Source organism: Alistipes sp. An31A (genome assembly GCF_002159425.1).
In the GTDB taxonomy this organism is placed as follows: domain Bacteria; phylum Bacteroidota; class Bacteroidia; order Bacteroidales; family Rikenellaceae; genus Alistipes; species Alistipes excrementigallinarum.
Map to the genome: position 1 here is coordinate 233,187 of NZ_NFIO01000002.1, position 57,549 is coordinate 290,735.

Annotated in this window: 49 protein-coding genes and 1 riboswitch (2 of these 50 running past the window's edge); of the genes, 19 read left to right on the forward strand and 30 right to left on the reverse strand. The window is 62.0% G+C overall.

Annotated elements, in window-relative coordinates; translation table 11 throughout:
* Positions 1-1,114, forward strand: the 3' portion of a protein-coding gene (locus B5F90_RS02930; protein ID WP_087361006.1) for a GNAT family N-acetyltransferase. Its footprint begins 275 nt before the window's first position; the window shows 1,114 of its 1,389 coding nt (coding positions 276-1,389); its start codon lies beyond the left edge, outside the window; the stop codon is at positions 1,112-1,114.
* 194 nt (positions 1,115-1,308) lie between these two features.
* On the opposite strand, the gene terL is transcribed toward B5F90_RS02930, so the two are convergent.
* Positions 1,309-2,736 carry a phage terminase large subunit gene (terL, locus tag B5F90_RS02935; RefSeq protein ID WP_087361008.1) on the reverse strand — a complete coding sequence of 476 codons (1,428 nt, stop codon included), beginning with the start codon at positions 2,734-2,736 and terminating at the stop codon, positions 1,309-1,311.
* A 293-nt stretch (positions 2,737-3,029) separates the two neighbouring features.
* On the reverse strand, positions 3,030-3,317 hold the full coding sequence (locus B5F90_RS02940; protein WP_087361010.1) for a hypothetical protein: 288 nt from the start codon (positions 3,315-3,317) through the stop codon (positions 3,030-3,032).
* Between the two features lie 151 nt (positions 3,318-3,468).
* On the opposite strand from B5F90_RS02940, the gene B5F90_RS02945 reads away from it, so the two are divergent.
* The 5 genes from B5F90_RS02945 (at position 3,469) to B5F90_RS02975 (ending at position 11,044) form a co-directional block, all read left to right on the forward strand.
* Positions 3,469-4,140 (forward strand): S24 family peptidase, encoded by a 672-nt coding sequence (locus B5F90_RS02945; protein WP_087361012.1) that lies wholly within the window; start codon positions 3,469-3,471, stop codon positions 4,138-4,140.
* Between the two features lie 338 nt (positions 4,141-4,478).
* The gene (locus B5F90_RS02955; RefSeq protein WP_143256086.1) at positions 4,479-6,242 is read left to right on the forward strand and encodes a phosphodiester glycosidase family protein; all 1,764 of its coding nucleotides are present in this window, start codon (positions 4,479-4,481) and stop codon (positions 6,240-6,242) included.
* 226 nt (positions 6,243-6,468) lie between these two features.
* Positions 6,469-8,316 (forward strand): 2-oxoacid:acceptor oxidoreductase subunit alpha, encoded by a 1,848-nt coding sequence (locus tag B5F90_RS02960; RefSeq protein WP_087361018.1) that lies wholly within the window; start codon positions 6,469-6,471, stop codon positions 8,314-8,316.
* A gap of 4 nt (positions 8,317-8,320) precedes the next feature.
* A complete protein-coding gene (locus B5F90_RS02965) occupies positions 8,321-9,352 on the forward strand; it encodes a 2-oxoacid:ferredoxin oxidoreductase subunit beta (protein ID WP_087361020.1) in 1,032 nt (343 codons plus the stop codon).
* Positions 9,353-9,808: 456 nt separating this feature from the next.
* Positions 9,809-11,044: an MFS transporter gene (locus B5F90_RS02975; RefSeq protein WP_087361023.1), complete on the forward strand. Its 1,236-nt coding sequence runs from the start codon at positions 9,809-9,811 to the stop codon at positions 11,042-11,044.
* 273 nt (positions 11,045-11,317) lie between these two features.
* On the opposite strand, the gene B5F90_RS02980 is transcribed toward B5F90_RS02975, so the two are convergent.
* On the reverse strand, positions 11,318-12,295 hold the full coding sequence (locus tag B5F90_RS02980) for a hypothetical protein (protein ID WP_087361025.1): 978 nt from the start codon (positions 12,293-12,295) through the stop codon (positions 11,318-11,320).
* 188 nt (positions 12,296-12,483) lie between these two features.
* Here B5F90_RS02980 and B5F90_RS02985 point away from each other — a divergent pair, with 188 nt between their 5' ends.
* The 3 genes from B5F90_RS02985 to B5F90_RS10780 all read left to right on the forward strand — a co-directional run bounded on the left by B5F90_RS02985 (position 12,484) and on the right by B5F90_RS10780 (position 15,306).
* Entirely contained in the window at positions 12,484-13,206 is a 723-nt protein-coding gene (locus B5F90_RS02985) for an MBL fold metallo-hydrolase (protein ID WP_087361027.1), read from the forward strand.
* 28 nt (positions 13,207-13,234) lie between these two features.
* Entirely contained in the window at positions 13,235-14,362 is a 1,128-nt protein-coding gene (locus tag B5F90_RS10775) for a hypothetical protein (RefSeq protein WP_143256087.1), read from the forward strand.
* Between the two features lie 107 nt (positions 14,363-14,469).
* The gene (locus B5F90_RS10780; RefSeq protein ID WP_143256088.1) at positions 14,470-15,306 is read left to right on the forward strand and encodes a hypothetical protein; all 837 of its coding nucleotides are present in this window, start codon (positions 14,470-14,472) and stop codon (positions 15,304-15,306) included.
* A 506-nt stretch (positions 15,307-15,812) separates the two neighbouring features.
* On the opposite strand, the gene B5F90_RS02990 is transcribed toward B5F90_RS10780, so the two are convergent.
* The 5 genes from B5F90_RS02990 to B5F90_RS03010 all read right to left on the reverse strand — a co-directional run bounded on the left by B5F90_RS02990 (position 15,813) and on the right by B5F90_RS03010 (position 21,975).
* Positions 15,813-17,564 carry a hypothetical protein gene (locus B5F90_RS02990; protein WP_143256089.1) on the reverse strand — a complete coding sequence of 584 codons (1,752 nt, stop codon included), beginning with the start codon at positions 17,562-17,564 and terminating at the stop codon, positions 15,813-15,815.
* A gap of 138 nt (positions 17,565-17,702) precedes the next feature.
* Positions 17,703-17,916, reverse strand: a riboswitch (cobalamin riboswitch).
* Positions 17,917-18,074: 158 nt separating this feature from the next.
* On the reverse strand, positions 18,075-18,392 hold the full coding sequence (locus B5F90_RS02995) for a heavy-metal-associated domain-containing protein (RefSeq protein ID WP_087361030.1): 318 nt from the start codon (positions 18,390-18,392) through the stop codon (positions 18,075-18,077).
* 98 nt (positions 18,393-18,490) lie between these two features.
* Positions 18,491-20,869, reverse strand: a complete 2,379-nt coding sequence (locus B5F90_RS03000; RefSeq protein ID WP_087361031.1) for a TonB-dependent receptor — start codon at positions 20,867-20,869, stop codon at positions 18,491-18,493.
* A gap of 87 nt (positions 20,870-20,956) precedes the next feature.
* Positions 20,957-21,385 (reverse strand): transcriptional repressor, encoded by a 429-nt coding sequence (locus tag B5F90_RS03005; protein WP_087361033.1) that lies wholly within the window; start codon positions 21,383-21,385, stop codon positions 20,957-20,959.
* A gap of 161 nt (positions 21,386-21,546) precedes the next feature.
* Complete coding sequence (locus B5F90_RS03010; protein ID WP_087361035.1) at positions 21,547-21,975, reverse strand: hypothetical protein; 429 nt, start codon at positions 21,973-21,975, stop codon at positions 21,547-21,549.
* A 165-nt stretch (positions 21,976-22,140) separates the two neighbouring features.
* On the opposite strand from B5F90_RS03010, the gene B5F90_RS03015 reads away from it, so the two are divergent.
* Positions 22,141-24,366 carry an ATP-dependent DNA helicase RecQ gene (locus B5F90_RS03015; protein WP_234025665.1) on the forward strand — a complete coding sequence of 742 codons (2,226 nt, stop codon included), beginning with the start codon at positions 22,141-22,143 and terminating at the stop codon, positions 24,364-24,366.
* Positions 24,367-24,450: 84 nt separating this feature from the next.
* On the opposite strand, the gene B5F90_RS03020 is transcribed toward B5F90_RS03015, so the two are convergent.
* From B5F90_RS03020 to B5F90_RS03035, 4 genes are all read right to left on the reverse strand, one after another.
* Positions 24,451-24,981: a hypothetical protein gene (locus B5F90_RS03020; protein ID WP_143256090.1), complete on the reverse strand. Its 531-nt coding sequence runs from the start codon at positions 24,979-24,981 to the stop codon at positions 24,451-24,453.
* A 111-nt stretch (positions 24,982-25,092) separates the two neighbouring features.
* Positions 25,093-25,623: a hypothetical protein gene (locus tag B5F90_RS03025; RefSeq protein ID WP_087361038.1), complete on the reverse strand. Its 531-nt coding sequence runs from the start codon at positions 25,621-25,623 to the stop codon at positions 25,093-25,095.
* A gap of 4 nt (positions 25,624-25,627) precedes the next feature.
* Positions 25,628-26,839: a hypothetical protein gene (locus B5F90_RS10785; RefSeq protein WP_143256091.1), complete on the reverse strand. Its 1,212-nt coding sequence runs from the start codon at positions 26,837-26,839 to the stop codon at positions 25,628-25,630.
* 18 nt (positions 26,840-26,857) lie between these two features.
* A complete protein-coding gene (locus B5F90_RS03035; protein WP_087361042.1) occupies positions 26,858-27,475 on the reverse strand; it encodes a hypothetical protein in 618 nt (205 codons plus the stop codon).
* 241 nt (positions 27,476-27,716) lie between these two features.
* On the opposite strand from B5F90_RS03035, the gene B5F90_RS03040 reads away from it, so the two are divergent.
* The 4 genes from B5F90_RS03040 to B5F90_RS03055 are packed head-to-tail and all read left to right on the forward strand — an operon-like array spanning position 27,717 to position 31,522.
* Positions 27,717-28,322 (forward strand): 3'-5' exonuclease, encoded by a 606-nt coding sequence (locus tag B5F90_RS03040; protein WP_087361044.1) that lies wholly within the window; start codon positions 27,717-27,719, stop codon positions 28,320-28,322.
* A 7-nt stretch (positions 28,323-28,329) separates the two neighbouring features.
* On the forward strand, positions 28,330-29,529 hold the full coding sequence (locus B5F90_RS03045; protein ID WP_087361046.1) for a class I SAM-dependent rRNA methyltransferase: 1,200 nt from the start codon (positions 28,330-28,332) through the stop codon (positions 29,527-29,529).
* Between the two features lie 38 nt (positions 29,530-29,567).
* Positions 29,568-30,674, forward strand: a complete 1,107-nt coding sequence (locus tag B5F90_RS03050; protein WP_162607741.1) for a S8 family serine peptidase — start codon at positions 29,568-29,570, stop codon at positions 30,672-30,674.
* Positions 30,671-31,522: an alpha/beta hydrolase family protein gene (locus tag B5F90_RS03055; protein WP_087361050.1), complete on the forward strand. Its 852-nt coding sequence runs from the start codon at positions 30,671-30,673 to the stop codon at positions 31,520-31,522. Before B5F90_RS03050 ends, B5F90_RS03055 begins: the two co-directional genes overlap by 4 nt.
* 175 nt (positions 31,523-31,697) lie before the next feature.
* Here B5F90_RS03055 and B5F90_RS03060 read toward each other — a convergent pair whose 3' ends face one another.
* From B5F90_RS03060 to B5F90_RS03075, 4 genes are all read right to left on the reverse strand, one after another.
* On the reverse strand, positions 31,698-32,462 hold the full coding sequence (locus B5F90_RS03060; RefSeq protein WP_239307730.1) for a hypothetical protein: 765 nt from the start codon (positions 32,460-32,462) through the stop codon (positions 31,698-31,700).
* A gap of 730 nt (positions 32,463-33,192) precedes the next feature.
* Positions 33,193-35,124, reverse strand: a complete 1,932-nt coding sequence (gene yidC / locus B5F90_RS03065; protein ID WP_087361052.1) for a membrane protein insertase YidC — start codon at positions 35,122-35,124, stop codon at positions 33,193-33,195.
* A gap of 35 nt (positions 35,125-35,159) precedes the next feature.
* Positions 35,160-36,782 carry a CTP synthase gene (locus B5F90_RS03070; protein ID WP_087361054.1) on the reverse strand — a complete coding sequence of 541 codons (1,623 nt, stop codon included), beginning with the start codon at positions 36,780-36,782 and terminating at the stop codon, positions 35,160-35,162.
* A gap of 318 nt (positions 36,783-37,100) precedes the next feature.
* The gene (locus tag B5F90_RS03075) at positions 37,101-39,128 is read right to left on the reverse strand and encodes a DUF349 domain-containing protein (RefSeq protein WP_087361056.1); all 2,028 of its coding nucleotides are present in this window, start codon (positions 39,126-39,128) and stop codon (positions 37,101-37,103) included.
* 214 nt (positions 39,129-39,342) lie between these two features.
* On the opposite strand from B5F90_RS03075, the gene B5F90_RS03080 reads away from it, so the two are divergent.
* The 4 genes from B5F90_RS03080 (at position 39,343) to buk (ending at position 44,030) form a co-directional block, all read left to right on the forward strand.
* Positions 39,343-40,014 (forward strand): response regulator transcription factor, encoded by a 672-nt coding sequence (locus B5F90_RS03080; protein WP_087361058.1) that lies wholly within the window; start codon positions 39,343-39,345, stop codon positions 40,012-40,014.
* Between the two features lie 616 nt (positions 40,015-40,630).
* The gene (locus tag B5F90_RS03085; protein WP_087361060.1) at positions 40,631-41,833 is read left to right on the forward strand and encodes an acetate kinase; all 1,203 of its coding nucleotides are present in this window, start codon (positions 40,631-40,633) and stop codon (positions 41,831-41,833) included.
* A gap of 175 nt (positions 41,834-42,008) precedes the next feature.
* Positions 42,009-42,914: a phosphate acyltransferase gene (locus tag B5F90_RS03090; RefSeq protein ID WP_087361062.1), complete on the forward strand. Its 906-nt coding sequence runs from the start codon at positions 42,009-42,011 to the stop codon at positions 42,912-42,914.
* 48 nt (positions 42,915-42,962) lie between these two features.
* Entirely contained in the window at positions 42,963-44,030 is a 1,068-nt protein-coding gene (buk, locus tag B5F90_RS03095) for a butyrate kinase (RefSeq protein WP_087361064.1), read from the forward strand.
* A 92-nt stretch (positions 44,031-44,122) separates the two neighbouring features.
* Here buk and B5F90_RS03100 read toward each other — a convergent pair whose 3' ends face one another.
* The 3 genes from B5F90_RS03100 to aroQ form a co-directional block, all read right to left on the reverse strand.
* Positions 44,123-45,577, reverse strand: a complete 1,455-nt coding sequence (locus B5F90_RS03100) for a lipopolysaccharide biosynthesis protein (RefSeq protein WP_087361066.1) — start codon at positions 45,575-45,577, stop codon at positions 44,123-44,125.
* Between the two features lie 74 nt (positions 45,578-45,651).
* Entirely contained in the window at positions 45,652-47,127 is a 1,476-nt protein-coding gene (gene pyk / locus B5F90_RS03105; protein WP_087361068.1) for a pyruvate kinase, read from the reverse strand.
* Positions 47,128-47,138: 11 nt separating this feature from the next.
* On the reverse strand, positions 47,139-47,576 hold the full coding sequence (gene aroQ / locus B5F90_RS03110) for a type II 3-dehydroquinate dehydratase (protein WP_087361070.1): 438 nt from the start codon (positions 47,574-47,576) through the stop codon (positions 47,139-47,141).
* A gap of 185 nt (positions 47,577-47,761) precedes the next feature.
* Here aroQ and thiL point away from each other — a divergent pair, with 185 nt between their 5' ends.
* A complete protein-coding gene (gene thiL / locus B5F90_RS03115; RefSeq protein WP_087361073.1) occupies positions 47,762-48,700 on the forward strand; it encodes a thiamine-phosphate kinase in 939 nt (312 codons plus the stop codon).
* Between the two features lie 347 nt (positions 48,701-49,047).
* On the opposite strand, the gene B5F90_RS03120 is transcribed toward thiL, so the two are convergent.
* From B5F90_RS03120 to B5F90_RS03170, 11 genes are all read right to left on the reverse strand, one after another.
* Positions 49,048-49,323: a septum formation initiator family protein gene (locus B5F90_RS03120; protein WP_087361075.1), complete on the reverse strand. Its 276-nt coding sequence runs from the start codon at positions 49,321-49,323 to the stop codon at positions 49,048-49,050.
* 20 nt (positions 49,324-49,343) lie between these two features.
* Entirely contained in the window at positions 49,344-49,985 is a 642-nt protein-coding gene (locus B5F90_RS03125; RefSeq protein WP_087361287.1) for a 7-carboxy-7-deazaguanine synthase QueE, read from the reverse strand.
* Entirely contained in the window at positions 49,985-50,527 is a 543-nt protein-coding gene (hpt, locus tag B5F90_RS03130) for a hypoxanthine phosphoribosyltransferase (RefSeq protein WP_087361077.1), read from the reverse strand. Before hpt ends, B5F90_RS03125 begins: the two co-directional genes overlap by 1 nt.
* A 167-nt stretch (positions 50,528-50,694) precedes the next feature.
* Positions 50,695-51,273, reverse strand: coding sequence for an electron transport complex subunit RsxA (gene rsxA, locus B5F90_RS03135; RefSeq protein WP_087361079.1), 579 nt, complete (start codon positions 51,271-51,273; stop codon positions 50,695-50,697).
* A 2-nt stretch (positions 51,274-51,275) separates the two neighbouring features.
* Entirely contained in the window at positions 51,276-51,860 is a 585-nt protein-coding gene (locus tag B5F90_RS03140) for an electron transport complex subunit E (protein ID WP_087361081.1), read from the reverse strand.
* On the reverse strand, positions 51,853-52,509 hold the full coding sequence (locus B5F90_RS03145) for an RnfABCDGE type electron transport complex subunit G (protein ID WP_239307731.1): 657 nt from the start codon (positions 52,507-52,509) through the stop codon (positions 51,853-51,855). The genes B5F90_RS03140 and B5F90_RS03145 overlap by 8 nt, the downstream gene beginning before the upstream one ends.
* Before the next feature lie 17 nt (positions 52,510-52,526).
* Entirely contained in the window at positions 52,527-53,495 is a 969-nt protein-coding gene (locus tag B5F90_RS03150) for an RnfABCDGE type electron transport complex subunit D (RefSeq protein WP_087361085.1), read from the reverse strand.
* A gap of 21 nt (positions 53,496-53,516) precedes the next feature.
* The gene (gene rsxC, locus B5F90_RS03155) at positions 53,517-54,866 is read right to left on the reverse strand and encodes an electron transport complex subunit RsxC (RefSeq protein ID WP_087361087.1); all 1,350 of its coding nucleotides are present in this window, start codon (positions 54,864-54,866) and stop codon (positions 53,517-53,519) included.
* A gap of 28 nt (positions 54,867-54,894) precedes the next feature.
* Complete coding sequence (locus B5F90_RS03160; protein ID WP_087361089.1) at positions 54,895-55,875, reverse strand: Fe-S cluster domain-containing protein; 981 nt, start codon at positions 55,873-55,875, stop codon at positions 54,895-54,897.
* Positions 55,875-56,294: a SoxR reducing system RseC family protein gene (locus tag B5F90_RS03165; protein WP_087361091.1), complete on the reverse strand. Its 420-nt coding sequence runs from the start codon at positions 56,292-56,294 to the stop codon at positions 55,875-55,877. Before B5F90_RS03165 ends, B5F90_RS03160 begins: the two co-directional genes overlap by 1 nt.
* Before the next feature lie 4 nt (positions 56,295-56,298).
* Positions 56,299-57,549, reverse strand: the 3' portion of a protein-coding gene (locus tag B5F90_RS03170; RefSeq protein WP_087361093.1) for an NAD+ synthase. Its footprint extends 327 nt past the window's final position; 1,251 of the gene's 1,578 nt are visible here — the last part of the coding sequence; its start codon lies beyond the right edge, outside the window; its stop codon occupies positions 56,299-56,301.

A 57,549-nucleotide genomic window follows, 5' to 3' on the forward strand; every position in this document is an offset into this window, starting at 1 on the left:
GCTGCGCATCGTCGGGCTCACGGACCAGGGGCGCGACATGATTCGCAACATGCACATCGGGCAGTTCGCCTTCGAGTCGGACCGTGCACTGGAGGACTACGTCTATGCGGCCGACGACCTGCGCAACCTGCCGGGGCGCCGCTACCAGCCCAAACGCAACCACATCAACCGTTTCACGGCCGAATACCCCGACTACCGCTACGAGGAGCTCACGCCCGACCGGTTCCAGGCCTGCATGGAGCTCGAACGCGAGTGGCGGCAGGTGCACGAGGGACACACCTCGGAGCTCTGCGCCGAGCAGCGGGCCATGCAGCGGGGATTCGCCCACTTCGCCGAGCTGGGCATGACGGGCGGCTGCATCTATGTGGGCGACCGCATGGTGGCCTTCACCTACGGCTCGGCCGTGAACGACCACACGTTCGACACCCATGTCGAGAAGGCCGACACGGAGTACGACGGCGCCTTCACCATCATCAACTGCCTCTTCGCCCGCCACCTGCCCGAGCGCTTCACGCTCATCAACCGCGAGGAGGACCTCGGCATCGAGGGGCTGCGCCGCGCCAAGCTCTCGTACCACCCCGTCGTCATCCAGCACAAGTATCTGGCCATCCACCTCCACCCCGACGAACTGGAGTGCAAGCGTCTCTGGACAACCTGCTTCGGCGACGAGGAGCAGTTCGTGGACTCGTTCCTCATCCGCTACTACAGCCGCCGGCGCATGCTCTGCATCGAGCGCGACGGAGGCATGGCGGCGATGCTCCACCTGCTCCCCTTTGAGAGCGAGCTGGGGCGCACGACCTACATCTACGGCGTGGCCACCGCCCCCGAACACCGGGGCGAGGGGCTTGCGACGGAGCTCATGCGCGAAGCGATGCGGCTCATCGAGGAGCGCGGCGACGATGCCGCCCTGCTCATCCCCTCGCCGGGCGAGGAGTGGCTCCGCGACTTCTACGGCCGCTTCGGCTTCGAGGGGCGCACCCCGGTGGAGTTCGTCACGAAGGACGGCTTCGACTTCGGCACGGGCAATGCGGCCGACGACCTGGCGATGTTCTGGCAGCGCCGCCCGGAGCAGCAGCGCCCCGAACGGCTCCGCTGCCTCTGGAACGGGAAGTGACGCATCCGCATGCAAAAAGCGAGGGGGTCCGGCCATAGAGGTCGGGCCTCCTCGCTTCTGTGGGGCGGCAAGCGGAACGGGACGGAACGGCTGCAGCCTGCCGGTGCCTGTGCACGGGGTGCGACAGAAGACGGCCGCCGGGATGACGAACAGCCCCCGCGGAGCGGAGGACCGGAACGCCGGGGAACGCAGCGCTACACGATTTTCACATAGCGCAGCCGCCCGCTGCGACCGGTTGCCTCGCGCTCGACGAGTCCCGTCACCACGTCGGCGGCATCGTGCCAGCGGTTGGCGCGGAACTTCCGCCGGTAGGTCGTCAGGTGGGCGTAGAGCTCGGGCCAGCGCAGCGACCAGCCCCGCGGGAAGCGCACCAGATGGAGCACCGTGGCCGAATTGGAGAGGATGCGCGCCTCCTTGTTGGCGCTCTGGTGGAACCACTCGACGCGCACGCCCGGCACCCGCGCCTGCACGGCCCGGGCAAAGCCCCGGCCGCCGTTGTTGCTCTCGACGGCCGCCTCGCGCGTGTCGGAGCGGAGCAGCATCTCGGCCACAAGCTGCTCGGTCACCTCCATCGGCTCGCGTGTATAGACCGCATCGGTGACGTAAATCAGCCCGTCGACATCGACCACATAGGAGAGCGAGCAGAGGTAGTCGTCGCCCGTGTCGGCCGTGTCGGTGTAGTTGCCCCGGCGGACCACATCGCGCGGCAGCACGTCGTATTCGGCGAAGTTTCCGCCGTAGAGCAGCCCCTCGCGCGCCGAGGGGTGGCCCTGGTACATGCACTCGAACTGCACGGGGTCGAGCCGCCGCTTGGCCTCGAGCAGCGCAACGTCGTGCTGTCCGGGCCAGAGCGCCTCGCCCGGACGCCGCGGGTCGAGTTCGGTGGGCGGCGACGACTTGAGCGCCTCGAAATTGAGGTGGAGCCACCCCTCCGGGGCCGTTCCGAAGGCCGGCGCCCCCTCCGAGCCGAGCTGCTCCCAACGCTCGAGCGGCACGACCGGCTCACGGCGCATGAGCGAGCCGATGAGGTCCTCCTCGTGCCAGCGGGTGAAGACAACCAGCTCGCGCGAGGCGTTGTGCATGCGGGTGCGGACCACCGAGGTGTACCACTCCCAGCAGTTGGCGCGGATGAGGGGCGAGTTGGCCTCGATGGCATCCTTGTAGAGGTCGTCGAGGATGAAGCAGTCGACGCGGTTGCCCGTGAGCGAACCCTCGCGCCCGACCGAGAGCAGGCCGCCGCGGCGGCCGATGATTTCCACCTCGTCGGCCGTGCGGATGTAGCTCGGAGGGCGCGTGCCGCGCTTGATAGTCGTCTCGGGGAAGAGGGCGGCATACTCCGACGATTCGAGGATGCGCTGCACGCGGCGGTTGAACTTCGAGGCCAGCGAGCCGGAATAGGAGGCGATGGCCACCCGCAGGTCGGGGTCGAGCCCCAGCAGGTAGGCCGGCAGGAGCGTCGTGGCGCCGACGCTCTTGCCGTGCTGCGGAGGCATGGTGACAATCAGTCGCGGGATGCGCCCGCGGGCAAAGGCCTCGAGCACGCGGTAGTAGACCCGGTGGAAGGGCTGCAGCTCGAGAAAGGGGTAGACCTCGAGCGCAAAGTCGGTAAAGGACAAGGACATGATGTGTAGGGATTTGTGAGAAAGAGAACCGCCCGTTCGGGGCACTCCCTCCGGAGGCATCTGCGACGGACGGGGTGTCCGGACACAGACGCCGCTACGGGGAGGGGCCCCGCGGTCGGGGTTGGTACAAAAACACCGCTGCACAAGCAACGGTGTCGGGCGGGAATCCGGGTGTGCGGCGCCACGGCGGGAGATTCCCTGAGCTGAAACGTTCCGGAGGGCGGCGCCGCGCCGCAGGTGGGATGGATTCCGGAACGTGGGAGAGGCCAGCGCCTCAGAGGCGCCGCCGTGCATCAGAGCAGGTAGCGCGTCATCTCGGCAAAGGAGAAGTCGTTCAGACACTCCCCCTCGTCGCCGACGGTGTGGAACTCCCACCAGACGGGTACCAGGTCGGAAATCGGCTCGGTACGCCCCTCGGGGGCTACCTCCCGGCGGCGGTAGACAATCACCGACGCCACCAGACGGCACTCCATTCCGTCGAAAGGAAATTCGAGCGAACCCGAGTAGTAGGCTTCCCCGTCGAGCGCGTCGCAGAGGCGCGCAGCCGTCTCCCGGTAAAGTTCAGGCGATACGGTATACATTTTTTATAAATGGATAATGTGGTTTTTCGGTGCGGAGTTTGCATCACCGAAATAAATTGTTTAACTTTGCAGAGGCAAAGATAGTTCAATAATTGAATATTGATACTCAAAAATACAATTTTTTATTATAATTTTTTCCAATCGCAGAGCCATGAACGAGCGCATAAAAATGATACGAAAGGCGTTGAACATGACACAAGAACAACTGGCACAACGACTTGGCATCGGAAAGGCAGCCCTCTCGATGATTGAAACCGGAAAGACGCGTCTTTCGTCGCGAAACCGGAACATCCTGGTTCAGGAGCTGAACGTCAACCCCGAATGGCTCGAGACGGGCAAAGGCGAGATGTTCAACGCCGAGCCCGACCTGACGGCCTACATGCGCCGCACCGACTCGTCGCTGCCGCTGCAGAGCGTGCCGCTCTACTCGATTGAGGGGACGGCCGGGCTGGTGCCGCTCTTTACCGAGCACGTGCAGGCCAAGCCCGTGAACTACATCCACATCCCCAACCTGCCGAAGTGCGACGGCGCCATCTACGTGGTGGGCGACTCGATGTATCCGCTGCTCAAGAGCGGCGACATCGTGCTCTACAAGCAGCTGCACGACATCAACGATATCTTCTGGGGCGACATGTACCTGCTCTCGATTGACATCGACGGCGAGGAGTACATCACCGTCAAGTACATCCAGAAGTCGGAGCGCGAGGGATATGTCAAGCTGGTGAGCCAGAACCCCCACCACGCCGACAAGGAGGTGCGCATCGACCGCATCCGCGCCATTGCGCTGGTCAAGGCGAGCATCCGCATGAACTCCATCCGCTGACGGCAGGAGCCGTTCAGCAATCGGAGCTCCAAGGCAGTGCCCCACCCATACCGACAAAACAGAAGGCCCCCGGCCGTCGGCATTGTCCGACAGCCGGGGGCATGCCGTTCGACGGGCAACAGGCTCATGATGAGAGGAGCTGAACATCGAAAAGACGGGAAAGACGAAAAATATCCAAAACCACTTATTTTTCATCCTCCTTTGCAGTAATTATAGACCCTAATAATAATCTTTGCACCGATGTTCCGGACTGAGGGCCGACACCATGCTGCCCCGCGGAGTAGCATCAACCCCAAACATAATACATACCAGAAATTTTACACAAAAAAGGATTCGTCATGAAACACCGACTCCACTTGACCCTTGTGCTCCTGCTGTTCGTGCAAGGCCTTGCCCTTCTGCACGGCTGCAGCAACTCCGAGAGCGAAGTCCCTGGTCCTGGCGCCACCGGAAGCACCGCCGCGCAGGTGCTCAACCTTACACCCGACTTCATCACCCTTGAGGGTGTTGACAAAGATACCCACTATAAGGCAGGCTCCACCCTGACGCTGACGCTCACCCCCGGCGAAACGCTCGCCTCCGGCTTCAGCGCCACCCACATGGAGCATATCCACATCCACGTGAACGATGCCGTCTACATCCCGACATTCCCCGCAACGGGCGATGAGAACGTACAGTCGCTTACGGTCGACATCACGGTGCCCGATTCTGACTTCGAAGTAGTGGCATGCTACAGCGTCCAGCAGCAGATGGTCGACGGCGGCCACACGATGTTCCTCGAGGAGAATCCGAGCGTGAAGCTCTACGGTGTAAGCCCAGACCGCTCGTACCGCTACTTCGACTGCTACCTGCTGACGACAGACGCCTACACCATCACCGGCATCGAATTCCGCATCGGCAACGGCGAGTGGCAGCCGCTCGCCGAAACGACCGGCTGTTCGTTCACCCGCTCGGCCCTTGTCGCAAATGTCTACCAGGTGACCGTACGTCCCGACTACGCCGACGTGACGGGCGATGTCACGCTTCGCGTCAGCGGCGAGCAGCATGCCCGCCACACCATCACCTGGCAACATGCCGAGGAGAGCTACCTCGACCTCGAAAAGTCGACCCTCCCCGCGGAGTCGATTGACGGCGAGCAGGTGACCGCCGAACTGTGGGTCAAGCCGGACTACTACCTCGCATCGGCCGCCATCTCGGCCCAGGGCGTCGAACCGGAGCTCATCGAGCGGGTCTACGTCCGTTTCAAGATGCCGGCCGAGGATGTGACCGTAACGCTGAACTTCGAGGAGAAGATTCCGGTCGCCTACACTCCCAGCGACCACATTACGGAGGCAACCTTCTACGATGCCGACGACATCTACTACGGCGTGCCGACCGACAAGGGCATTCCGGGCGAGAAGGTCTACCTCTTCGCCTCGGCCGAGGAGGGCTACAAGCCGATGCGGGCCCGCATCGCTTCGGGCGAGACCTTCACCTTCAAACACTACGCCTATGAGATGTACCGCGCCGCGATTCTGATTTCTGAAAGCGCCGCCGAACTCGCCGCATCGGTCGAGGTGGCCCAAGCGTACACCGTATCGACCAAGAACGACATCTCGTTCGACGATGGCACGCTCTACGCCGAGGGTGAGACGGTCTCGATGGCCATCTACGTTCCCGACGGAGAGCGCATCACCTCGGTCAAGGCGACCGACGCCGAGGGGCACGACCTGCCCGTGACGCTCAATCTGCCGTATGCAAGTTTCGTCATGCCGGCTTCGGACGTAAGCGTGGAGGTCACCTACGAGCAGATAGGCACCGGTTCGACCGTCTCGGTGATTGCCTACTACGATGCAGACACCTACGACGTATACAGTTCGACCAACTACGACTGGGACTTTGCCGAGGGCTTCACGATGGAGCGCGGCGCAACCTTCTACCTCTCGGTCTCCGACTACGAGGGTTCGAACTTCTACGTAGGGGTTAAAATCGGTGATACGGTGACCGTCTATCCGGCCGACTTCGACGACATGATGGGCGGATATTCGTTCGGCAAGGCGCTGGTGGCTGACGGCGATGTGGTCATCAAGGTTGGCGCCACGGAGGACCAGGTCGCCTTCTAAGGCACGAACGTCCCCGATGAGAAGGTCCCGCGAAAGGGGCCGCTCAGGACCTTTCTTCGTCAAAATACGGCTCCGGCCGGGTTTTCAGACCCGGCCGGAGCTCTTTTTTAGGGGTCGGAGTTACGGGTTGTCAATTTTTTTCATGGTTTGTGAATAATCTAACAATAAATTTATATATTTGTATTACAGTTTACAAAACCAAACCTAAAACCAACACCACTCAAACATGGACAGAACCAATGTGCGCGAGTTGCAGGATGTCGTCATTCGCTTTTCGGGCGATTCGGGCGACGGCATGCAGCTCACAGGCACGCTTTTCTCCGACACATCGGCGCTGTTGGGCAACGGCATCTCGACGTTCCCGGACTATCCCGCCGAAATCCGCGCCCCGCAGGGAACCGTGGCAGGCGTATCGGGTTTCCAGGTGCACTTCGCCAACCGCCCCGGACTCAACCCCGGCGACTACTGCGACGTCCTGGTCGCCATGAACCCCGCGGCGCTCAAGGCCAACCGCAAATGGCTCAAGAGAGGGGCTACGGTCATCATCGACGGAGACTCCATCACCGAGGAACATCTCAAGAAGGCCGGCTTCGCAACGCTCGACCCGCTGGCCGAACTCAAGCTCGACGAATACAACGTCGTGATTCCCGACATCACCACCATGACGCGTGAGGCGCTCAAGGATTCGGGACTCGACAACAAGGCCATCGTCAAGTGCAAGAACATGTTTGCACTGGGCATCTGCTTCTATCTGTTCAACCGCCCCGAGGACTACGCCAAGCGTTACCTCGACACGAAGTTCGCCAAGAAGAACCCCGCCATAGCCGAGGCCAACAAGCGGGCCATGGATGCCGGGTACAACTTCGCCGCCAACACCCATCAGTTCGCCAATACCTACAACGTGCCCCCCGCCCATCTGGAGAAGGGCACCTACCGCACCATCTCAGGCAACGTCGCCACGGCATGGGGCCTCTGCGCCGCCGCCGAGAAGGCAGGGCTGCCGCTCTTCTGCGGCTCCTACCCCATCACCCCCGCAACGGTGATTCTCGAGGAGCTGGCCAAGCGCAAGGACCTCGGCGTGAAGACCGTGCAGGCCGAGGATGAAATCGCCGGCATCTGCACCGCCATCGGCGCCGCCTTCGCCGGCAACTTCGCCGTCACGACCACGTCGGGTCCGGGCCTTTCGCTCAAGAGCGAGGCGCTGGGTCTGGCCGTGATGACCGAGCTCCCGCTGGTGGTTGTCGACGTACAGCGCGGCGGCCCCTCGACGGGTCTGCCGACCAAGACCGAGCAGAGCGACCTGGTGCAGGCACTCTACGGCCGCAACGGCGAGTGCCCCGTAGTGGTCATGGCCGCATCGACGCCGAGCGACTGCTTCCACTTCGCCTTCGAGGCCGGCCGCATCGCCATGGAGCACATGACGCCCGTCATCCTGCTCACCGACGGCTTCATCGCCAACGGTTCGGAGCCGTGGCGCATCCCCTCGATGAAGGACTACCCGACCATCGTTCCGCCCATCGTCGACAAGGCGCCCGAGGGTGGCTTCATGCCCTACGTGCGCAACGAGAAGCTGGCTCGCGGCTGGGCATTCCCCGGCAAGGTGGGTCTGGAGCACCGTGTCGGCGGTCTGGAGAAGGACAGTGTGAAGGGCTCCATCTCGCATGACCCGGCCAACCACCAGAAGATGGTCAACACGCGCGCCGCGAAGGTGGCCAAGGTGGTCGAGGATATTCCCGACCAGACGGTGCTCGGTCCCCAGGAGGGCGAGCTGCTCGTCGTAGGCTGGGGCGGTACGCGCGGCAACCTGCAGAGCGCCGTCATGCAGCTCCAGGAGGAGGGCAAGAGTGTCTCGCTCTGCCACTTCAACTACATCAACCCGCTGCCGCGGAACGTTCGCGAAATCTTCGCCCGTTTCAAGCGCATCGTCGTCTGCGAGCTCAACGAAGGTCAGTTCGCCGGCTACCTGCGCCAGCATTTCCAGGAGTTCCACTACGACCAGTACAACAAGTGCGAGGGTCTTCCCTTCACGGTCGTCGAGCTCAAAGAGAAGTTCTACACCTTATTAGCAGAGTAAAGCCATGGCAGACTACAAATACACTCCCGCCGACTTCAAGAGCGACCAGGAGGTACGCTGGTGCCCGGGTTGCGGCGACCACGCCATCCTGAACGCCGTGCAGCGCGCACTGCCCGAGATTGCAGATGCGACCGACACGCCCCACAACCTCTTCACCTTCGTCTCGGGCATCGGCTGCTCGTCGCGCTTCATCTACTACATGAAGACCTTCGGGTTCCACTCGATTCACGGACGCGCCAACGCCGTGGCTACGGGCGTCAAGGTGGCCAATCCGCGGCTGAACGTCTGGGTGACCACCGGTGACGGCGACTCGCTGGCCATCGGCGGCAACCACTTCATCCACGCCATCCGCCGCAACGTGGACCTCAACGTCATCCTCTTCAACAACGAAATCTACGGTCTGACCAAGGGTCAGTACTCCCCCACTTCGAAGCTGGGCAAAATCACCAAGACGTCGCCCTACGGCACCGTCGAGAAGCCCTTCAACCCCGGTGAGCTGGTTATCGGCGCCAAGGGAACCTTCTTCGCCCGTTCGATTGACATGGAGGTGCAGCTCTCGAAGGAGTGCATGGTCGCCGCCGCGAAGCACAAGGGCATGTCGGTCATCGAGGTGATGCAGAACTGCGTCATCTTCAACGACAAGACCCATGCCGACTTCGCCGCCGACAAGGCCACGCGCGCCGCACGCACCATCACGCTGCGCCATGGCGAGAAGATGCTCTTCGGTGCGAACCGCGAGAAGGGCCTCGTCTTCGAGAACATGAAGCTGAAGGTGGTGACCGTCGGCGAGGACGGCTACACGCTCGACGACGTGCTGACGCACGACGCCCACGAGCGCGACACGACGCTTCACGTGATGCTCGCCTCGATGAAGTATCCCGACTATCCGGTGGCGCTGGGCGTCATCCGCGAGGTGGAGGACGATGCGGTCTACGACCTTGCCGTCGAGCGCCAGGTCGAGGAGGTGAAGGCCAAGAGCAAGATTCACTGTGTGGACGACCTGCTGCACTCGGGCGCCACGTGGGAGATGGAGTAATCCCCGCAGGAAGGAAAAGACCTTCAAAGGCATTCTCACAGGGGGCGGAACTATCCGCCCCCTGTTTTGTTGCGGATTGTTGCGGACGGAGCGGGCGGCCGGGCCAAACAGACATGACCGGGCCGGACAGACAAGACAGGGACAAGGCCGGGCAGGACAGGCAGAACAGGCAGAACAGGCAGGACAGGCAGAACAAGGCCGGGCAGGACAGAATGGCCGGGCCGACAAACAGGAGGGGCCGCCGGCAGCGGAGAAAGAATGCACGCGACGAGGGTCGGCAGGCTGCCGACGACGAATAAGGGATGCTCACTCAGAGGGCGGCCGGGCAACCGGCAGAGCAAGTTCGGACGGGTCGGATGGAGCAGATTCGGCAAATTTTGCGTAATTTAGCGGCTGAATGGAGCCCGGCGCGGCAATCGGCCGGAACAATGACCGGGCACCCACGCGACGCTGAGCATGGAACAAAGCTGGAAAAAGACATTCGCCATCATCTGGAGCGGACAGTTTCTGTCGGTGCTCAGCAGTTCGATTGTCGGATATGCCGTGATTTTCTGGCTGAGCATCGAGACCCGCTCGGCCGAGGTGCTGGCGCTGGCCGCCATCTGCGGCATGCTGCCCCAGTCGGTTCTGGGCATCTTCGTCGGCCCCTACGTCGACCGCTGGAACCGCAAGCGGACGATGATTGCCTCCGACTCGTTCATCGCCTTCTGCACGCTGCTGCTGGCCCTGCTTTTCTGGCTGGGCGTGGCCCGCACGTGGCACATCTACCTGCTGCTGGCCTGCCGTTCGGCCGGCTCGGCCTTCCACAGGCCCGCCATGCAGGCCTCCATTCCGCTGCTGGCCCCCCGCTCGCAGCTCACCCGCATCGCCGGCATCAATCAGGTCATCAGCGCCGTGTCGGACATCGCCGGCCCGGCGCTCGGAGCGCTGCTCATCTCGCTCACGGGGATGGGCACCATCCTCATGCTCGACGTGGCCGGAGCGCTCTTCGCCTGCACGACGCTGCAGCTGGTCCGCATTCCCGAGCCCGAGCGTCCGAAACGGACGCCCGACCTGAGGCGTGAGTTCCGCGAAGGGTTTTCGGCCATCTTCGCCGTGCGGGGCATGGCGTGGTTCATCGGGCTGGCCATCGCCGTGCTCTTCTTCATCATGCCCGTCGGGGTGCTCTTCCCGCTCATGACGCTCGAACACTTCGGCGGCGGAACCTACGAAATGAGCCTCGTCGAGATTGTCTGGGGCGCCGGAGCACTGGCTGGAGGCGCCCTGATGGGGGTGCGCAACTACCACCGCAACCGGGCGCTGCTTATCAATGCAATGTACCTGGTCGTCGGCCTCTCGTTCCTCGGTTCGGGACTGCTCCCGGCATCGGGATTCGTCTGGTTCGCGCTCTTCACCGCGGCGGCGGGCATCACCTCGAGCGTCTTCAGCGCCGCCTTCATCGCCGTGGTCCAGCACCGGATTGCCGCCGAGGTGCTCGGCCGCGTCCTCTCGCTCTACTACGGATTCAGCCTGCTGCCGGCAGCGCTCGGACTGCTGGGCACCGGATTTCTGGCCGAACAGGTCGGACTGCGCCCCACCTTCATCATCTCGGGATGCATCATCTGCCTGCTCGGCATCGTCGCCTTCCTCATCCCCTCGGTCCGCCAGATTGACAGCAAAAGAGATGAGGAGCCGGCCGGGCAGAAGAGGTAAACGCCGCACTCATCCCGCCGCATTCGATGCAGGTCCGACAGGCCCTGCGATTCCTTCCCGGTCCTGCTCCGGCAACCGTTCAGCACCTTCTCCCCTTTCACGCCTCTGCTCTTCGCACCGCTCCTGCTCCCCCACCTGGCCGGGCCTCCAGACGGTTCAAGCCTCCCTTCCGACTCCACGGCGCAATCTCCGCGCGCCGGACGGCATAAAAAAACGGTGCGAAGCCTCAGCTCCGCACCGACGATGGATGCAGCACGACGTTCCGCGGAGGACTCAGTCGACCACCACGACGTAGCCGTTGTAGCGAATCGTATAAATCAGCGCATAGCTGCCCTGGAGCTCCCACTCCACCGAGACCTCGTTCGAAGGGAACTGTGCGGCGTCGTAGTCGCCGGCATCGGGCATGCGGCAGGTCTCCACGCCGTCGCTGATGATGTTGTAGCCGATGCACTCGCCCCCCTTGATTTCATACTCAAGGGCCAGCGAGGTGGTGTTGTTGAAGGTCACGAACGAGCGGCCCGAAGCCTCGCCCTCCAGCTCGCTGCCCTTGCCCTCCTCGGCAAAGTCGGAGTAGCAGAGCGTCCCCGCCTTGGGCTTCCAGCGGAAGGTGCCGCTCCAGTCGGAGGTATAGGCCTCCTGCTCGTAAATCTTCACGGCAGCCATCTCGATGACATAGCCGCCCGTCGCATCGGCATGGATGCGCGTCGAGCCGCCTTCGCAGGTGACCCGCTCGTCGGAGCCGGCCGTCATCTCGACCGGCGTATCGATGGAGACGGTCCAGAGGTTGTCGGCGTCGGTTGCGGCCAGCTGCCGGTCCCCCGTCATGACGATGTAGGAGCCTGTCCGGTTGTAGGCGTCGTAGCTCCCCTTGCTGCCGTTGTAGCGAATGCGGAAGCCCGAGGCAATCTTCTCGAGCTCGGTATTGTAGCCGAAGAGCAGGTTCTGCAGGTTGGCGCCGCTCACCTGAATCTTCTTCAGATACTCAACGTCGAACGGGTCTCCCGGCTCCTGCTCCTGCTCGACGGCAGCGGCCGCCTGCTTTTCGGCTTCGGCCAGCAGCATTGCCAGACGCAGGGCGGCGTCGGCAGACTGCATCGAGAGCACGTTCTGCGGATGAGCCGCATTGTAGATGGCGATACCGGGGCGCACGGGCTCCAGTTTCTTGAAGAGGTCGTTGCCTTCGCTCTTGAGGCATCCCGTGAGCGAGAGCGCTGCGGCCGCCGCGAGGGAGATAAGGTAGAATTTGCGCATGGTCTGTTCTGTTTGGTTTCCCGATAAACGGTGCACAGCGACCGATACTGCATCGCACGTCCGAAAAAAATCGGAGACCGCACCGACGTTTATCATCTGCAAAGATAGGAATTATTCGTTTTTTTCGTTAAATTGGACTCCGGAATCTCTAAATCCAGGATACAATGATTCGCAAAACCCTCTTGCTTATGTCGTTTTTTTCACTCTTCGGCTGCGGCGCATCGCACGCCCCCGTATTTCCGACGGATACCTTCACGGCCCGCGACGGTTCCCAATTTACAATGACCTTCATCAAACACGGCTCGCTGGCCATCGAGGTGGCGGGCAAGCACATCTACATCGACCCCGTCAGCGAATATGCCGACTACGCGACGCTGCCCAAGGCCGACCTCATTCTGGTGACCCACTCCCACTACGACCACTTCGACCGCACGGCCATCGAGGCGCTCGAGACCCCCGAAACGGATCTGCTCTGCGACAAGACGACGGCCGAGGCCTTCGACTTCGACTGCCACGTGATGATGCCGGGCGACACGGCACGTCCGCGCGACTACGTCACCATCGAGGCCGTAGCGGCCTACAACACCTCGGCCGACCGGCAGCAGTACCATCCGCGCGAGCGTCAGGATGTGGGCTACCTGCTCACCATCGGCGGCACGCGCATCTATGTCTCGGGCGACGGCGAGAACACCCCCGAGATGGAGGCGCTCCGCGACATCGACATCGCGCTGCTGGCCGTCAACCAGCCCTTCACGATGACCGTCGACCAGGCCGTCGAGGCGGTGAAGGCCATCCGTCCGAAGATTTTCTACCCATACCACTACGGCGAAGTGGACGAGAAGACCGACCTCGACCGGCTCACCCGCGAGTTGGAGGGTGTCACCGAGGTCCGCATCCGCCCGATGGAGTAACCAAACAGAATCATAAATGACTAGACCAATGAAAAATACTTACTTACGTATAGCTCTAGCAGCTTTCGCATCTATTTCTTTTATTACCGGTTGTACCTCTTCTAAACCAGAGACAAATGATATTTTCATGTGTGGAATTCAAACGGGGAACGACAATCTTAACCGTGCTTTTTATCGTATAAACGAAACACACTACGACTTGAATGGGAACAACAGATACTCATATGCAAATGATATTCAAGTAGTCGGGAACGATATCTATGTTGCAGGTTGCATCTGTCCGATAGGGTCGGAAAAGACCATAGCAGTATATTGGAAAAATGGGAAAATCGTCTATCTAACCGACGGCAAGTACAATGCTTCGGCGAAAAAGATACTCGTTGTGAATGACGATATTTATTGTATCGGGTATGAAGCAGACGGACCTCTGAGAAAAAAATATCGCAGTATAGCAAGTTTTAATTATGATATGGTACGTTATGACATTGCTAAATGCTGGAAAAATGGAACCTTACTATACAAATTAACAAAGGGCAATGACGGAGATGCCTCCGCAGAAGATATTGCTATAGACCGGCAGGGAAACTTGCACATAATCGGATATGATAAAAATCAATATATCCGACATACATGGTTCACGGTACACGATTGCGTAGCCCGATATTGGATAAACGGGAAGCAGTCCGAATTATACGATTCATGGGGTGCAGCATCAGCCATCAGCATAGATCAAAACAACTCCATATACATAGGAGGATGGATAGACCGGGATCGGGACTCCGACGGGACTGAGGCCGTGTATTGGGAAAACGGCTGGATGAAAAATCTTTCCAATAATTACAACAGCGACATTCAAGCTATATATTCAACCGGAACAGACTGCTATCTCGCCGGCTATACATCCGGCATCAGAAACAATACCCAAGCAGCTTTTTGGAAAAATGGAGAGTGCATACCCCTCACCGAAGAAGAGACGTCAAAAGATTCAATGGTCAAAGACATCCAAGTATTAAACGGTGATATATATTGTTCTGGGTACAACACGGGAAACATTGCAGGCTATTGGAAAAATGGTGAATTTGTCGCAATCGACGAAATACAAGGTAGCCTCAACGGTATAGCAATACGACCTAAAGAGGCAAGCAGCACAATGTAAACGAAACAGCAATCTTTTAAATCAAAATCAGCCTCATGTCTTGCAATAAAATATATTATTTTTTCATCGTATCGTGCATCTGCCTATTTTGCTCATGTGGTCCGAACGTGGAAAAAATACCGCTGAATAACAACATAGAGTTACATAGACAGACTCCAGATGGAAAATGGGCCCTGTTTAACAAAGCGACAGATAGTTATGTAAGTGATTGGATATACGATGGCTACGAACCTATGAATCTGGCAGACATAGCAGGGAGTGAATCTATTTTCATACTCAAATCAAACGGGAAGAAATATCTATACGATGCATACAGCTCCAAATGTGAATTTCTACTCGACGGTCACCCGTACAGTTCGCTCGGGAAGGACATGGAAGGAGGGATATATGCCCAAACCGAGGCCGGTGTATATCTGCTAAACAGGAACAGCAATCTTCCCAAACGTGTATCTGCTTATCACCGAAGTGGCAATAGCTTCATCTATACATTAGACGGAGAACATTACGGAGTATTTTACCATTCATACAATAATAAAAACGTATGGGATAACAGCAGTTCCTATAAACCTATCATAGCTCCCAAATACCACCAAATCATTCATGTGCTTGGAGATGGAGCAGACCATTTTGTCGCCAGAGAGAATAACAAATGGGTTATTTTGGATGTTAGGGGCAGACAAAGAGATATGTGTGTCACCAACATTATGAAAAATTTCTATTCCTTACGCGTCTTTCCATATGAACGCAATGCGACCTCTTACTACCTTAAAATCGTAAGAAGCGTTCCACTCGGTACTTCAGACAAATATATTGCAAGTTTCAGAACACGATGTACTCACCAGGGAGACGAAAGGGCCAGTACTATTTTACTAAAACGCAACAAAGACAAATGGAATAGTCTGTTCAATCCATACGGTCAAGATGCGTCAAATACTCAACTTTAAATGTAAAATGAATCGTAGTCTCCCGCATAAAAAAACACACAACAAACACAATAAAGCGCTTTATATCAACACAATAACAATATAAAGGTTCGATTTTAAGGAACCATAGGAGTTTCACTCACAGAAAACAAGGACCAAAATCAAAAATACGAGCATGCTGTTATTGTCCAAGCAGGCAAGAAACGATACACATAATTTTCCAACAATAAGAATCTTGCATGCGTTAAACTATGCTTAAGTGCCTTATTGAGCCCATAGACAATTAAAGCGTCAGAAAGACAATCTGTCCGAGAAACTTCGCCGTAAAACGTAAACAAAAGGGGCGCGACCCGACGGGTCACGCCCCTTGTTCATGTTCCGAGCCGGAGAACGACTCCGGAGAACGACTCCGGAGAACGACTTCGGAGAACGACTTCGGAGAACGGCTCCGGAGAACGGCTCCGGAGGAAGGTTCCGGAGGTCAGGAGGGAGGCGCGCCGCACGAAGCAGCGCGCCTCCCCTCCCCGTCACTCGCGGATGCAGCGGATGTTGCCGCCGATAGCCTCGTTCTGGGCATTGTTGTTGCTCACCGCACGCGAGTACCAGTAGAGCATGTAGCCCTTGAAGTTCTGCGCCGGATAGTTGTGGTTGTAGGAGCAGGCCGACCAATAGTAGCCGTAGCGCCCCACGTTCGACAGCCGGCCCGAATCCATCCGGTAGCCCTGCGCCGGCCAGTAGCCGCCCTTGTAGGTGCGCGACTGATGTTCGCCCGCCGCTGCCATCGTCGTCTTGTCGGCGTCGGCCATCACCTCCTGATACCATCCCGGCACCTTGTATCCCGGCGGGCAGGGGTCGAACATCGTCTTCTGGTTGTTGCGCTTCATGAAGTCGTAGCCCCACAGCTCGGCATACTGCACGTTGTCGTCGTTGAACCACGCCCCGACACCGCTCGAGGCGACCTGCGCCCCGTAGGTGATGAAGGTCATCGGATGGGCCGCCGCATAGTCAACCGACTGCCCCGAGGCGATGGAGGCATCGTCGTTGCGCAGCGTCGACCAGCCGGTCGTATGGGCCGCGTTGAAGACGCACGTCCCCTCGATGGCGCTCTGGAAGGCCTCACCGTCGGGAATGGCCGCGCCGTCGGGGTTCGCCAGCTGCGACGTCGCGATGAAGGGGTCCTTGCGCCCCCACTGATAGAAGAGGCCGAACGACGCCACGTCGTCGACCGCCGTCGAGGTGGCCCCCACATTGCGGTCGAGGAAGAGATACTCGGGCGAGGAGCCCTCGATAAGGTGGGCCGAGGGGTCCTCCGTCATCCAGATGTGCCAGCTCCAGACCACCCGCTGCTCGCTGTCGAAGAGGGCCAGCACCGCATTGCCGCGCCCCGCCGAGGCCTCAAAGCGAATCCGTTTCGAGGCGGCGTCAAACGACACCCCCGAAACCAGCCCCTCGGCCGAGGCCCAGAGCCAGTCGGCGCTCCACCCTTCGCCCGGCTGGATGGCCCCGTCGAAATGCTTGCTCTCCGCATCGGCATTGGCGCTCACGCCATTGCCGCGCACATCGGCCGCAAAGGAGTAGACGCCCGCCTCGCTCACCAGGTAGCAGTTGGCCGTCCCCGAGGCGCTCAGGTCGACCGACGAGGGGTCGGCCGTACGGAAAGGCTTCACGGCCAGCTCGCTGCGCGACTCAGCATCGGCAACGTAGGCGTAGAGCCGGTAGTCGGTCGCCGCGGCAAGGCCCCGGATTTCGAGCTTCATCTCGGCCGCAGCCTCCACCTCGGTAAACTCCGAAGGCTCGCCCCCGTCGGCGGGAAGGCAGGCCCAGAAGAGGCGCAGCGCGTCGGAGGTCGTCACCGAGGCCTCGGCCCCCTCGGCCGTGGCGGTCACCTCGCCGAACTGGAGTGCCGGCAGACGCAGCGTCTCGAAATCGCGGCTCACCGCCTCGCACGGCTCACCCTTTGCATTCTCGGCCCGCGCCATAAGCGTATAGGCCGTGCCGGCGTCAAGCCCCTCGACGCGGAGCGTCACCGAAGCGGCGGGGCTCTCCAGTTGCGTCCAGGCCGATGCGTCGGGCGCGGTGCCCTGACTCAGACAGCAGTAGGCCACACGCGCGGCCTGTTCCGATTTCAGGGTGAAGCTCACCGCCTGCCGGGCAGGGGTCACCTCTTCGATGGTCACCTTGGCCGGAAGCGGCCGCGGAGCATCACTATCCGACTTGCTGCACGCCGTCGGAAGCAGGGCCGCCCAGGCGGCCGTCAAGAGTACAAACAATCTCCTCATATCCTGTACAATTAAAGGGTTAGGCGTTGCACCGCACCATCGGCGCCGCCCGCAGGAAGATTCGGAGTATGCAAAAAAGGGGAAACGGTAAAACGAAAAGAGTTCCTCCACCTCGCCCCGCCCGTCCTCCGCAGGCATGCGCTCGATTCAGGCAAAGGCAGGTCTTCTGACTCGCTTCCGACGCGACGCCTTCCCAACCCGAAGGTCAGTGGCAAAAGATTGTCGCGACGACAGCCGGCATCCACCGGGACGAAGCTCACAGCAGCGGGAACTGTTGCCGAATTGCACGGCATTCCCTTTTAATCCCTCGAGGCGGCGCGGCCTCTCGGGAACCGTTTGCAGGGCAAATGTAGCCATTTCCGGCATATTTCCAAACGCTTCGGGCAAAAATCGTCCGGCCGACGCTCCGTCCGGCCGCCGTCTGAAGGCCCTCATGGGACAAAAAAGCGGAGCGCTTCCCCCTTTGGGGGAAAACGCTCCGCAGCGGTCGGTTTCAGCGCGCGCGAAAGGCTACTCGGCCTTTTCGGCCTCGGGCATCGGTTCGGCCTTCACCTTGAGCGAGGCCAGCCCCTTGACAATCGTCTGCACGTCGTTCTTCGAGGCGTCGTAGACCACCGTAACCTGCTTCGTGGCGAGGTCCACCTGCACATCCTTGATGCCTTTGCCCAGCACGGGCACGTTGTTCATGATGCGGGTCACGCAGTGCTCGCAGTCCACATCGGTCTTGAAGACGGTGGTCACCGTCTTCTTCTGGGCGGCGGGTTTGGCCGCCATGCAGGTGCCGACGCCCAGCAGCAGGACGAGGCACATCATCAGCATCTTTTTCATCTTGTCTCCTGTTTTTTGAAGTTTTACTCGTATTCGTTCATTCCGGCGCGCGGAGGCCGTCCGGAGCGCTCCGGCCCGGCCCGCGCCCCGCATCAGTATCAGTAGAGGTTGAAGCGCACGCCCAGATAGAACTTGCGCCCCATGAGCGGACCCCAGACGTTCATCGAGTTGAAGGCCGCCGAGAAGGGGTTGTCGGCACTCAGAATCGGGTCGTGCTGCATGTAGTCGCCGATGTTCTCGCAGCCGACGTAGATGTCGAACTTGCCCACCTTGCGGGTCACCTGTGCGAAGAAAATCGGGTAGCGCGGCGAGTAGTAGCCGTAGTCGGCCTCCACGACGCCGTTGTTCTCCACGAAGCGCGGCACGCGGCTCGGGCCGTTCAGCTGGGCCGTCACGTCGAAGACCCAACGGCGGAACTTGGTGGCGTACTGGATATTGAGCAGCGTCTTGTACTGGCTGATGAGCGGCCGCTCGACGCGCACGTGCTCCGTTCCCTGGGGGTTGCGGTTGAGCGTCATCTCGCTGTCCGTGTAGCGGAACGTGGCGAAGATGTCGAGCCGCTCGACGGGCGACCACGAGAAGTCGACCTGGTAGGTATCCGTATAGGAGCGGCCGTCGGTGTTGTAGATGTGGATGGCGGAGGGGTCCATCTCCTGGTCGACGACCACCGAGTTGTAGAACTGCGTGCGGAAGTAGTCGAAGCTCAGCGTCGCATCGTCCTCGCGCACCAGCGTGAAGCTCTGCGTGAGGCTGCCGCCGAAGGTCAGCGCCTTCTCCATGCGGTTGAAGTCGCGCGAGAAGCCGTTGTCGAAGACCAGCTTGCGCCCCGTGGCCAGCATGCCGACGTTGTCCGTGATGATGTTGGTCGTGCGGTAGCCCAGACCGGCCGAGGCGCGCAGCGTGGTGGTGCGGGTGATGTTCCAGCGGATGTGGCCGCGCGGCGTGGCGAAGAAGTTGTCGAAGTAGCGGTTGTAATCGCCGCGAATGCCCGCCACGAGCGAGAACTTGTCCTTGATGGAGTAGGTATACTCGGCGAAGAGTCCCGCCTCGCCCTCCGTACGGTCGAAGGTGAAGTCACCGGCCGACGTCCCGGCAATCCAGGGCGTGGGGTTGAGCAGCGACTCGCGGTAGTAGTTCAGGTGGGCCTGACCGCCGACATTGATGGAGGAGCGGTAGGTGAAGTAGTGGTTGTACATGAGCGAGAGCGAGAGCGCGTTCTGGTTGCCCGAGTAGTTGTTCAGGCCGAAGTAGGCCTCCTCGTCGAAGTGGTCGAAGTCGGCCACGAAGGCCAGGTTCGAGCGCATCTCGTCCTGCTCCTGCTCGTCGTAGACCGACGGGCCGAGCGGCAGGCCGATTTTGACGTAGCCGTTGGCGTTGCGATTGCGGATGTGCGAGCCGTAGAGCGGCTTGCCGGCAGCATCGGGCTGCTCCCACAGCGACCAGTCATCCTCCATCGCCCGGCGCATGGCGTCGGTATTGCGGTAGCCGAGCATGCCGCCCAGGCGGTTCTCCTGGACGAACTTCCAGCCCCAGCGAATCTGCGTGCCGTTGTCGGCCGCATAGAGCCACTTGTTGGCCACGTTGAACTGGCTGGTGATGGGCAGGTCGCGGAAACCGTCGTCGTTGTGGTCCATGCGCCGCACGTCGGTGTCGCCCGAGCCGTGGAGCAGGATGATGCTCGTCAGCTTTCCGTCGCGCGAGACGGGAAAGGCCGAGGTGATGTTGGCCTCGGGACGCAGCTCGTCGTCGAGGTAGACGTTGACGAAGAGGCGCTCGGCGTCGGTCGGCTTGCGGTGCTCGAGGTTGATTTGGCCCGTGATGGCCTCATGGCCGGCCGTCACCGAGGCGACGCCCTTCGAGACCTGAATCGAGTTGAGCCACATGCCCGGCGTATAGCTCAGGCCGTAGGGGGCGCTGAGCCCCTGCATGATGGGGCGGTTCTCGTCGAGAATCTGCGTATAGGTGCCGGCCAGACCGAGCATCTTGATTTGCCGCGCGCCCGAGATGGCGTCGCTGTAGCCTACGGTCACCGACGCCGAGTTCTCGAACGACTCGGCCAGGTTGCAGCAGGCCATCTTGCAGAGGCCGGCAAAGGATATCATCTCGTTCTTGACAATGCCGTCGTGCTTGACATAGTTGCCGCTCTGGTTCCCCTCGATGACCACCTCGTCGAGCGAGACCCCTTCGGCCTCGAGCGCGAAGTTGAGCTCCGCACGGTTGTCGTCGATGCGGACCGTGTCGTTGACGTAACCGAGGTAGGAGGCGACCAGACGGTCGTAGCCGCGCACGCGGTGCACCAGGAAGCCACCCTCGGCATCGGTGCTTGCGCCGACGGTCGTTCCGGCCCAGTAGACCGAAGCGCCGACGAGCGGCTGTCCCTCCGTATCGCACACCTTGCCGCGCAGGTCCTGGGCGCGAAGCGGCGAGGCGGCGGCAAACAGCGTAAGAATTGCAATCGATAAAGCGAATCGTTTCATGGGTTTTTCATTTTTCGACGGAGCAAAGGTGGCAAAAAAGAGTTGCAACCGGGTTGCAAAGTCTCCATGCGCACCCTGCACTGGGGCTCAGCCCCGCCGTTTGGCCCTGCACTCGGGGCAGAGTCCCCGGAGCAGGTAGTCGATTTGACGGACCTCAAAGCCGGCCGGATAGGCGATGACCGGAATGTGCGTATGGTCCAGACAGAGGGTCCGGCCGCACGCCTCGCAATGGAAGTGGCAGTGCATCTCGTCGATGCGGCAGGCGTGGTCGTTGTGGCAGACGCAGTACTTGGCCGAGCCGCTGCCATCCTCGACCAGATGCAGCAGGTGGCGCCGCACGAAGAGCGTCAGCGTCCGGTAAATCGACGAGCGGTCCATGCCGTCGGTGGCCTCCTCCAGGTCGGCCAGCGTGAAGGTGTCGCTGAAACGCTCCATGGCGTCCAGCACAAGCATGCGCACCGCCGTGGGGCGGATGCCGTGGTGCAGAAGCACCTCTTCGCAATGGTGGGAATCCATCTTGCCCTCCTCGAAAGGCCTGCCGACGGGCGGCAGACCGGTCCGTAAATCGATGATTGGTAAAAACGGGTGGAATAAAAAGAGAAGCACGCGGGCGGAGAGGGAGCCGGGCTCCGCGCAACATCCGCCTGCAGGCGCGCCCGGACACACCGAGGGCGCCGTCAGCCCCGGGCGGGAGGAGCCCGAAGAGCCGCCGCACGAAGCAATCCGTCGTCGGGCAGCACGTCGGGACGCTCCGCCGCATCGCAGCGGTGGAGCAGCTGCTCGGCCACGGCCGGCAGTTCGGCCGCAAGCGTCGGCGGCAGGGCCAGCACGACGCGGCGGGCCGCCTTGTCAAGCAGCGACGAGAGGGCCGTGTAGAGTGCTATTTCGGTGCTGTGCGAGTCGTCGCAACAGGGCGCCGTCAGATGAAGGGCGTCGCCCGCAGAGGCCGCATCGTGGTGCACGCAGCAGATGCAGTGCGGATGCTCATGTCCGGGATGCGCATGGAGCCGCACGCAGTCGCACGAGAGTGCGGCAGCGGCCTCGCCACCCACGGCAAAGAGGTAGAGGGCGAGCAGCAGGAGAGCTATGATGCGGCGGGGGTTCATCGACGCTGTTTCGAAGCTATCGGAGCAAAGATAGTGATTATTTCCGATTTTGCCTAATTCCGACGACAAAACGGCAGAAGCCGACCGCCCCTCGTCCCGTCACCAACCCGCCTGACGGGGTCCGGGGCTTGCTTTTGCGCGGCGGATTCACTAATTTTGCAACATATGGAAGTTCGCGACATTCATGCCGTCCTGAAGCAATACTGGGGCTACGACGCCTTCCGGCCCGTACAGGAGCAGATTATCCGCTCGGTGCTGGAGGGGCGCGATACGCTCGCGCTGATGCCCACCGGCGGCGGCAAGTCGCTCACCTACCAGGTCCCGACGATGGCCCGCCAGGGGCTCTGCATCGTCGTCACCCCCCTCATCGCCCTGATGAAGGACCAGGTCGACCGGCTGCGCGCGCTGCACATTCCGGCCGTGGCGGTCCACTCGGGCCTCTCGCCCCGCCAAATCGACATTGCGCTGGACAACTGCGCCTACGGCGACGTGAAGTTCCTCTACGTCGCCCCCGAGCGGCTCTCGACCGACGCCTTCCGGCTGCGCGTCGAGCGGATGAAGGTCACGCTGCTGGCCGTCGACGAGGCCCACTGCATCTCGCAGTGGGGCTACGACTTCCGCCCCTCCTACCTGCGCATCGCCGAGCTGCGCCGCCAGCTTCCCGGCGTGCCGGTGCTGGCGCTCACCGCCTCGGCCACGCCGCTCGTGGCCGAGGACATCATGCGCCACCTCGACTTCGCCGAGCCCCACATCCTGCGCAGCAGCTTCGCACGTCCCAACCTCTCCTACAGCGTCCGCCGCACCGAGGACAAGAACGGGCAGCTGCTCCGGCTGCTGCGGGGGGTCGAAGGCTGCGGCATCGTCTACGTCCGCACGCGCGAGGGCACCGAACAGCTGGCCGACCTGCTGCGCAACGAGGGCATCACGGCCGCCGCCTACCACGGCGGACTGGGCCACGCCGAGCGGACGCTCCGCCAGGAGGATTGGATGACGGGCCGCGTGCGGGTGATGGTGGCCACCAACGCCTTCGGCATGGGCATCGACAAGGCCGACGTGCGCTTCGTCTGCCACTACTCGCTCTGCGACTCGCTCGAGAGCTACTACCAGGAGGCGGGGCGCGCCGGACGCGACGGCCGCCGCAGCTATGCCCTGCTGCTCGTCGCCCCCAACGACGAGAGCCGCGTCGTGCGCCGCTTCGAGCAGGAGTTTCCGCCGCTCGACCGCATCAAGGAGATTTACGACAAGGTCTGCTCCTACCTGCAAATCGGCATCGGCGAGGGGGCCGGCGCCTCGTTCCTCTTCAACATCCACGACTTCTGCACGCGCGAGCACCTCTACGTTGGCACGGTGCAGAGCGCACTGAAGCTGCTGCAGCAGAACGGCTATCTGACCCTCACGGACGCCATGGAGAATCCCGCCCGGCTGATGTTCTGCGTCAGCCGCGACGACCTCTACCGGCTGCGCATCCGCCGCGACGACTTGGACCACTTCATCCGCACCATCCTGCGGCTCTACAACGGCGTCTTCACGGAGTTCCGCCCCATCGACGAGTGCGAGCTGGCGACGTGGAGCGGCTATAAGGTCGAGCGGGTCAAGGAGCTGCTCAAGACGCTCTGGCAGCTGCGCGTCATCCGCTACATCCCGTCGAACCGCTCCCCGATGCTCTACATGGAGGAGGAGCGCCTGCCGCGCGCCGACCTCTACATCGCCCCCGAGACCTACAGGCACCGCCAGGAGCTCATGCGCGAACGCTTCGACCACATGCTCGCCTATGCGGCCAACGAGACGGAGTGCCGCAGCGTGGTGCTCGAGCGCTACTTCGGGGCCGACGACGCCCAACCCTGCGGCATCTGCGACATCTGCCTTGCCCGCCGGCGCGAGACGAAGCGGCAGCAGGCATCGACCGCCCCGACCGAACCGAACGCTCCGGCCGACAGTCCGGCAGGAAACCCGTCAGCGCACGACGCCGCCCCGACCGGCACCACGCCCGGGGGTCAAGCCTCAACCACTCCCCGTCCGACCGGCACCACGCCCGAGGGCCCCCGACCGGCCGGCTCGTTCCCAACCGGCGCGGCCCCGGAGACGGCTTCTGAGGCAGACGAAGCGGAAGCGGAAGCAGACAGCCCGACGGGCTCCTCACCCACGAGGTTGCCGATTGCCGCTGCCGAGGGGACCATTCCGACCGGGGAGCTGCGGCGCAGGGTGCTCGAGCTCCTCTCGTCCTCGCCCTGCTCACCGCAGGAGCTGCTCGACGCGCTGCACAGCGAACTGCCTGGAGCACTGTTCGTGGACGAGGGCCCCGTCATCGAACTGCTGCGCCGCCTCCAGGCACAGGGAGTGCTCCGCACCGAAGCCGACGGACGCCTCCACACCGTCCTCGCGCAGCCGTAATTCCATGCCTTCGGCAGCGGGTTCCCAGAACACAAAAACGGGCGGCACCCTGAGGCACCGCCCGGAATCGTCCGGAATCGGAAGCTACTTCTCCCAGCTCTCATCCCAATTGAACTGGACGTTCTGCACCAGATAACGGCCAATCACCTCCTTGTACTCCTCTTTCCACGGCAGAAGCACCGAGCCCCGCTCTTTCAATTCGGGAATCGAGCGATGAATCGTCTCATAGTCCGGCAAATCCTCGCGGTTTTCCACCTCCCACGGAAAGACAAACATGCTGAACAACGAATACTTATCGAGAAGGCCTGCCCGCTCTTTTTCCATTTTGGCTACCAAATCACACGGGATAATATAAAACCGGACAGAAGCCAGAACATACCCATTGACGCACGTAAACTCCACCGACCGGATGGGCAATTCGAATCGGTCAAAAAACTCCTGCAACGGTTCGTCAAAATTGACCGCCATAGTCTGATAACCCCAGTTATGGTCCAGATAGGCAACCGTATCCCCACTAAAGGCCGACAGCGACTTGTAGTCCGCATAACCAGGCTTGCGTGCAATGGCCGTCATGCACACCAATACCGCCAAAAAGAATAAAACACACCGTTTCATAGCTCCATAGATTCGACTCCTCTACAAGATACGCATTATTCCCCGAGTTACAAAAACGGGCGGCACTCTGAGGCACCGCCCGGAATCGTCCGAAGCAGGGAATCTCATTCCTCAATTTTCATCACTTTCATCCCAGTTGAACTGGACATCTTGCACCAGATAACGACCAATCACCTCCTTGTACTCCTCTTTCCACGGCAGAAGTACCGTGCCCTTCTCTTTCAATTCGGGAATCGACCGGTGAATCGTCTCATAGTCAGGCAAATCCTCGCTGTTTTCCACCTCCCAAGGATAGACATACATACTGAATAACGAACACTTATTGAGCAATACGGCCCGCTCTTCTTTCAATTTGGCAACCGAATCATACGGAATAATATAAAACCGGACAGAAGCCAGAACATATCCATTGACGCATGTAAAATCCACCGACCGGATGGGTAATTCGAACCGGTCAAAAAACTGCTGCAATGGGGCGTTGCTATTTGTTCCCATAGCTTGAATCCCCCAGTTGTAATCCAAATAAGCGACCGTATCTCCACCAAAGGCCGACAGCGGCTTGTAATCCGCATATCCCGGTCGGCGCGCAATGGCAGTCATGCACACCAATACCGCCAACAAAAATAAAATACTCTTCTTCATAATTCTATTTACATTTAATCATTCCAAGTTCTTCCGGCATGCCCGACAATTCATTGGTTCTCTGCACCTCCACTTCATGCTGGTGGAAGGTCGAATCCTCCTTCCCTTTCGATAAAATAGCAATTCCGGTGTTCATGGCCTTCAACGCATACGCCAGCGCGTACAAATGCGAAGTATGTGAATCGTATTCATGATACAGAATATTCGAACCCAAGTTATAAAAACCTCGAAATTGCCCCTTACCTGCTGAAGAATTTATAAAATCTGCAAATTGGGTCGCCAAAGCTTCATTATATATGTAAATCACATAAATTGAGCCCTCGGTCGTATAAACATAGATGGACCGGAAATTTTCATCTTGCGAATGAAGATAGGCCAAAGCATACACATCCCCTACCGAGCATGCACTTCCAGACGGATGATTATGTATCACTGAAAGATTCGAGAACCCCATCTTTGGTCTTACTTGAACACTCCCGGGGTTGTTATCCGTATATGGACCCTTCAACCTCACATCTCCATTCTCATTCCAATAACCGGTCACACCAAATTCAATTCCCGGTTTGGTGCTCACACTATCCTGGAACTGCGAAAACTGCGACTCGTCGGACATATCCTCGTAGAGCTGGTTGGTCTTCACGGAGTTGTTCCCCGCCTCGGGAGACACCTCCTCGCAATCGCGTTCCTGAACATCGGAAGAGCCATCACCATCCTCTTCGGGAAAATCATCATCGGAGAATTCATCCTCCCACGGAATCGGGTCAAGCGTGGATATGGGTAGTATCGTTCGGATTCCATCCTCATCCGAAGAGTCGCCTTCGCTGTCTCCATCACCGTCACCCTCTTCATTGCCAGAGCCATCACCGTCGGAACCTCCGGTTCCTCCTCCGATACCCGAACCGCCAGGGCCTCCAGGATTGCCGATACCCGGAACGCCAGGACCAGCACCGGAACCGGGACTGCCGCCCGATGAACCGTCACCTCCGCCGGAATCGCCTCCACCGGAGCTTCCTCCACCACTGCTGCTTCCACCGCCGCCGCCAAAGAGTTCGGACCAGTCCCAAACCATCGTAATGGCATCACTCTTTCCATCTCCATCGATATCCACATAACGATAAAGCCCGCCATCAGACCCAACGAATATGGAACCCGGTGCCCCGTAATTCCACTCATCGCCACCCCGGGTTAAGCCTGCAGCCGACCGTTCAATCCACATGTTGTGGAATAACGAGGCCTAGCGACGTGCCCGTTCATAGAGTGTCAGGCTACGGTCATAGAGGAAAACACCGGCCGTATAGCGACCCGCATCGTAACGGCTCACAGCAACCGGACGACCGTCCAGCGTAGCGTAATACTCCAAACCGCTGTAATCGATGCGGTCCTCGCAATTCAGCGTCATCGCTCCGATATCACCGTCGTATATTGCGGCATATTCCGCATCGGGAATACAAACCCGCAAATAGGACGCTTCACGACCGGTTACTGCGGAGCGGACGACAATCAGTTTGACCGAGGCTGGAACCGAATAGAACTCTCCGTCGCGGTTTTTACGAAACACTCGGTATGAGTATTCGGCCTGCAGAGGGACATCCACACTCGACAACCGGTCCGATGACGAAGGGGCAGCTTCCGACCAATCTGGGACAGATGTTCCCGGAATGAACGGGAACGGATTGTCGCTCCCTGAGCGAGTCAAAGCCATAGCCCCATTTCGCTCAAAATACGCCCGAGCCTCTTCTATCGTAATCGGAGAAACCTCCGAAGGTACTTCCGTGATTTGCCCCGGGTCATGCACACATGCAGCCAACATGGCAAGCAGAAATACGCTTGTAAGATAGCGAATTTTATTCATACAAAAAAGTTTTAGGTGGTTGGATTTTGTTTGCATAACAAATATGCAATAATTAATTGTATTTAACAACGAACAAATTGATATAAACCTTTTTACGCTATTTAACGGCCGAAATGAAAAGAGATTGACGCCCTGCGCCAAGGCCGGCAGCGGGGCCCGCACGGAGGGCAATGCCGATTTTGGGGGCGCCAATGCCGATATTCCGATTTATTTCCCTAACTTTGTATGAATTTACAACTCGATGAAGAACACGAATACATTTCAACCCAAAATCGGCAACGAAGAGACGGCGGCGCTGCCCGCCATCGAATACCCGGGCGAAATCCGCGTCATCGAGCAGGAGGAGGAGATTTCCGACGCCTGCGCCTATCTGGCGGCCCATCCCGTCATCGGATTCGACACCGAAACGCGTCCCTCGTTCCGTCAGGGCGTGACCTTCCGCGTCTCGCTGCTCCAGCTCTCCACCCCCGAACGCTGCTACCTCTTCCGCCTCAACCGGATTCCGCTCGCCGCCCCGCTGCTCCACCTGCTGGGGAGCGCAAAGGTGCAGAAGGTGGGAGCCGACGTGGCGGGCGACCTCCGTTCGCTGCGCCAACTGCGCCACTTCCGCGACGGCGGCTTTGTCGACCTGCAGGCCATCGCCCCCGACTGGGGAATCGAGGAGAAGAGCCTCCGCAAACTCTCGGCCATCGTGCTGGGCAAACGGGTCTCGAAGGCGCAGCGGCTGAGCAACTGGGAGGCCGCCCAGCTGACCGACAAGCAGCTGCTCTACGCGGCAACCGATGCCTGGGTCTGCACCGAAATCTACGACAAACTGCAACAAACGCCCCAAATCCGCAAAAAATAACCCCCGCATGACACCTCAAGTATACCTGCGCCGCGGCAAGGAGGAATCGCTCCTCCGCCACCATCCCTGGATTTTCTCGGGCGCCATCGACTACATCAAGGCCGAAGACGAAGCCGAGATTACGGAAGGCGCCCTGGTCGAAGTCTACACCCACAGCGGCGAATTCATCGCCCTGGGCCACTACCAAATCGGCTCCATCGCCGTGCGCGTGCTCTCGTTCGAGCGCTGCGCGATTGACGCCGCGTGGTGGCGCGGACGCATCGCCTCGGCTCTCGACGTGCGCCGCACACTGGGGCTCACCGACGCCCCCGACACGACCTGCTACCGACTGGTGCACGGCGAGGGAGACTCGCTGCCGGGGCTCGTGGTGGACATCTACGGCACGACGGCCGTCGTCCAGTGCCACTCGGTGGGGATGTACCGTGCGCGGCTCGACGTGGCCGCCGCCCTGCGCGAGGTCTACGGCTCGCGGCTCACGGCCATCTACGACAAGAGCTCGCAGACGGTCCCCTACAACGCCCGTCTGGGCGCCGTGGACGGCTACCTGTGGGGCAGCTCCGACCACGAGACGCAGGTGGTGCTCGAGCATGGCGAGAAATTCCTGGTCAACTGGGAGCATGGGCAGAAGACGGGCTTCTTCCTCGACCAGCGCGAAAACCGCCAGCTGGTGAAGCGCTACGCCGCGGGCCGCACCGTGCTCAACACCTTCTGCTACACGGGCGGCTTCTCGGTCTACGCCCTCTCGGGCGGCGCGAAGGAGGTGGTGTCGGTCGACTCGTCGGAACGCGCCGTGGCGCTGGCCGAGGAGAACGTGCGGCTTAACTTCGGGGCCGAGGCCAAACACACGGCCCTGGCGGCCGACGCCGTGGAGTACCTGCGCGACATCGGCGACCGCTACGACCTGATAATACTCGACCCGCCCGCCTTCGCCAAGCACCACAAGGTGCTGGGCAACGCCATGCAGGGCTACAAGCGGCTCAACGCCCGGGCGCTGTCGCAAATCAAGAGCGGCGGCATCCTCTTCACCTTCTCCTGCTCGCAGGCCGTCTCGAAGGAGCTCTTCCGCACGACGGTCTTCTCGGCGGCGGCCATCGCGGGGCGCAAGGTGCGGATTCTGCACCAGCTGACCCAGCCGGCCGACCACCCCATCAACATCTACCACCCCGAAGGCGAGTACCTCAAGGGGCTGGTGCTCTACGTCGAGTAGCAGCGGCCACGCCCCGACCGCCGAAAGGCATGAATGCGATGAACGGAACGACCGACAACAGCAAATCGAAGCTCCTGCGGCGGGGCTTTGCGGCATTTGCCGCAGCATCGGCACTGCTGCTTGCGGATGGCTGTGCCGACATCCGGCAGGCCATCGACGATGCGCTGGGGGGCTGGACCAAGGAATACACACGAACCTACTCGCGCGAAATCGGCGCAATGATGGGTCCCCGTTACGATTCGCTCGCTCTGGAGGGCCGCGGCATCCGCATCGGCGTGCTCGATGCCGGGTTCGGGTCGCTGCGCAGCGACCCGCGCACCCAAGGGCTCCGCATCATCGACTACCGCGACTTCACGACCGGAGACACGACCGGATTCTTTCGCGACCCGATGGAGCACGGCCGGCAGGTCTGCATGAACATCGGCGGCCGCATGGGGAGCGACACGCTGCTCGGGCTGGCCCCCGCGAGCGAGTTCTGTCTGGCGAAAATCGACCTTCCCGACCGGGAGCCGCGCAGCGAGGAGGTGCGCATGATGCAGGGTATCGAGTGGCTGCTCGACAAGGGGGTGGACCTCATCACCTGCTCCATCAGCTACACCACCTTCGACGACTTCGACGGCTACACGCCCGGGCAGCTCGACGGCCGCAGTTCGCGGATTTCGCGCTTCCTCGACAGCATTCTGCGCGCTCATCCCCAGCTGCTCTTCATCCAGTGCGCCGGCAACGAGGGCAACAAGCCGTGGCGCCACATCGGCTTCCCGGGCGACGTGCGCGAGGCCGTCACGGTCGGCGCCGTCGACTGGGACGGTCAAACGCGCAGGGAGTACAGCAGCACGGGATGGCCCGAAGCTGGGTATATCAAGCCCGACGTGGTCGTCAGCGACTCGCCCCGCGGAACCTCCTTCTCGACGCCCGTCATTGCAGGGCTCTGCGCCGCGATGCTCCAGTACAACCGCGTGGAGCGCTCTACGCTGATTGCCGCGCTCCACGCCTCAGGCAGCCGGGCCGCGACGCCCGACTGCGAGGTGGGATACGGCATACCGCAGCTCGACCGTCTGGTCGAACTGCTCGCTCCGACCGGCGCATCGGACTCCGCCGGCAGCAAAACCGACACGACGAACCAAACGATAAACAACCTGAAATGAGACGAATGCTGATGTTTGCGGCGATGCTGCTCTCCGCCGCACCGCTGACGGCCCAGAGCCGGCTTGAAACCTTCACGCTCCGCAGCGAGCTGCTCGGCGCCGAAAAGAGCTGCACAATCTACCTTCCCGACGGCTTCGACGCCGACCCGACGCGCCGCTATCCGGTGCTCTACCTGCTGCACGGCGCGAGCGACACCCACACCGCATGGAGCGAACCCACCAAGGGACAGATGCAGCAGATTCTTGACGAAGCCATCGCCGAGGGACGCTCTGTGAAGATGGTGGTCGTCATGCCCGACGCCTCGGGCGAGGACGAGAACCACACGGGACGCCACATGGGTTACTACAACGTTCCGGATTGGCCCTACGAGCGCTTCTTCTTCGAGGAGCTGATGCCCGCCGTCGAGCGCCGCTACCGCATCCGGAGCGAGAAGCAGAGCCGCGCCATTGCCGGCCTGTCGATGGGCGGAGGCGGCACGGCGACCTATGCCCAGCACCACCCCGAGCTCTTCAGCTCGGCCTGCCCGCTCAGCGCGGCGATGGAGCCGCGGCCGATTCCGGGCGACCCGAACGACTACGAACGTTCGCGCATCGAGAACAGTCCGCTGCGCTTCCTGCAGCAGATGACCGACGAGCAGGCTGCTGCGCTGCGCACCGTACGCTGGCGGGTCGACTGCGGCGACGACGACTTCCTCTGGCAAGGCAACATCCGCTTCTACGAGCAGATGCGCCTGCACAACATTCCGCTCGAATACCGCATGCGCGACGGCGGCCACACGTGGCGCTACTGGCGCACGGCGCTGCCCGAGGTACTGACCTTTGTCAGCATCGGATTCGGGCAGGAGTAACGGCAGCCGGGCCGACCCGAAGCGCTTCGGGACGGAGTATAACGGCAACCGGGCGGGCCCGAAAGGCATCGGGTGCGCAGCATCGAAACGCAAGACGGCGACGTCCCCCTTTACGGGGTAACGTCGCCGTCTGTCGTTAGGAGCGGAGCCCAAACAGAGCCCGCCGATACGGGAGCTACCGCACCCGCTCGTAGATGTAGAGCTCGTGCACCTCGCGGTCGTAGCCGGGATAGAAGCCGCGAACCATCCCCAGCACGATGCGCGAACCGCGGTTCGAGAGCACCACCAGCTCGCCCGTCGCCGGGTCGACCGTGAGCCCCTCGATTTCGCCCGCGCGGCGGAAGTCGTTCATCTCGCGGAAGGGAAGCACCGTCGTGCAGCTTCCGGCGCCGCGCAGGTCGGCCACATAGAGGTTGTCTGCCTCGTCCAGGTCGGCATCACCGTCGTCGGCCGAGAGGAGCATCTGCCCGCCGAGCATGAAGATGCCCTGCTGCCACTGCGGCACGGGACGCAGATGCACCCGGCGCAGATAGGCTCCCGTCCGCAGGTCGTACTCGTAGAGGTAGCGGCCGTCGACCCAGTCGGCCATCCAGACGCGGGCACTGTCGCGGTCGACGGCAAGGCCGCACACCTCGACCTGACCCGATGCGGGTTCCCAGGCCATCGAGCGCTTCCAGCGAAGCGTCCGGGCGTCGTAGACCGCTATCTGGATGTGCTCGCCCACCCCGTCGTTGAAGGTCTCGATGCCGGCGTAGATTTCACCCCGCCAGACGTCGATATCGCCGATGTGGTTGGCCGGGAGGGGCAGCCCCTCGAAGGGCTTCTCGTTGGAGGCCACCAGTTCGCCCTGCTTCGTGTATTTGTAGAGCGCCGTGCTGCCCGAAACGTAGTAGTAGTTCGAGTCGGCGGCAACGCCCTGCCGCCCCTCGACCGGAATCACCCTCCGGAGCCGGTAGCAATCGCCCTCGCGCGGCACAGGCGGAACGGGCGGCAGAGGCTGCGTGGGCGGAACGGGAGGAACCGGAGAAACCGGCGGCACAAGTGCAACGGGCGGCAGAGGCTGCACGGGAGGAACCGGCGGAACGGGATGAACGGGCTGACCTGCAAGCGCGGGCGGTGCAGCGGATGCAGGCGGAACCGGCTTTCCCGTCTCGGGTTGAGGCGGAAGCGGACGGTCTACGGCAGGCTCAACAGCTTCCGGCTGAGGCGGAAGCGGGCGCTCCGCCACGGGCTGTGCCGCCACCGCGCCCGAAAGCAGCAGGGCGACAATGAGTATCTCTCTTTTCATGTTCATGGTTATGGTTTTGTTTCGTGGTTGTTGACCGGGCAGGTTGCCTTTCCGCCCTCTGAATCCGACGGGCGCAGCGTTTGCGCACCGAACGGCCCCGGGACCGCAACGGCAGACATTCCGCAACGACGGGCACCTCGCAACTGCAAGTTTTCTGCAACGGTGAGCCCCGCAACATCGGGCCGCCCCTTGCCGGGACGGGCCCTCCTCAACGTCGGGCATCCGGCCACGGCGCTTTCGCCCTCATCGAAGGACGGGACGACCGCGCCAAAGACGGGACAAAGGCGCCGAAAACGGAACGACCGGGCGGAAGGCGCTCTGAAGTCCTCCCCATCCGGTCGTTCTGCTCCGTCGGAGCCCGGCACACCAGGCTCCGCATCCGTTACTTGCGCTTGGCGCGCTGCTGGGCCTCCTGCTGACGCAGAAGCTCCTCGTAGCGCTGCTGGAAGCGCGACTTCTTGCCGTTGGTATGCTTGGCGGCGTTGGCCTTCATGATGGCATGAATCTTCTCGTCGTCAATCATGCGGCGGATGAAGAAGGTCTGGCCGATGGTAATCAGGTTGGAGAGCAGGTAGTAGAAGCACAGACCGCTCGCGTAGCTGTTGAACCAGAGGAGCATCATCACCGGCATCAGGTAGACCATCATGAACTTCATGCCGGCCATCTGGGGCTGTGACGAAGCCGTCTGCTGGTAGTTGACGTAGGAGAAGATGAAGAGCGACACGGCCATCAGCAGCGCAAAGAGGCTGATATGGTCGCCGTAGAAGGGAATCGAGAAGGGCAGGTTGAGGATGCTGTCGTACGACGAGAGGTCGTCGGCCCAGAGGAACGACTCGCCGCGCAGCTCAATCGATGCCGGGAAGAAGCGGAACATGGCGACCAGAATCGGGAGCTGAATCAGCATCGGGATGCAGCCGCCCATGGGGTTGATGCCCGCCTTGCGGTAGAGCTCCATCGTCGCCTGCTGGCGCTTCATGGCATCCTCCTTCTTGGGGTACTTCTTGGCCAGTTCGTCGACCTCGGGCTTGATGACGCGCATCTTGGCCGTCGAGACGTAGCTCTTGTAGGTGAGCGGCGAGATGACCAGCTTGATGAGCACCGCCAGAATCAGGATGATGATGCCGAAGTTGGGGATGTAGTTGCGCAGGAAGTCGAAGACCGGAATCACGCACCAGCGGTTCACCCAGCCGAAGATGCCCCAGCCCAGCGGAATGAGGCGCTCCATGTGAAGCGACTCACCCTCGGCGTCGGCCACCTTCTTCAGAATGGCGTACTTGTTGGGGCCGAAATAGAAGGCGAAGTCATACCCCTCGGTCTGCGCCGTATAGGGCACGGCCGTCTGCAGCGAGAAGTCCTTGAGCAGCTCGGAGCCCTCCTCGGCCGTGTCAAACGACATGTCGGCATACGACAGGTTCTCGGGGGCGATGAAGACCGACGAGAAGTACTGCTGCTTGAAGGCCACCCAGTTGACCGCCGTCGAGACCTTCTTGCTCTTATCCTTCTCGCTCATGCCCAGGTCCTCGATGGAGGATTCGCCCGGGAAGCGGTACGAGAGGGTCGTATACATGTTCTCGTTCTTGAAGCCCTTCTCGTTCTGGTAGGAGGAGTTCGACCAGGTGATGCCGATGGAGGTCTGGTTGGCCATCTGCGGCGCCATGTTGACCAGCCGGACGTCGAAGTCGACCAGATAGTCGCGCTCGGGCGTCTGCACGTCGTAGATGCGGTAGTCGTACTGCAGCCATGCGTCCGCCGCCACGGGCAGCCGCATCGTGAGCAGCTGCGCGCCGTCATCGGTCCGTACGACGGAGTCGGCCTCGAAGAGGTAGTCGGTCGTGTTGACCGCCACGTTGTTCAGTCCGTTGCGGACGTAGAACGACAGGTCGAAGTTGGCCGTCGAGGGGTCGAAGAGCTTGACCAGCTCGTTGCGCTCGCCGCGGGGTGCATAGCGGGTGTAGTCCTTGAGCGTCACATCGACAATCTGGCCGCCGCGCGTCGAGAAACGCACCGTCATCACGTCGTTCTCGAGCGTGATGAAGTGCTCCTCGTCCTGGCGTGCCGCCGCGAGGTACTCGCCCAGGCCGGCCACTTGCCGCTCGTGCAGCGACAAGGTGTCGGCTGCCGAGGCGGCACCCTCCTCACCGGCTACGGCTGCGGCCGCCTGCTCGGGGCGCGTCACGGCCGCCAGCGAATCCTGATAGGCCTCGTATTCGGCCAGTTCCTTCTTGTATTGTTCCTGCTCCTTGCCGCTGAAGTAGGCGAATCCCAGAAAGAGGACCGCAATGACGGCAATTCCCAAAAGTGATTTCTTATCCATCGAAACGTTTGTCTCTCGTTACTCAAAAGTCGTCGTTACTTGCGCGAGTCGTCGAAGGCGAGCGCCGCCTTGACGAAGGCCACGAAGAGCGGCGAGGGGCTCAACACCGTACTCTTGTATTCGGGATGGTACTGCGTACCGACGAACCACGGATGGTTCGGAATCTCGACCACCTCGACCAGGTTGGTGTCGGGGTTGATGCCGACGGCCTTCATGCCCGCGGCCTCGAACTGCGCCAGATAGTCGTTGTTGAACTCGTAGCGGTGGCGGTGGCGCTCCGAGATGTGGAGCTTTCCGTAGGCCTCGGCCACCTTCGAACCCTTCTTCAGCACGCAGGGGTAGGCGCCCAGACGCATCGTGCCGCCCTTGGCCGTCACGCCCTTCTGCTCCTCCATCAGGTCGATGACCGGATGGGGCGTGGCCTCCATCTCGCTCGAGTTGGCATCGGCGATGCCCAGCACGTTGCGTGCGAACTCGATGACGGCGCACTGCATGCCCAGGCAGATGCCCAGGAAGGGGACGCCGTTCTCGCGGGCGAAGCGCACGGCCTCAATCTTGCCCTCGATACCGCGGTTGCCGAAGCCCGGAGCCACGAGGATGCCGGCCATACGGCCCAGCTTCTCGGCCACGTTCTCGCGGTTGAGCTTCTCGGAGTTGACGTAGGAGAGCTTCACGTGGCAGTCGTTGCTGGCACCGGCGTGGATGAACGACTCGCTGATGGACTTGTAGGCGTCGTGCAGCTCGGTATACTTGCCCACCAGCGCGATGTCGATGGTGCGCGACGGATGCTTGATTTTCTCGACGAAGGTGCTCCAGGCCGTCATGTCGGGCTCGCTGTCGGCCGGCAGGTTCAGCTTCTCGAGCACCACCTCGTCCAGATGCTGCTCGTGCATCTTGAGCGGCACCTCGTAGATGGTCGGCACGTCGATGGACTCCATGACGGCGTTGGCGTCGACGTTGCAGAAGAGCGCCACCTTGCGGCGCAGCGCCATCGAGAGGGGATGCTCCGTACGCAGCACGAGGATGTCGGGCTGGAGTCCGTTCTCGAGCAGCGCCTTGACGGAGTGCTGCGTCGGCTTGGTCTTCAGCTCGCCCGAAGCCGACATGTAGGGAATCAGCGTCAGGTGTACGAGTGCCGTGTCGCGGTAGCCGAGCGTGTAGCGCAGCTGGCGCACCGACTCGATGAAGGGCAGCGACTCGATGTCGCCCACCGTACCGCCAATCTCGGTGATGATGATGTCGTAGGTCTTCTGCTGGCCGAGCAGCTGGATGCGACGCTTGATTTCGTCGGTGATGTGGGGAATCACCTGCACGGTCTTGCCCAGGTATTCGCCCTTGCGCTCCTTCTCGATGACGCTCTTGTAGATGCGGCCCGTCGTCACGTTGTTGGCCTTCGAGGTGGGCTGGTTGGTGAAGCGCTCGTAGTGGCCCAGGTCGAGGTCGGTCTCGGCGCCGTCCTCCGTCACGTAGCACTCGCCGTGCTCGTAGGGGTTGAGCGTTCCGGGGTCGACGTTGATGTAGGGGTCGAGCTTCTGAATCGTTACCGAATAGCCGCGGGCCTGAAGCAGGCGCGCAATGGAGGCCGAGATGATGCCCTTGCCCAGCGAAGAGGCGACACCACCGGTCACGAATATGTACTTGGGTTTTGCAAGTTTCATTACTGCTTATCTTTGGGGTTTTACATTCTTATTCACTATGTCCGGGGCGCCGGGCGCTCCGCTCATCCGCTCTTTCCGGAACGCTCCACGCTTTCACACGTTTCTGACGCTCCTCGCATTCCGGACTCTCCTCACATTCCGTCCTTCCGGACTCTCCTCCCGCTCTTCCGGGCGCTTCTCGCATTCCGCCCTTCCGGGCGCTCCACGCACGCCGCACATTCCGGGTCTTCCGGGCCTTCAGCGCTCCCGGGCGCCCGGGGCGCATGCACGGAAATACCCGGCCCGGCGTCTCCGCCGCAGGCCGGGCATTCGTGACACCTACTCTTCGGTGCCTCCCTGCTGCTGTTCCCGGTCGATGAGGCGCACCTTCTCGATGGTGGCTGCCATCTCGGCCTTGGCCCGCTCGATTTTGGCCTTCACTTCGGCCACGAGCGCATCGGCGTTCTTCGACTTGGTGAAGAATCCGATGTTGTTCTCCAGCAGGGCGATATCCTGCTCCATCTGCCGCACCTTGTTATAAAGGCGCTCGCGCTCCGAACGCAGACGGCGGTCACCGGCCCCCTTGAGCGAGGAGACCTTCTCGCGGAAGCGGTTCATCGAGCGGTCACGCTCCGAGCCGCGCAGCGCGTCGAACAGCGCATCGACGGCCGCCTTGTAGCGCTTCTGGATGGCATCCTTCTGCTTGATGGGCACGAAGCCGATTTCGCCCCAGCGGCGCTGGAAATCCTTGATGACCTCGTAGCCGCCCGCCTTGACGTCGGCCGCAGCCATCTCGTCGAGCAGCGCCAGCTTGCGGCGGAGGTTCTCCTCATGCTCGCCGTCGACGCCGGCGAAGTGGGCCGCCTTGCGCTCGAAGAAGTGGTCGCATGCCGCGCGGAAACGCTTCCAGACGGCATCCGAGTGGCGACGCGACACGGCGCCGATTTGCTTCCAGCGGGCCTGCAGGGCAATCAGCTCGTCGGTGGTCTTCTTCCACTCCTCGCTGTTCTGCAGCGCCTCGGCCTGGGCGCATATCTCGTTCTTGAGCTGGAGGTTATGCTCCATCTCGGACTTCACGCCGGCGAAGAACTGACGCTTGCTCTCGAAGAAGCGGTCGCACGCCGCGCGGAAGCGCTCGTAGATTCGGTTGTTGTCCTTCTTGGGTGCGAAGCCGATGGTCTTCCACGTCTTCTGAATCTCCAGCAGACGGTCGTTGGCACGGTTCCACTCCTTGAGGGTGGTCAGCGGCTGGGCCACCAACTCCTCGGCCGCCACGCAGAGCCCCTCCTTCAGTTCGAGGTTGTGCACCTGCTCGGCCTTCAGCGCCTCGAAGTGCTCCTGGTGCTGCTTGTTGATGCGGCTCGAGGCCTCCTTGAAGCGCTCCCAGAGCGCCTCCTTGTATTCATTGGCCACGGGACCCGTCTCGCGCCACTCGTCGTGGAGCTTCTGCAGCTTGTGGAACGCCTCGACGATGGAAGGCTCGAGCACCAGCGCCTCGGCCTGCTCGCAGAGCGCCACCTTCTGCTCGTAGTTCTTCTTCAAGTCGAGGTCGCGCAGCTCCTTGTTGATTTTGATGAAGTTGTAGAAGTTCTCAACGTGGAGGTTATAGGTCTCCCACAGGTCCTTGACCTGCTGCTGGGGTACCGGACCGGTCTCCTTCCAGCGCTGCTGCAGTTCGCGGAAGCGGGTGAAGGTATGGTTGAGCGTCTCGTCGGAGTTGACCAGCGCCTTGAGCTCCTCGATGATGCCGAGCTTGACCTTGAGGTTCTCCTCCTTCTCCTGCTCGAGGTTGGCCAGGAAGGCGTCGCGGCGCGTACGGTATTCGCGGATGAGGTCCTTCAGGCGCGCCTCGGAGCCGTCCACCGCCGGGGTGAACTCCTCCTCCTTGCCGCCGGCCTCGACAAAGGCCCGGCGTGCCGCCTCGACCTCGGCGCGGCGAAGTTTATAGAAAGCTACCTTCAATGCCTCGACATCGCGGCGGAGCGTCTGTACGGGCTGCTCCTCGAGCATCCGGGCGAAGAGTTCCAGCAGCTCCTGCTTGCTCTTGCCCACGAAGCGGTCCGAGGCAGCGGCCTGTAGCGCCTCGGCATCGGCTTCGCCCTCCTCCTCGGCTGCAGGCTCCTCGCCCAGCGACAGGTCTGCCTGCTCGGCCGCAAGAGCGGCCTCCTCGTCCGTAAAATCCACCCCTTCGCCCTGAGCGGCGCGGGCGGGCGCCTCCGCAACGGCGGCAGGCGCAGGCTCCGCAGACGCCGGAGCGGCGGCTGCGACGGTTTGGGCGGTCTCTACGGGAGCATCATGCTGCACATCTTCAGCAACCTTGCTGACTTGCTCCTCGGGAGCAGGAAGATTCGGATTCTCAGTAGCCATTTCAATCAAGCGTTTTAAGGTTCCGCAAAGGAAATAATATGAATCACGCAAAGATAACCATTTTTCCCGTGCCGCCGAAGGTTTTCCCCGGAAATTTTCGTACCTTCGCAGAAGATTGGCCCCGCCGGCCCGCCCGACCGACCCCCGCGCAACGCTGCGGGAGGTGCTCCCGGAAGGTGCGGACAGCCACCTGCCCCAACCAAACTCCTCGACCATGAAATACCGCATCCTGATAGCCGACGACGAAGTGGACATCCTCGAATTCATCCGTTACAACCTCCAGCGCGAAGGGTACGAGGTCTATACGGCCGAAAACGGCGCCGAGGCGCTGCGTCTGGCCCGGGAGCACCACCCCCATCTGATTCTGCTCGACCGGATGATGCCCGTCATGGACGGGGCGCAGACCTGCCGCGCCATCCGCCAGGAGCCCGAGCTGAAGCAGACGATGGTGGTCTTCCTCTCGGCGCTGGGCGAGGAGGAGGAGCAGCTGAAGGGGTTCGATGCCGGAGCCGACGACTACCTGACCAAGCCCATTCCCATGAAGCTGCTCGTCAGCCGCGTGCAGGCGCTGCTCAAGCGGGTCGACCCCGACACCGATACCGCACCGGCGGCCGAACAGGGCGTCACGGTCGACCGCGACCGCTACTCGGTGCGCTGCAACGGGCACGAAATCACCCTGCCGCGCAAGGAGTTCGCGCTGCTCGACCTGCTCAGCTCGTCACCCGGGAAGCTCTTCTCGCGCGAGGAAATCTACAGCAGCATCTGGGGCAGCGAGGTGGTCGTGGGAGACCGCACCATCGACGTGCACATCCGCAAGCTGCGCCAGAAAATCGGTGACGACCACATCGTCACGGTCAAGGGCGTCGGCTACAAGTTCGAGCCCTGAGTCCGAGCCCCGCCCCCAAGTCCGAGCCCAGCCCCCAAGTCCGAGCCCAGCCTCCACATCCTCCTCCTGAATCCACCCCCGGGTCCGGCCCCTGAATTCACCGGGTCCGACTGCCGCATACCGGCATCGGGCGCGGCCGCTCCGGCATCCAGCTGCGACCTCCGGCCGCAACCGTTTTACACTTCCACTGTCGGCAGCCGTTCCGGCTCCCGCCCGGCCACACCCCAACCCGACCGCATGCACACTCCAACCTTCCGCGTCCCGTCCGGATGCGGCCGCACCTTCACGCCCCGCCCCAACCGCCGTGCAGGACAAACCGGTCAGAGCAGAAGAGAAAAAAATCTAAAAAACGGCCTTTCCGATAACAATCCGCAAGCATTTTTTCCTTAAATTTGCATAAATTAAAAAGAATCTCTACTTTTATTGATGATTCGTGAAACCGAGCCGGCCGGAGGGGAGACCCCGCCTGCCGCCGGCTCCGGAGAAGCCTCAACACAGCCGTCCCGACAGGGAGCTGCGGCGGCAAGGTCCGACACCCCGGCAGGCGCCGGCCCCTGCGACCTCATCCGGACAGACGAATCACCGGAAGAGCAAATTCTAAAAAACAGACAACAATATGGTAATCTTGGTATTGAACTGCGGTTCCTCGTCGATTAAGTATCAGGTCATCGACATGGAGCCCGCGTCGAGCAAGCTGCTCGCGAAAGGCCTTGTCGAGCGTATCGGCCTGGCCGAAGGCGACCTGACCCACAAGCCCGTCGGCAAGGAGAAGTTCGAGCTGCACCAGCCGATTCCCGACCACACGACCGGCATCCGTCTGGTGCTCGACGCACTGACGGACCCCGCACACGGCGTCATCGCCTCGCTCGACGAGGTAAAGGCCGTCGGCCACCGCGTGGCCCACGGAGGCGAGTTCTTCCCGGCCAGCTGCCTGGTCAACGAGGAGGTCAAGGAGAAAATCCGCCGCCTGTTCGACATCGCCCCGCTGCACAACCCCGCCAACCTCGAAGGTATCCTCTCGATTGAGAAGGTGCTCCCCGGCACGCCCCAGGTAGCCGTCTTCGACACCTCGTTCCACCAGACGATTCCGGCGGTGAACTACCTCTACGCACTGCCCCACGCCTACTACGACAAGTACCGCGTCCGCAAGTACGGCTTCCACGGAACGAGCCACAAGTATGTGGCCAAGGTGGGTGCCAAGCTGGCCGGGCTGGACTTCGAGCACTCGAAAATCATCACCTGCCACATCGGCAACGGGGCCTCGGTGACGGCCATCCTCAACGGCAAGTCGTTCGACACGTCGATGGGCTTCTCGCCGGTCGACGGTCTGGTGATGGGTACGCGCTGCGGCAACGTCGACCCGTCAGCCATCACCTTCATCGGACAGAAGGAGGGAATGAGCTACGCACAGCTCGACGAGATGATGAACAAGAAGTCGGGCGTGCTGGGTCTGACCGACCTCTCGAGCGACATGCGCGACATCGACGCCGCCTACGACCGCGGTGACGAGCGCGCCATCATCGCCCGCGACATGCACTACCGCCGCATCAAGAAGTTCGTCGGCGAGTATGCCGCCGAGATGGGAGGCGTCGACCTGATTGTCTTCACGGGCGGCGTGGGCGAGAACTCCTCCGAGATGCGCGAAGCCGTAGCCACGGGGCTCGAGTTCATGGGCGTGAAGTTCGACTGCGAGGCCAACCGCGGCGCACGCGGCGTGGACAAGCTGCTCTCGACGCCCGACTCGCGCGTGAAGGTGGCGATGATTGCCACCAACGAGGAGCTGGTCATCGCAACGGACACCTACGAGCTGGTGCGCTGACCCGGTCCGGACGACGAAGCGAGGCTTCCGAAACGTCCGCGGCGGGCGGCAACACGGGCCGGCACCGCAGGGTGAAGCTCCGCAGGATGAGACTTCGCGAAGTGAAGCACCGCAGGGTTCCGGAGGCTCCGTTCCAAACGACACAACCACACAAAAAACACATTCATAGAACGTTATGATTAAGCATCTTACCGAAATCGTCGAAGAGGCGAGAAAGAAGGGCAGAAAGCGCCTTGCCGTGGCCTACGGACAGGATTCGCACACGCTCGAGGCGGTCTACAATGCCTACAAGGAGGGTCTCGTGGAGCCCACGCTCTACGGTGACAAGGAGGTCATCGAGCAGATATGCCGCGACAATGACATCGACATCAAGGTCTTCAACATCGTCAACGAGCCCAACGACGTGAAGTGCGTGCAGCAGGCCGTTGCCGCAGTGGTTGCAGGCAATGCAGACGTGCTGATGAAGGGTCTGGTTTCGACCGACAAGTACATGCGCGGCATTCTGAACAAGGACGCCGGTCTCTTCCCGCCCAAGGGCGTGCTGAGCCACGTCTCGATTGTCGAGATGAAGAGCTACCACAAGCTGCTCGTCATCTCCGACGTGGCGGTCATTCCGCTGCCCGACTTCAAGCAGAAGATGAAGCAAATCGGATACCTCTCGGCTACGGCCAACCTGCTGGGCATCACCACGCCGAAGATTGCCTGCATCGCCCCTTCGGAGCAGGTGCTGCCCAACGTCATCTCGTCGACCGAAGGCGCGCTGCTGGCCAAGATGGGTGACCGCGGCCAGCTGGGCAACCTCATCATCGACGGTCCGCTGTCGCTCGACGTGGCGCTCTACAAGGAGGTTGCCGAGCACAAGAAGGTGAAGGGCTCGTCGGTAGCCGGCGACCCGGACTGCCTGCTCTTCCCCAACCTGGAGTCGGCAAACGTCTTCTTCAAGTGCGCATCGCACCTCTGCGGCGGTGAGCTGGCTGCCATGGTGATGGGTACGAAGGTTCCCTGCGTGCTCACCTCGCGCGGCGACACGAGCCTCACCAAGCTCTATTCGATTGCACTGGCCTGCCTGGCTGCGAAATAATCGGGAACCCACCGACGAACCGAAACCAACCAACCTGAAACTGCTTTTATGGGTTCCAAGATTTTAGCCATCAACCCGGGCTCCACCTCGACCAAGGTCGCCCTCTACGACGACGAGCATCCGCTGCTGGAGCTGACGCTCCGCCACTCGGCCGAGGAGATTGCCCGCTTCGACGACATCATTTCGCAACTCGACTGGCGCCGTGAAATCATCCTCTCGGCGCTGCGCGAACAGCACTTTGACATCCGCGAACTGGCGGTGGTCATCGGCCGCGGCGGGCTCGTGAAGCCCATTCCGGCCGGAGTCTACGAGGTCAACGACGCCATGCGTCACGACCTGCGCCACGCCTCGCGCGAGCACGCCTCGAATCTGGGCGGACTGCTGGCGGCCGACATCGCGGCCATGGCCGGCGTGAAGGCCTACATCGCCGACCCGGTGGTGGTCGACGAGATGGACGACGTAGCCCGCATGAGCGGACTGCCCGACTGCCCGCGCCGCTCGATTCTCCATGCGCTCAACCAGAAGGCGACCGTGCGGCTCCACTGCGAACGCGTGGGGCTGGTCTACGAGGAGCACAACTTCATCGTGGCGCATCTGGGCGGCGGCATCTCGGTGACGGCCCACAAGCGGGGCCGCATGGTCGACACGAACAACGCCCTCGACGGCGACGGACCGATTGCTCCCGAGCGTGCCGGTTCGCTGCCCACCTCGGGGCTGGCCGACCTCTGCTTCTCGGGGCGCTACACGCGCCACGACGTGGAGCGGCTGCTGGCCGGCAAGGGGGGCATGGTGGCCCACCTGGGCACCAACTCGGTCATGTCGGTCATGGAGCGCATGCGCGCCGGCGACGAGGAGGCCAAGCGCTTCATCGAGGCGATGTGCTACACGATTTCGAAGGAAATCGGCGCCATGGCCGCCGTGCTCGAGGGCAAGGTCGACGGCATCGTCCTCACGGGCGGCATCGCCTACAACGCCCCCGTGACGGATGCCATCCGTCAACGCTGCTCCTTCATCGCTCCCGTTACGGTCTACCCGGGCGAGAACGAGCTGGAGGCGCTCATGAGCAACGCGTTGGCCGTACTGCGCGGCATCTGCACGCCGAGGCTCTACACCTGAGGGCTGCGGGCGGCGAAATGACCCGCCGAACAACAAAACGAGGAGCGGGTGTCCCGACCGGGACACCCGCTCCTCGTTTTATTGCGCAGAGCTTACCGCCGACGCTGCAGCTGCCGGCGCACCAGGCCGACCACCTCGCCGAAGGCCTCGAGCCGGAAGAGGGCCGACAGCCCGACATAGACCGCCACGCCGACCACCACCTCGAGCACCAGCCGCAGCAGGTCGTTGGCGGGGCCGTAGAGCTCCGTCAGTCGCACGAGCAGGAACATGAGCGCCGTCACCGCCGCCACGGGAAGCAGCGTGCGGAGGAAGCGTCCGAAGGTGAAGAGCGTAAGGCGCAGCGAGGCGGCCACGTTGATGAGCATCTCGAGCAGCCCGTAGAGGGCCAGTCCCCAGACGACGGCCATCACGCTGCGGGGAATCGTCACGATGAAAATCACCGTCAGAACGGCCTTCTTGGCCACCTCGAGCCGGAAGATGGTCCGTCCGTCGGCCTTCACCTTCAGCACGTTGTAGGCCACCATCGCCACCGGCCAGAAGAGGCCCGCCAGACACAGCACCTCGAAGTAGGGCACCGCCGGCAGCCACTGCCGGCCGACCAGCACGGCGAACATGTCCTGTGCAATGGCCGCCATGCCCGCCATGACGGGAAAGAGCGCATAGGCAACCACCATCACAATCTGGCGGTAGCTCTCGGCGAACTTCGCCGCGTCGTGCTTGATTTTGGCCAGCGCCGGGAAGATGACCCCCTGCACGGCCTGCATGGTCGAGGTGATGGGCAGGTCCTTGAGCTTCTGCGCCTGGTCGTAGCTGCCCAGCGTCGCCGGGGTGTAGAGCTTGCCGATGAAGAGCTGCGGAATCTTGGTGTAGAGCGCTGCGAAGAGGTCGGAGGCCATCAGGCTGAAGCTGTAGGGGGCCATGCGGCGCAGCGAGCTGACGCTCCAGCTACCCGACGGGCGCCACGAGCTGAGCCACCAGAGCAGCAGTGCCCGCACGGCCATCTGCAGCACCCGCTGCGCCACGATGCTCCAGACACCGAAGCCGGCCAGCGCCAGCGCCACGGCCGCCACGCCGCTCACCAGCGAGGCGGCGAAGGTGACCTTCGAGAGCAGGGCGAAGCGGAACTGCCGCGTGAAGAGCGTCTGCTGGATGACGCACAGGGCATTGACCGGCAGCAGCAGGAAGAAGACCGGAGCAAGGGCCGTCAGCTCGGGCATGGCGTAGTAACGCGCCAGAAACGGCGAGAGGGCCACCAGCAGCAGGTAGAGCGCCACCGACACCGTCACGTTGAAGAGGAAGACCGACTTGTAGTCCTCCTGCAGCGGCGAGGTGCGGCGCACGAGCGTCTGCGAGAAGCCGCTGTCGACGACCACCAGCGCAAAGGTCGAGAAGACGGTCAAAATAGCAATCAGACCGAAGTCCTCGCGCGTGAGCAGGCGCAGCACGACGATGCTCACCCCCATCTGGAGGAGCATCGTACCGACCTTCTCGCCGATACTCCACGCCACGCCGCGCGCAACCTTGACCTTCAGCTCACCGCTGCCCATCGTCGTACCCCCTTTCAGCTACTGGTTTCTTCGCTTGTCCGTTCGCTCCATACGCCCTCCGACCGGTCCGCAGGTCAGCGCACCATGCCGGCGGCAATCTCCTCGTTACGGTGACGGATGTTGCGCACGTTGGCCAGCTCGACATACGACGCGCCGCCGTCGGGACCGAAGCTGCCGCCGACGATGGCCAGCAGGTCCTCCTCGTCGAGCTTCGTATACTGGTCGATGAACTCCATGGCGTCGATGAGGAAGTGGTACTTGTCGTTGACCTGCTGGTTGCGCAGGATGGCCACCACGCCGTACGAGAGGCCCAGGATGCGCTGTGCATGGCGCTGGTAGCAGACCGCCACGACGGGCTTGCGGCCGCGGAAGGCGGCCACGTAGCGGCCCGTACGCCCCGTCTTGGTGTCGAGCACCACATAGCGCACCGGCAGGTTGGTGCTGGCGCGGACCACCGTACGGGCCAGCTGGGCAGTGATTTCGTGGTTGACCGAGACCATGTTCATGTCAATCATCGGGGCGAAGTGCGTCTCGTCGCGCTCAATCTCGCGCGCCACGCGCGACATCGTCTCGACGGCCTGCACGGGATAGTCGCCCATGGCCGTCTCGTCGCTCAGCATCACGGCATCGACCCGTTCGTAGATGGCGCTCGCCACGTCGCTCACCTCGGCCCGCGTCGGGCGGGGGTTCTTCACCATCGAGTAGAGCATCTGCGTGGCGATAATCACCGGACGCTTGGCGGCGATGCACTTCTCGACGATGCGGCGCTGCGTATTGGGAATCGCCTCGGCCGGCAGCTCGACACCCAGGTCGCCGCGGGCCACCATGATGCCGTACGACGCCTCGATAATCTCGTCGATGTTGTTCAGACCCTCCTGGTTCTCGATTTTCGAGATAATCTTAATCGGGCTCCGGTGCGCGTCGAGAATCTCCTGCACGGCGGCCACGTCGCGGGCGCTGCGCACGAACGAGTGGGCGATGAAGTCAACGTCGTTGCGCACGGCCCACTCGATGAAGCGGCGGTCCTTCTCCGTAACCGACGGAAGGTCAATCGAGACGCCCGGCACGTTGACGCTCTTGCGCGAGCGCATGCAGCCACCCACCGTAAATTCGCAGCGGAGCTCATCGTCGCTCTTCTCCAGGACGCGAATCTCCATCTCGCCGTCGGCGATGAGCATGCGCGCCCCGACGGGGATGTCGCGGACGATGGTCGGGACGTTCATGTAGACCACCTTGCGCGTAGTGAGGTCGTCGCCCATCGAGCCGCGGACGCTCACGATGTCGCCCACCTGGAAGTGGATGCCGTTGCCATACTCCTCGGCGATGGTCGTCACCCGAATCTCGGGGCCCTTGGTATCTATCATAATCGGAATGGAGGGGTTGACGCGGTGCACCGTCTCCACGATGCGCGTGGCGCTCTCCTCGCTCACGTGGGCCGAGTTGATGCGCACGACATCCATACCTGCATCGTAGAGCTCCTGGACAAACTGTTCGGTGCAACGGAAATCCGACATCGTCGCAACCACCTTGGTTCTTTTCTTTCTGTACATGTATTGTCTCGTTAAATCTGTTGTTCGTTCCGTTTGAGCCTCAGCGCCTCGACACCCAGCAGGTAGGAGTCCATGCCGAACCCCATGATGGAGCCCGCCACGACGGGGGCCAGCAGCGAGGTGTGGCGGAACTCCTCGCGGGCGAGAATCGACGAGATGTGGACCTCGACAACCGGCACCGCAACCGCATCGACCGCATCGCGCAGCGCCACGGAGGTATGGGTATAGCCGCCGGCGTTGAGCACCACCCCGTCGCACGTCTGCTCGGCGCGCTGGAGCGCATCGATGAGTTCCCCCTCGACGTTGGACTGGAAGTGGATGAATTCGACGTCGGGATAGCGTTCCGCAAGGCGTCGCATGAGGTCGTCGAGCGTCTCCGCGCCGTAGACCGCGCGGTCGCGCCGCCCCTGCAGATTGAGGTTGGGACCGTTGAGAATCAGAATCTTCATCGTTGGACTGAGGCTGCGGTCCCGCTCCGCGGCGGGACCATTCTCCGGGCAAAGATACAACATTATTCGATTATTTTCGATACCTTTGCGTGACGTTTCGGTTCCGACGCTGCAGCTGCACGGCGGGGCATCTCCCTCGCGCAAGCAGCCGCGCGCCGCACAGAGACAAAAGCAAACAGACCACCATGACCGAATTCGGATTCATCGACCACATACGCACGCTCTTCGCCGCGCTGCCCGACAACGGCTTCGAGGGCATCGGCGACGACTGCGCCGTACTGCCGCTCCAGGGCGGCGAATCGCTGCTCTTCACGGCCGACCTGCTGACCGAGGGGGTGCACTTCCTGCGCCACGCAACCACGGCCCGCGAGCTGGGCTGTAAATCGCTTGCCGTCAATCTGAGCGACGTTGCCGCCATGGGGGGCCGCCCCGTAGCGACGCTCCTCTCCATCGCGCTGCCGGCCGATGCTGCCGGGGCGTGGGCTGAGGAGTTCATGGAGGGCTACCGTGCGCTCTCCGAAGAGTACGGAGTCGCCCTCATCGGAGGTGACACGACCGCCTCGAAGGGGGGCGTCACCATCAACGTGACGGCCATCGGCCGGGCCGCCGACGGCTGCATCAAGCGGCGCAGCGGCGCCCGCCCGGGCGACGTGCTGCTCACGGCCGGGCTGCTGGGCGAATCGGGCGCCGGGCTGCAGGACCTGCTCCAGGGGCGCTGCGACACGCCCTGCGCCGCCATCCACCGCATGCCCCGTCCCCAGGTAGACGAGGGGCTCTGGCTCGGCACGAGGAGCGAGGTGACGGCCATGATGGACCTCTCGGACGGTCTGGCCTCGGACGTGCGCCACATCATGGAGTGCTCGGGCGTCGGCGCCGACATCGACCTGGAGCGCATCCCGACCGCCCCGGGCATCGACCTGCGGACGGCGGCCTGCGCCGGCGAGGACTACAAGCTGCTGCTCTGCGCCGAGGCGTCGGGGGTCGATTCGCTCATGGAGGCCTTCGAGGCCCGCTTCGGGGCGCCGCTCTACCCGCTGGGCCGCATCACCGGAACGCACGAGCTGCGCTGGTGCGAGCACGGCACGCCCAGTCCGCTCGACTGGCAGGGGTTCCACCACTACTGACACGCTCCGCAACCTGCTCCGCCGCACGCAGCTGCTCTACCGCACGGTTATCCACAGCAGCACGATACTCCACCAGATGAAGCTGCGCGGCACATCCAAAAGCCGCGCAGTCCCGAAAATAAAGAGGAGAGCGTCTTCGGACGCTCTCCCCTGTTTTTTATCGCTTTCGTGTCCCGTTCGGGCTCCACATACGGCCTGCCCTGTCCGACCCGGTGCTTCTTCAACGCAGCACGGTCTGTCTGGCTCTCCCGATTCATCAATCGGGGCCTGTCCTGTCCAGCCCCTCCCCTGTCACTGCCCGGCGCCCACAAGCCTCACGCAACCCGACCCCGGAGCCTGCCGGCCGCTCAATCATCCATGAGGAAGACCCGCTCGTCGCGCCGCTGCATGCCGTAGCGCTCGCGGGCATACTCCTCGAGGTAGTCGTCGTAGCGCAGCCGCTCGACGAGCGTGCTGTCCTGGGCGATTTTCTCGCGATACTCCTCGGCCTGACGCCGCAGCGTCCCGATTTGCCCCTTGATTTTCACGGCATGGACCAGATTGCGCCCCACCACGAAGAGCATGAAGAGCACCACGACGGTGGTCAGAAACCGCCAGAACTTGCGTCCGAAATGGAGGGTCATCTTCGATTGGGACAGAGGGGTTAAGGAATATGCATGTACTTGTGTGCCTGGATGGAGATGTTCCAGCGCGGGTTGGCCTTGACATACTCGACCAGCAGCGGCATCACCTGCTCCGAGACGCTCCATTCGGGCTGTACGTAGAGCCGGCACTCGGGACGCACGCGGGCGGCGTTCTGCTCGGCCCACGCGAAATCCTCGGCCCGCTCGACAATCACCTTCAGCTCGTCGGCACGCACATAGGCCTCCTCCAGAGGGGGCTGCTGCCGTTTGGGCGAGAGGCATACCCAGTCGAACTCGCCGCTGAAGGGGTGCGAACCCGAGGTTTCGAGGAAGAGCTCAAGCCCCTGGGCGTGCAGCTCCGAGGTCAGCACGCCGAGCGGATAGAGCAGCGGCTCGCCGCCCGTGACCACGACGGCCTGCGCCGCACAGGCCGTAGCCCGCGCAACAATGGTCGCCACCTCGACCGGGGGATAGAGGCGCGGATTCCACGTATACTTGGCGTCGCACCAGCGGCACCCCACGTCGCAGCCGCCCAGACGGATGAAGTAGGCCGCCTTGCCCGTATGGTACCCCTCGCCCTGGATGGTATAGAAATCCTCGACCAGCGGAAGCAGCCGCCCGCCGTCGAGCAGCTCCACGATGTTGTTCGTCACCTCGCCCATCATTCGGTCACCACGTAGATATCCTTCAGATTGCGGCCCAGCTGGTTGTAGTCCAGACCGTAGCCTACGATGAACTCGTTGCCGATTTCCATCGCCCGGTAATCGATGGAAATCTGCTTGCGGTAGGAGCCCGGCTTGAAGAAGAGCGTGCAGACGGCGATGCTGGCCGGATGGAGTTTCTCCAGGTCGCGAACCATCCGCTCGATGCTCTCGCCCGTGTCGACGATGTCCTCGACGATAATCACGTGGCGCCCCTCGAGCGACTGGTTGAGTCCGATGAGGCACTTCACGTCGCCCGTGGTCTGCGTCCCTTCGTACGAGGCCAGCTTGACGAACGACAGCTCGCTGTTGAACTCGATTTTCTTGATGAGGTCGCTCATGAACATGAACGAACCGTTCAGCACCCCGACAAAAAGCGGCGTATCCTTGTCGGCATAGTCCGCATTGATGCGCTGCGCGACGGCCGTGACCGCCTCGTCGATTTTCGCGGCGGGAATCATGACCCGGAACTTCCGGTCGTGAAGTTTGATGACCTTATCCATTGACTTCGGTGGGTTTTATTCGATAATAGCGCAAAATTAACAATCTTGGCGCAAGAAACGAAGTTTTTACGGCGAAAAAAGTCGGCCGTGTACAAAAAGCGTGCCCCGGAATGCAGCGAAGACCGCCCCTCGGGGAGCGGTCTTCGCGGTGGAACCGTTGCCGGGTCTCAGACCAGACCCGAAAAGCCCATGAAGGCCATGGCCAGAATGCTGGCCGTGATGAGCGCGATGGGGACACCGCGGAAGCCTTTGGGAACCTCCTCGAACTCCAGACGCTCGCGGATGCCGGCGAAGAGCACCAGCGCCAGGGCGAAGCCCAGAGCCGTCGAGACCGAGTAGGCGACGCTCTGCAGCAGGTTGAACTCCTTCTGAATCATCAGGATGGCCACACCCAGCACGGCGCAGTTGGTCGTGATGAGCGGCAGGAAGATGCCCAGCGCCTGATAGAGCGACGGAGAGAGTTTCTTGAGCATGATTTCGACCATCTGCACCAGAGCCGCGATGACCAGGATGAAGACAATCGTCTGCATGTATTCGATGTGGAGCGGCACCAGGATGTAGGTCTGGATGGGCCACGCCACCACGGCCGTAAGCGCCATGACGAAGGTCACGGCGGCGCCCATGCCCAGCGACGTCTCAACCTTCGACGAGACGCCGAGGAAGGGGCAGATGCCGAGGAACTGCGCCAGCACGACGTTGTTGACGAAGATGGCGCCGATAATGATTGCGAAATAGGATATTTCCATGGCTACTTCTTGGCTAATTTATTGAACAGGACCATCAGGTATCCGAGCGTGAGGAAGCCGCCCGGCGCAAGGACGAAGACCAGCGGCATGACATCCGCGATGCCGAGGTTGATGCCGAAGATGGCACCGCTGCCCAGAACCTCGCGCACGGCGCCGATGACCGTCAGCGAGAGGGTGAATCCCAGACCGATGCCCACACCGTCGAGCATCGAGTCGAAGGGCGAGTTCTTCGAGGCGAAGGCCTCGGCGCGGCCCAGGATGATGCAGTTCACCACAATGAGCGGGATGAAGACGCCCAGCGCCTTGTAGAGCCCCGGAACGAAGGCCTCCATGAGCATCTGGATGATGGTCACGAACGAGGCGATGACCACGATGAAGGCCGGGATGCGGACCTTGTCGGGGATGATGTTCTTGATGAGCGAAATCACCAGGTTCGACATGATGAGCACCGCCATGGTGGCCAGACCCATACCCATGCCGTTGGCCGCCGAGGTGGTCGTACCGAGCGTCGGGCACATGCCCAGCACCAGTACAAAGGTCGGGTTGTTCTTGATGATGCCGCTGAGAATGATTTGCAGTTTATTCATTTTGACCTCCTTCCTGAGCCGCAGGCTCGTTGTTGGTTTGCTGCGAGGCGCCCGACGCCACGTCGGTGGCGGGTGCGCCCGTCGCTACGCTCTTGTAGGCCATCCAGGCCCGGTTGACGGCATCGACATAGGCGCGCGACGAGATGGTGGCAGCCGTCAGGGCGTCCACGTCGCCGCCGTCCTTGCGGACCGCCAGCTTGCCGTCGACGAGCTGCTTATCCTCGAGGCGCTGCCCCTTGACGCTGCCCAGCAGCGGGTTGCCCTCGTCGCACATCTTGGTACCGAGGCCCGGGGTCTCGGTCTGCTCCAGCACGTTGATGTTGACCACGCGGCCGTCGGGGTCGAAGCCCACCATCATGCGCACCGCACCGCCGAAGCCCAGCTTCGACATCGACTGCACGGCATAGCCGGCCACCACGCCGCCCTTCGTGGCGGTGTAGACCGTGATGGGCATCTCGTCGATAGTGAGCTCCTCACTCGTCGTCTCGTCGAACGGAGGCAGCACCTCGGTCAGCGCCGCCGTCGTGGCGGCCTGCTTCGACTGGGCAATGGGCTCCACGGTAATCATGTTCACCACGCCCACACCGGCCGAAGCCACCAGCGTGATGCCGAAGAGCACCGCAACCATGTTCTTAAGTGTACTTTCCATAATCTTAAGGCCTCCTGTTATTTCACGCCGAAGCGCGCGGGTTTCACATATTTGTTAATCAGGGGCACGACGGCGTTCATAATCAGAATCGCGAACGACATGCCTTCGGGATAGGCACCCCACAGACGGATGAGCATGGTGATGACACCGATGCCGACGGCGAAAATCACGCCGCCCTTGACCGTCATGGGCGAGGTCGAGTAGTCGGTAGCCATGAAAATCGAGCCCAGCAGGGCGCCGCCGGCCAGCACGTGGAAGAGCGGCAGCTGCCACAGCAGCGACGGCTCACCACCGCGGCAGAGCGCCACGATGAAGGCGAAGAGCGCCATCGTCACGAGTACCGTCACGGGGATGTGCCACGTGATGACCCGGCGCCAGAGCAGATAGACGAAGCCGCACAGCAGCGCCAGCGCGGCCACCTCGCCCATCGAACCGGGCATGTTGCCCAGCAGCAGGTCCTGCACGCCGAGCACGTCGGGACCGGCCGCACCGTGCTTGACGACCGCCAGCGGCGTGGCGCCCGACAGTGCGTCAAACGAGCCGTTGACCGGCATGGGGAAGGTGGTCATCTGCACGGGATAGGCAATCAGCAGGAAGACACGGCCCACGAGTGCCGGATTGAAGGGGTTCTTGCCCAGGCCGCCGAAGGTCATCTTGGCGATGGCGATGGCGACGAAGGCGCCGATGACGACAATCCACCAGGGAATCGTCGCCGGCAGGTTGAAGGCCAGCAGCATGCCCGTCACCACGGCCGAAAGGTTACCCACGGTCACGGGGCCCTGGACCAGGAATCGCTGAATCAGGTATTCGAACAACACGCAGCACGCGACCGACAGCGCCGTGACCCAGAGCACGTTGAGGCCGAAGACCACCGTCGAGACCGCCAGCGCAGGCAACAACGCGATGATGACGTCGCGCATGATGACGCTCGTCGATTGCGTCGTCTGCACGTGGGGCGCGGGAGCGACAACAAGTTTGTTTGCCATAACTTTATCGTTTATTTTCATTTACTTTTTAGGAGCGTTGGCGGCAGCCCGCGCGCGGATGATGCCCATGACGGTCTGCTTGCCCAGACGAATCCAGTCGAGCAGCGGCAGGTAGGCCGGGCAGGTCGACTGGCAGCAGCCGCACTCGATGCACGAGGTAATCATGCGGGCCTCGACCTCGTCCCAGTTCTTCTTCTGGGTCATCTTCGAGAGGAAGTAGGGCTCCAGACCCATCGGGCAGGCCGACACGCACTTGGCGCACTTGATGCACTGCGAGGCGGTGCGGCGCACGGCGTCGCGGCCGCTCATGACGGTGATGCCCGAGCAGCCCTTCGTCACCGGGGCCTCGAGGTTAATCATCGCACGACCCATCATCGGACCGCCGTTGATGACCTTGCCCGCATCGGCGGGAAGACCTCCGGCCGCCTCGATGAGCGTCGAGATGGGGGTACCCATGCGCGTGAGCAGGTTCTTGGGTTCCTTCATCCCCTTGCCGGTGATGGTGACCACCCGCTCGATGAGGGGCTTGTGCTTCTGCACAGCCTCGTAGACGGCCACCGTCGTCGAGGCGTTGCAGACCACCGCACCCACGTCGATGGGCAGTGCGGGCGGAGGAGGTACCTCGCGGCCCGTGATGGCGGCGATGAGCTGTTTCTCACCGCCCTGCGGATACTTCACGCGCAGCGGCACAATCTCGATGCCCTCGTATCCGGCCGCCAGACGGCGCAGATGCTCGATGGCATCGGGCTTGTTGTTCTCCACGCCGACATAGGCGCGCTCGACACCAAGCGCACGCTTGAGAATCGTCACGCCGACGAGCAGCTGTTCGCCCCGCTCGAGCATCGTGCGATGGTCCGACGTGAGGTAGGGTTCGCACTCGACGCCGTTGATGATGAGTGCCTCGGCCTTCTTGCCGGGAGGCACCGAGAGCTTCACGTGCGTGGGGAAGGTCGCACCGCCCATGCCGACGATACCGGCCTCCTTGATGCGGGCGATAATCTGCTGCGGCTCGAGCGTGCACTCGCGCACCAGCTCCGGCGTGCGGTCGATGCCCTCGGCCCACTCGTCGCCCTCGCGCTTGATGACGATGCTCATCTGACGCACGCCCTGGCCGTTGGCCACGGGCTCCACGGCGGTCACCGTACCCGAAATCGGCGAGTGGATGTTCGCCGACATGAAACTGCCCGCCTCGGCGATGAGCTGACCGGTCAGCACCTTGTCGCCCTTGGCCACCTTGGCAACCGCGGGCGCGCCGATATGCTGCGACAGGGGAATCGTCACCACGTCGGGCAGCGGAAGGACCTCGATGGGCTTCGCGCAGCTCAGTTTGTTTTCCGACGGATGGACTCCGCCTTTCGGAAATGTCTTCATATCTCGGAATCTGAATTTTAGCGGTTAATTATTCGGCATCCGTCTTCTTTGCGGCCGGTGCGGCCTTGGCCTCTGCGGCGGGCTTCTCCGCTGCAGGTGCTGCTGCAGGCTTGGCGGCCGGAGCAGCGGCAGGTTTGGCAGCAGGAGCGGCGGCCGGAGCGGCTGCAGGCGCCGTCTTGGGGGCCTTGGGCAGCGGCTCCATGCCCACCAGGCGGATGGCGCCCGTCGGGCACTCGTTCACGCACTTGCGGCAGAGCTTGCACTTCTGCGGGTCGATGTAGGCCAGGTTGTTCTCGACGGTGATGGCGCCGAAGGGGCACACCTTCGCGCACTTGCCGCAGCCGATGCAGCCCGCCTTGCAGGCCTTCATCACCACGGCACCCTTATCCTTCGAGACGCACGAGACGTAGACCGCACGGTTCTTGGGCCACTTCTTGCGCAGCTCGATGACCTGCTTGGGGCAGGCCTTCACGCAGGCGCCGCAGGCCGTACACTTGTCGGCGTCGACCTCGGGCAGCCCCGTCGCGGGGTTGATGTGGATGGCATCGAACGAGCAGGCCGTCACGCAGTCGCCGAATCCGAGGCAGCCGAACGAGCAGCCCGTCTCGCCGATGTAGAGCGATGCGGCCACGGCGCACGAGCGTGCTCCGTTGAACTGGTTGGTGCGGGGGCGCTTCTCACACGTACCGCCGCAGCGGACGGTCGCCACCTGGGGCTCCTTCTCGGCGGCAGCCTTGCCCAGGAAGCCGGCCACGGCCTTCATGCAGTCGCCGCCTCCGACGGGACAGTAGAGCGCCGAAATGTCGTCGCGCTTGACCAGCGCCTCGGCCATGCCGCGGCAGCCGGCGAAGCCGCAACCGCCGCAATTGGCACCCGGCAGCATCTTCTCGACCTGGTCAATCCGCGGGTCCTCCTCGACCTTGAACTTCTGGGCCACCACGTAGAGAATAACTGCGGCAAGCACTCCCAACACGCAGAGCGTCAAGATTGTGTAAAGTAATACTTCCATCAGTGTTTTGTTATTGTAAAATGAATTGTATGTTCAATTCTGCGGCGGAAGAGCCCCAGCACCCCGTAGTAGAGCGCCACGCCGGCCAGCGCCGCCAGGGCGCTCGCCCCGTCGCTCCACCCCAGCGCCAGGCTGCTCACCATCAGCACCACAAGCAGCACGGCAAGGGCTCCCACATAGGCATATACGACCGCGACGGCACCTGCGCGCCGCCGCACTCCCACCGACACCTCCTCGCCGGGATGATAGCTCCCCGCCTCCGGAGTGTGGACCTCCACAATCTTCTCCTGCGTCTCGGCCAGACCGCATGCGGCCCGCGCCTTGCAGCTGCCGCACGCCGAATGCGAGGTGATTCGTACCAGGACCGCATCCCCTTCGATGCGCTCGACCACCCCGCTATGTTCAATCAGCTCCGCCACAGTCCTAATCGCCGTACTTGTTGGTCAGCGGCATCAGCCGCTCGTGTCCGAACGAACACATCGAAAGGCGCAGCACGGGCGGGAACTGGTAGCGTTTCTTCTCGTTGCGCATAATCATCGAGTGAATCTTCTCCACGACCTCCGAGTCGAAACCCGCGTTGACAATCTCCTCGCGGTGCTGCCCCTCCTCAATCATGCGGTAGAGGATGGCGTCGACCACCTCGTAGGGAGGCAGAATGTCGCTGTCCTTCTGGTTGGGGTGGAGCTCCGACGAGGGCTCCTTGTCGAGTATGCTTTCGGGAATGGGGTTGCCGAAGGTGCGGTTGATGTAGCGCGCCACATCGTACATCTCGCTCTTGTAGAGGTCGCCCGTAGGGCTGAAGGCGCCGGCCGTATCGCCGTAGAGCGTGCAGAGACCCAGCGCGTTTTCGCTCTTGTTCGACGAGTTGAGCAGCACGTAGTCCGTCTTGTTCTGGACGGCCATGAGCAGAATCGTGCGGATGCGCGTCTGGATGTTCTCCTCGGTGGAGTCGAAGTTGCGTCCGCCGATAACCGGCGTGAGCGTGTCGACCACCGACTTGTAGATTTCCGTGATGGGGATGACGTTGTATTCGATGCCCAGATTCTCGGCCAGCTCCTTGGCATCCTCGACCGAGAGGTCCGACGAGAACTGCGAGGGCATGAGCAGCGCGCGGACATTCTCGTGCCCGAGCGCATCGGCCGCCAGGCAGGCGACCACCGCCGAGTCGATACCGCCCGAGAGGCCAATGCAGGCCTTGCGGTAGCCGTTCTTGAGGAAGAAGTCGCGCAGTCCGCAGCGGGCCGCCTCGTAGACCAGCCGCGTACGTTCGCCGCTGGTGGGGATGACGACGGGACGGGCCTGGGCGCGGGTGTCGAAAATCTGGAAGTCCTCCTCGAAGTTCTTCATCATGAGCACCAGCTCGCCGCGGTTGTTGAAGGCGCCCGACGTGCCGTCGTAGACGATGTCGGTCGAGCCGCCGACCTGGTTGACCATGACGATGTTCTTGCCCTCGACGAACGAGAGGTTGCGCATCACCTCGTAGCGGTAGGTCATCGTGCCGCGGCCGTACTTGCGGGCGTTGATGGAGATGACCGTCTCGACCGACTTGTCGTAGTCGCGTTCGCGGCTCAGGTCGTCGCCCACGACGATGGCGCACTTGTGTCCCTTGATGGTGGCATACTCGTAGCCCTTCGAACCGACGAGGAAGCCCATCTCGCGGCGGGCCGTAATGTA

What these genes read in the sequence shown, in the direction of transcription:
- terL (WP_087361008.1), bottom strand. Translation starts at nt 2,736, where the DNA reads ATGTCCTTGTCCTTTACCGACTTTGCGCTCGAGGTCTACCCCTTTCTC.
- B5F90_RS02940 (WP_087361010.1), bottom strand. Translation starts at nt 3,317, where the DNA reads ATGTATACCGTATCGCCTGAACTTTACCGGGAGACGGCTGCGCGCCTC.
- B5F90_RS02945 (WP_087361012.1), top strand. Translation starts at nt 3,469, where the DNA reads ATGAACGAGCGCATAAAAATGATACGAAAGGCGTTGAACATGACACAA.
- B5F90_RS02955 (WP_143256086.1), top strand. Translation starts at nt 4,479, where the DNA reads ATGAAACACCGACTCCACTTGACCCTTGTGCTCCTGCTGTTCGTGCAA.
- B5F90_RS02960 (WP_087361018.1), top strand. Translation starts at nt 6,469, where the DNA reads ATGGACAGAACCAATGTGCGCGAGTTGCAGGATGTCGTCATTCGCTTT.
- B5F90_RS02965 (WP_087361020.1), top strand. Translation starts at nt 8,321, where the DNA reads ATGGCAGACTACAAATACACTCCCGCCGACTTCAAGAGCGACCAGGAG.
- B5F90_RS02975 (WP_087361023.1), top strand. Translation starts at nt 9,809, where the DNA reads ATGGAACAAAGCTGGAAAAAGACATTCGCCATCATCTGGAGCGGACAG.
- B5F90_RS02980 (WP_087361025.1), bottom strand. Translation starts at nt 12,295, where the DNA reads ATGCGCAAATTCTACCTTATCTCCCTCGCGGCGGCCGCAGCGCTCTCG.
- B5F90_RS02985 (WP_087361027.1), top strand. Translation starts at nt 12,484, where the DNA reads ATGTCGTTTTTTTCACTCTTCGGCTGCGGCGCATCGCACGCCCCCGTA.
- B5F90_RS10775 (WP_143256087.1), top strand. Translation starts at nt 13,235, where the DNA reads ATGAAAAATACTTACTTACGTATAGCTCTAGCAGCTTTCGCATCTATT.
- B5F90_RS02990 (WP_143256089.1), bottom strand. Translation starts at nt 17,564, where the DNA reads ATGAGGAGATTGTTTGTACTCTTGACGGCCGCCTGGGCGGCCCTGCTT.
- B5F90_RS02995 (WP_087361030.1), bottom strand. Translation starts at nt 18,392, where the DNA reads ATGAAAAAGATGCTGATGATGTGCCTCGTCCTGCTGCTGGGCGTCGGC.
- B5F90_RS03000 (WP_087361031.1), bottom strand. Translation starts at nt 20,869, where the DNA reads ATGAAACGATTCGCTTTATCGATTGCAATTCTTACGCTGTTTGCCGCC.
- B5F90_RS03005 (WP_087361033.1), bottom strand. Translation starts at nt 21,385, where the DNA reads ATGGATTCCCACCATTGCGAAGAGGTGCTTCTGCACCACGGCATCCGC.
- B5F90_RS03010 (WP_087361035.1), bottom strand. Translation starts at nt 21,975, where the DNA reads ATGAACCCCCGCCGCATCATAGCTCTCCTGCTGCTCGCCCTCTACCTC.
- B5F90_RS03015 (WP_234025665.1), top strand. Translation starts at nt 22,141, where the DNA reads ATGGAAGTTCGCGACATTCATGCCGTCCTGAAGCAATACTGGGGCTAC.
- B5F90_RS03020 (WP_143256090.1), bottom strand. Translation starts at nt 24,981, where the DNA reads ATGAAACGGTGTGTTTTATTCTTTTTGGCGGTATTGGTGTGCATGACG.
- B5F90_RS03025 (WP_087361038.1), bottom strand. Translation starts at nt 25,623, where the DNA reads ATGAAGAAGAGTATTTTATTTTTGTTGGCGGTATTGGTGTGCATGACT.
- B5F90_RS10785 (WP_143256091.1), bottom strand. Translation starts at nt 26,839, where the DNA reads ATGTGGATTGAACGGTCGGCTGCAGGCTTAACCCGGGGTGGCGATGAG.
- B5F90_RS03035 (WP_087361042.1), bottom strand. Translation starts at nt 27,475, where the DNA reads ATGAATAAAATTCGCTATCTTACAAGCGTATTTCTGCTTGCCATGTTG.
- B5F90_RS03040 (WP_087361044.1), top strand. Translation starts at nt 27,717, where the DNA reads ATGAAGAACACGAATACATTTCAACCCAAAATCGGCAACGAAGAGACG.
- B5F90_RS03045 (WP_087361046.1), top strand. Translation starts at nt 28,330, where the DNA reads ATGACACCTCAAGTATACCTGCGCCGCGGCAAGGAGGAATCGCTCCTC.
- B5F90_RS03050 (WP_162607741.1), top strand. Translation starts at nt 29,568, where the DNA reads ATGAACGGAACGACCGACAACAGCAAATCGAAGCTCCTGCGGCGGGGC.
- B5F90_RS03055 (WP_087361050.1), top strand. Translation starts at nt 30,671, where the DNA reads ATGAGACGAATGCTGATGTTTGCGGCGATGCTGCTCTCCGCCGCACCG.
- yidC (WP_087361052.1), bottom strand. Translation starts at nt 35,124, where the DNA reads ATGGATAAGAAATCACTTTTGGGAATTGCCGTCATTGCGGTCCTCTTT.
- B5F90_RS03070 (WP_087361054.1), bottom strand. Translation starts at nt 36,782, where the DNA reads ATGAAACTTGCAAAACCCAAGTACATATTCGTGACCGGTGGTGTCGCC.
- B5F90_RS03075 (WP_087361056.1), bottom strand. Translation starts at nt 39,128, where the DNA reads ATGGCTACTGAGAATCCGAATCTTCCTGCTCCCGAGGAGCAAGTCAGC.
- B5F90_RS03080 (WP_087361058.1), top strand. Translation starts at nt 39,343, where the DNA reads ATGAAATACCGCATCCTGATAGCCGACGACGAAGTGGACATCCTCGAA.
- B5F90_RS03085 (WP_087361060.1), top strand. Translation starts at nt 40,631, where the DNA reads ATGGTAATCTTGGTATTGAACTGCGGTTCCTCGTCGATTAAGTATCAG.
- B5F90_RS03090 (WP_087361062.1), top strand. Translation starts at nt 42,009, where the DNA reads ATGATTAAGCATCTTACCGAAATCGTCGAAGAGGCGAGAAAGAAGGGC.
- buk (WP_087361064.1), top strand. Translation starts at nt 42,963, where the DNA reads ATGGGTTCCAAGATTTTAGCCATCAACCCGGGCTCCACCTCGACCAAG.
- B5F90_RS03100 (WP_087361066.1), bottom strand. Translation starts at nt 45,577, where the DNA reads ATGGGCAGCGGTGAGCTGAAGGTCAAGGTTGCGCGCGGCGTGGCGTGG.
- pyk (WP_087361068.1), bottom strand. Translation starts at nt 47,127, where the DNA reads ATGTACAGAAAGAAAAGAACCAAGGTGGTTGCGACGATGTCGGATTTC.
- aroQ (WP_087361070.1), bottom strand. Translation starts at nt 47,576, where the DNA reads ATGAAGATTCTGATTCTCAACGGTCCCAACCTCAATCTGCAGGGGCGG.
- thiL (WP_087361073.1), top strand. Translation starts at nt 47,762, where the DNA reads ATGACCGAATTCGGATTCATCGACCACATACGCACGCTCTTCGCCGCG.
- B5F90_RS03120 (WP_087361075.1), bottom strand. Translation starts at nt 49,323, where the DNA reads ATGACCCTCCATTTCGGACGCAAGTTCTGGCGGTTTCTGACCACCGTC.
- B5F90_RS03125 (WP_087361287.1), bottom strand. Translation starts at nt 49,985, where the DNA reads ATGGGCGAGGTGACGAACAACATCGTGGAGCTGCTCGACGGCGGGCGG.
- hpt (WP_087361077.1), bottom strand. Translation starts at nt 50,527, where the DNA reads ATGGATAAGGTCATCAAACTTCACGACCGGAAGTTCCGGGTCATGATT.
- rsxA (WP_087361079.1), bottom strand. Translation starts at nt 51,273, where the DNA reads ATGGAAATATCCTATTTCGCAATCATTATCGGCGCCATCTTCGTCAAC.
- B5F90_RS03140 (WP_087361081.1), bottom strand. Translation starts at nt 51,860, where the DNA reads ATGAATAAACTGCAAATCATTCTCAGCGGCATCATCAAGAACAACCCG.
- B5F90_RS03145 (WP_239307731.1), bottom strand. Translation starts at nt 52,509, where the DNA reads ATGGAAAGTACACTTAAGAACATGGTTGCGGTGCTCTTCGGCATCACG.
- B5F90_RS03150 (WP_087361085.1), bottom strand. Translation starts at nt 53,495, where the DNA reads ATGGCAAACAAACTTGTTGTCGCTCCCGCGCCCCACGTGCAGACGACG.
- rsxC (WP_087361087.1), bottom strand. Translation starts at nt 54,866, where the DNA reads ATGAAGACATTTCCGAAAGGCGGAGTCCATCCGTCGGAAAACAAACTG.
- B5F90_RS03160 (WP_087361089.1), bottom strand. Translation starts at nt 55,875, where the DNA reads ATGGAAGTATTACTTTACACAATCTTGACGCTCTGCGTGTTGGGAGTG.